52 protein-coding genes, 14 tRNA genes and 1 pseudogene (1 of these 67 only partly in view) are annotated in these 57,671 nt (G+C 55.7%); 29 read left to right on the forward strand and 38 right to left on the reverse strand.

The window, feature by feature from the left end:
• Window positions 1–818 precede the first annotated feature (818 nt).
• Window positions 819–2,021, forward strand: a complete 1,203-nt coding sequence (locus BM083_RS18585; RefSeq protein WP_089871499.1) for an orc1/cdc6 family replication initiation protein — start codon at window positions 819–821, stop codon at window positions 2,019–2,021.
• 377 nt (window positions 2,022–2,398) lie between these two features.
• Window positions 2,399–3,787, forward strand: a complete 1,389-nt coding sequence (locus BM083_RS18590) for an arylsulfotransferase family protein (protein WP_089871502.1) — start codon at window positions 2,399–2,401, stop codon at window positions 3,785–3,787.
• A 289-nt stretch (window positions 3,788–4,076) separates the two neighbouring features.
• Here the strand turns inward: BM083_RS18590 and BM083_RS18595 are convergent, their stop codons facing one another.
• From BM083_RS18595 to BM083_RS18610, 4 genes are all read right to left on the reverse strand, one after another.
• The gene (locus BM083_RS18595) at window positions 4,077–6,185 is read right to left on the reverse strand and encodes a type B DNA-directed DNA polymerase (RefSeq protein WP_089871504.1); all 2,109 of its coding nucleotides are present in this window, start codon (window positions 6,183–6,185) and stop codon (window positions 4,077–4,079) included.
• A 6-nt stretch (window positions 6,186–6,191) separates the two neighbouring features.
• Window positions 6,192–6,461, reverse strand: a complete 270-nt coding sequence (locus tag BM083_RS18600) for a DUF8156 family protein (RefSeq protein ID WP_089871507.1) — start codon at window positions 6,459–6,461, stop codon at window positions 6,192–6,194.
• Window positions 6,448–7,125 (reverse strand): hypothetical protein, encoded by a 678-nt coding sequence (locus BM083_RS18605; RefSeq protein ID WP_089871510.1) that lies wholly within the window; start codon window positions 7,123–7,125, stop codon window positions 6,448–6,450. The genes BM083_RS18600 and BM083_RS18605 overlap by 14 nt, the downstream gene beginning before the upstream one ends.
• 72 nt (window positions 7,126–7,197) lie before the next feature.
• Window positions 7,198–8,199, reverse strand: a complete 1,002-nt coding sequence (locus BM083_RS18610) for a Cdc6/Cdc18 family protein (protein ID WP_089871512.1) — start codon at window positions 8,197–8,199, stop codon at window positions 7,198–7,200.
• 199 nt (window positions 8,200–8,398) lie between these two features.
• Here BM083_RS18610 and BM083_RS18615 point away from each other — a divergent pair, with 199 nt between their 5' ends.
• Complete coding sequence (locus BM083_RS18615; protein ID WP_089871514.1) at window positions 8,399–8,812, forward strand: TRAM domain-containing protein; 414 nt, start codon at window positions 8,399–8,401, stop codon at window positions 8,810–8,812.
• 125 nt (window positions 8,813–8,937) lie between these two features.
• Here the strand turns inward: BM083_RS18615 and BM083_RS18620 are convergent, their stop codons facing one another.
• The 7 genes from BM083_RS18620 to BM083_RS18660 all read right to left on the reverse strand — a co-directional run bounded on the left by BM083_RS18620 (window position 8,938) and on the right by BM083_RS18660 (window position 15,472).
• On the reverse strand, window positions 8,938–9,528 hold the full coding sequence (locus BM083_RS18620) for a DUF8130 domain-containing protein (RefSeq protein ID WP_089871516.1): 591 nt from the start codon (window positions 9,526–9,528) through the stop codon (window positions 8,938–8,940).
• Window positions 9,525–10,280 (reverse strand): ABC transporter ATP-binding protein, encoded by a 756-nt coding sequence (locus BM083_RS18625; RefSeq protein ID WP_089871518.1) that lies wholly within the window; start codon window positions 10,278–10,280, stop codon window positions 9,525–9,527. Before BM083_RS18625 ends, BM083_RS18620 begins: the two co-directional genes overlap by 4 nt.
• Window positions 10,277–11,200, reverse strand: a complete 924-nt coding sequence (locus BM083_RS18630; protein WP_342707954.1) for an ABC transporter permease — start codon at window positions 11,198–11,200, stop codon at window positions 10,277–10,279. Before BM083_RS18630 ends, BM083_RS18625 begins: the two co-directional genes overlap by 4 nt.
• Window positions 11,201–11,815: 615 nt before the next feature.
• The gene (locus BM083_RS18640; protein WP_143085767.1) at window positions 11,816–12,451 is read right to left on the reverse strand and encodes a hypothetical protein; all 636 of its coding nucleotides are present in this window, start codon (window positions 12,449–12,451) and stop codon (window positions 11,816–11,818) included.
• A gap of 1,008 nt (window positions 12,452–13,459) precedes the next feature.
• Window positions 13,460–13,678, reverse strand: a complete 219-nt coding sequence (locus BM083_RS18645; RefSeq protein WP_089871524.1) for a hypothetical protein — start codon at window positions 13,676–13,678, stop codon at window positions 13,460–13,462.
• A gap of 281 nt (window positions 13,679–13,959) precedes the next feature.
• Window positions 13,960–14,688: a hypothetical protein gene (locus BM083_RS18650; protein WP_089871526.1), complete on the reverse strand. Its 729-nt coding sequence runs from the start codon at window positions 14,686–14,688 to the stop codon at window positions 13,960–13,962.
• 547 nt (window positions 14,689–15,235) lie between these two features.
• A complete protein-coding gene (locus BM083_RS18660) occupies window positions 15,236–15,472 on the reverse strand; it encodes a hypothetical protein (RefSeq protein WP_089871528.1) in 237 nt (78 codons plus the stop codon).
• Between the two features lie 188 nt (window positions 15,473–15,660).
• Between BM083_RS18660 and BM083_RS18665 the strand changes: the two genes are divergently transcribed.
• Complete coding sequence (locus BM083_RS18665) at window positions 15,661–15,966, forward strand: hypothetical protein (RefSeq protein WP_089871530.1); 306 nt, start codon at window positions 15,661–15,663, stop codon at window positions 15,964–15,966.
• Window positions 15,963–16,151 carry a hypothetical protein gene (locus tag BM083_RS18670; RefSeq protein WP_089871532.1) on the forward strand — a complete coding sequence of 63 codons (189 nt, stop codon included), beginning with the start codon at window positions 15,963–15,965 and terminating at the stop codon, window positions 16,149–16,151. The genes BM083_RS18665 and BM083_RS18670 overlap by 4 nt, the downstream gene beginning before the upstream one ends.
• A gap of 203 nt (window positions 16,152–16,354) precedes the next feature.
• On the opposite strand, the gene BM083_RS18675 is transcribed toward BM083_RS18670, so the two are convergent.
• Complete coding sequence (locus BM083_RS18675; RefSeq protein ID WP_089871533.1) at window positions 16,355–17,365, reverse strand: hypothetical protein; 1,011 nt, start codon at window positions 17,363–17,365, stop codon at window positions 16,355–16,357.
• 802 nt (window positions 17,366–18,167) lie between these two features.
• The gene (locus BM083_RS18685) at window positions 18,168–20,033 is read right to left on the reverse strand and encodes a S9 family peptidase (RefSeq protein ID WP_089871537.1); all 1,866 of its coding nucleotides are present in this window, start codon (window positions 20,031–20,033) and stop codon (window positions 18,168–18,170) included.
• Window positions 20,034–20,176: 143 nt separating this feature from the next.
• On the opposite strand from BM083_RS18685, the gene BM083_RS18690 reads away from it, so the two are divergent.
• Entirely contained in the window at window positions 20,177–20,626 is a 450-nt protein-coding gene (locus tag BM083_RS18690; protein ID WP_089871539.1) for a hypothetical protein, read from the forward strand.
• 147 nt (window positions 20,627–20,773) lie between these two features.
• Here the strand turns inward: BM083_RS18690 and BM083_RS23505 are convergent, their stop codons facing one another.
• Window positions 20,774–21,085: a hypothetical protein gene (locus BM083_RS23505; protein ID WP_177197702.1), complete on the reverse strand. Its 312-nt coding sequence runs from the start codon at window positions 21,083–21,085 to the stop codon at window positions 20,774–20,776.
• Window positions 21,086–21,166: 81 nt separating this feature from the next.
• Between BM083_RS23505 and BM083_RS18700 the strand changes: the two genes are divergently transcribed.
• A complete protein-coding gene (locus BM083_RS18700; RefSeq protein ID WP_089871543.1) occupies window positions 21,167–22,018 on the forward strand; it encodes an eIF2B alpha/beta/delta subunit family protein in 852 nt (283 codons plus the stop codon).
• A gap of 197 nt (window positions 22,019–22,215) precedes the next feature.
• Here BM083_RS18700 and BM083_RS18705 read toward each other — a convergent pair whose 3' ends face one another.
• A complete protein-coding gene (locus BM083_RS18705) occupies window positions 22,216–23,715 on the reverse strand; it encodes an FAD-dependent oxidoreductase (protein ID WP_089871545.1) in 1,500 nt (499 codons plus the stop codon).
• Between the two features lie 220 nt (window positions 23,716–23,935).
• On the opposite strand from BM083_RS18705, the gene BM083_RS18710 reads away from it, so the two are divergent.
• From BM083_RS18710 to BM083_RS18720, 3 genes are all read left to right on the forward strand, one after another.
• A complete protein-coding gene (locus BM083_RS18710; protein ID WP_143085768.1) occupies window positions 23,936–24,331 on the forward strand; it encodes a hypothetical protein in 396 nt (131 codons plus the stop codon).
• Between the two features lie 569 nt (window positions 24,332–24,900).
• The gene (locus BM083_RS24010) at window positions 24,901–25,029 is read left to right on the forward strand and encodes a hypothetical protein (protein WP_281244229.1); all 129 of its coding nucleotides are present in this window, start codon (window positions 24,901–24,903) and stop codon (window positions 25,027–25,029) included.
• A 395-nt stretch (window positions 25,030–25,424) separates the two neighbouring features.
• Window positions 25,425–26,063 (forward strand): thermonuclease family protein, encoded by a 639-nt coding sequence (locus BM083_RS18720; protein ID WP_245756943.1) that lies wholly within the window; start codon window positions 25,425–25,427, stop codon window positions 26,061–26,063.
• A 165-nt stretch (window positions 26,064–26,228) separates the two neighbouring features.
• Here BM083_RS18720 and BM083_RS18725 read toward each other — a convergent pair whose 3' ends face one another.
• Complete coding sequence (locus tag BM083_RS18725; RefSeq protein ID WP_089871551.1) at window positions 26,229–26,621, reverse strand: winged helix-turn-helix domain-containing protein; 393 nt, start codon at window positions 26,619–26,621, stop codon at window positions 26,229–26,231.
• A gap of 109 nt (window positions 26,622–26,730) precedes the next feature.
• Here BM083_RS18725 and BM083_RS18730 point away from each other — a divergent pair, with 109 nt between their 5' ends.
• The 14 genes and pseudogenes from BM083_RS18730 to BM083_RS18805 all read left to right on the forward strand — a co-directional run bounded on the left by BM083_RS18730 (window position 26,731) and on the right by BM083_RS18805 (window position 44,827).
• Window positions 26,731–27,399 (forward strand): DUF7509 family protein, encoded by a 669-nt coding sequence (locus BM083_RS18730; RefSeq protein ID WP_089871553.1) that lies wholly within the window; start codon window positions 26,731–26,733, stop codon window positions 27,397–27,399.
• A gap of 24 nt (window positions 27,400–27,423) precedes the next feature.
• Entirely contained in the window at window positions 27,424–27,762 is a 339-nt protein-coding gene (locus tag BM083_RS18735) for a hypothetical protein (protein WP_089871556.1), read from the forward strand.
• A gap of 144 nt (window positions 27,763–27,906) precedes the next feature.
• Window positions 27,907–28,584, forward strand: coding sequence for a helix-turn-helix domain-containing protein (locus BM083_RS18740; protein ID WP_089871558.1), 678 nt, complete (start codon window positions 27,907–27,909; stop codon window positions 28,582–28,584).
• Between the two features lie 336 nt (window positions 28,585–28,920).
• On the forward strand, window positions 28,921–29,862 hold the full coding sequence (locus BM083_RS18745) for an ABC transporter substrate-binding protein (RefSeq protein ID WP_089871560.1): 942 nt from the start codon (window positions 28,921–28,923) through the stop codon (window positions 29,860–29,862).
• Between the two features lie 3 nt (window positions 29,863–29,865).
• On the forward strand, window positions 29,866–30,516 hold the full coding sequence (locus BM083_RS18750) for an ABC transporter permease (protein WP_089871563.1): 651 nt from the start codon (window positions 29,866–29,868) through the stop codon (window positions 30,514–30,516).
• A 2-nt stretch (window positions 30,517–30,518) separates the two neighbouring features.
• Window positions 30,519–31,490 carry an ABC transporter ATP-binding protein gene (locus tag BM083_RS18755; RefSeq protein WP_089871663.1) on the forward strand — a complete coding sequence of 324 codons (972 nt, stop codon included), beginning with the start codon at window positions 30,519–30,521 and terminating at the stop codon, window positions 31,488–31,490.
• 106 nt (window positions 31,491–31,596) lie between these two features.
• On the forward strand, window positions 31,597–32,196 hold the full coding sequence (locus tag BM083_RS18760) for an ABC transporter permease (protein WP_177197703.1): 600 nt from the start codon (window positions 31,597–31,599) through the stop codon (window positions 32,194–32,196).
• 47 nt (window positions 32,197–32,243) lie between these two features.
• Complete coding sequence (locus BM083_RS18765; RefSeq protein WP_089871568.1) at window positions 32,244–33,722, forward strand: HAL/PAL/TAL family ammonia-lyase; 1,479 nt, start codon at window positions 32,244–32,246, stop codon at window positions 33,720–33,722.
• A gap of 218 nt (window positions 33,723–33,940) precedes the next feature.
• Window positions 33,941–34,600 (forward strand): hypothetical protein, encoded by a 660-nt coding sequence (locus tag BM083_RS23865; protein ID WP_245756945.1) that lies wholly within the window; start codon window positions 33,941–33,943, stop codon window positions 34,598–34,600.
• A gap of 1,107 nt (window positions 34,601–35,707) precedes the next feature.
• Entirely contained in the window at window positions 35,708–35,992 is a 285-nt protein-coding gene (locus tag BM083_RS18780) for a PadR family transcriptional regulator (protein ID WP_089871667.1), read from the forward strand.
• 544 nt (window positions 35,993–36,536) lie between these two features.
• On the forward strand, window positions 36,537–38,183 hold the full coding sequence (locus BM083_RS18785; RefSeq protein ID WP_089871570.1) for a hydroxysqualene dehydroxylase: 1,647 nt from the start codon (window positions 36,537–36,539) through the stop codon (window positions 38,181–38,183).
• Window positions 38,184–38,994: 811 nt separating this feature from the next.
• On the forward strand, window positions 38,995–42,582 hold the full coding sequence (locus BM083_RS18795) for a helicase HerA domain-containing protein (protein ID WP_245756946.1): 3,588 nt from the start codon (window positions 38,995–38,997) through the stop codon (window positions 42,580–42,582).
• 354 nt (window positions 42,583–42,936) lie between these two features.
• Window positions 42,937–44,020, forward strand: a pseudogene (locus BM083_RS18800) (phage NrS-1 polymerase family protein); the annotation flags it as partial.
• A gap of 201 nt (window positions 44,021–44,221) precedes the next feature.
• Window positions 44,222–44,827 carry a DUF7342 family protein gene (locus BM083_RS18805; protein WP_089871574.1) on the forward strand — a complete coding sequence of 202 codons (606 nt, stop codon included), beginning with the start codon at window positions 44,222–44,224 and terminating at the stop codon, window positions 44,825–44,827.
• Window positions 44,828–44,919: 92 nt separating this feature from the next.
• On the opposite strand, the gene BM083_RS22950 is transcribed toward BM083_RS18805, so the two are convergent.
• The 17 genes from BM083_RS22950 to BM083_RS18890 all read right to left on the reverse strand — a co-directional run bounded on the left by BM083_RS22950 (window position 44,920) and on the right by BM083_RS18890 (window position 50,135).
• Window positions 44,920–45,210 carry a hypothetical protein gene (locus tag BM083_RS22950; RefSeq protein ID WP_143085770.1) on the reverse strand — a complete coding sequence of 97 codons (291 nt, stop codon included), beginning with the start codon at window positions 45,208–45,210 and terminating at the stop codon, window positions 44,920–44,922.
• Between the two features lie 61 nt (window positions 45,211–45,271).
• Window positions 45,272–45,344: transfer RNA gene (locus BM083_RS18810), tRNA-Gly, on the reverse strand.
• 27 nt (window positions 45,345–45,371) lie between these two features.
• Window positions 45,372–46,901, reverse strand: coding sequence for a TROVE domain-containing protein (locus BM083_RS18815; protein WP_089871576.1), 1,530 nt, complete (start codon window positions 46,899–46,901; stop codon window positions 45,372–45,374).
• Between the two features lie 66 nt (window positions 46,902–46,967).
• Window positions 46,968–47,042 (reverse strand) — tRNA-Arg (locus tag BM083_RS18820).
• A 378-nt stretch (window positions 47,043–47,420) separates the two neighbouring features.
• Window positions 47,421–47,496 (reverse strand) — tRNA-Glu (locus BM083_RS18825).
• A 30-nt stretch (window positions 47,497–47,526) separates the two neighbouring features.
• Window positions 47,527–47,600 (reverse strand) — tRNA-Asn (locus BM083_RS18830).
• Window positions 47,601–47,606: 6 nt separating this feature from the next.
• Window positions 47,607–47,679: transfer RNA gene (locus tag BM083_RS18835), tRNA-Lys, on the reverse strand.
• A 3-nt stretch (window positions 47,680–47,682) separates the two neighbouring features.
• Window positions 47,683–47,755 (reverse strand) — tRNA-Glu (locus BM083_RS18840).
• A gap of 35 nt (window positions 47,756–47,790) precedes the next feature.
• A tRNA-OTHER gene (locus BM083_RS23510) sits at window positions 47,791–47,915 on the reverse strand.
• Between the two features lie 4 nt (window positions 47,916–47,919).
• A tRNA-Tyr gene (locus BM083_RS18850) sits at window positions 47,920–47,991 on the reverse strand.
• 3 nt (window positions 47,992–47,994) lie between these two features.
• A tRNA-Leu gene (locus BM083_RS18855) sits at window positions 47,995–48,076 on the reverse strand.
• A gap of 40 nt (window positions 48,077–48,116) precedes the next feature.
• Window positions 48,117–48,198 (reverse strand) — tRNA-Leu (locus tag BM083_RS18860).
• Window positions 48,199–48,289: 91 nt separating this feature from the next.
• Window positions 48,290–48,360 (reverse strand) — tRNA-Trp (locus tag BM083_RS18865).
• A 265-nt stretch (window positions 48,361–48,625) separates the two neighbouring features.
• Window positions 48,626–48,698: transfer RNA gene (locus BM083_RS18870), tRNA-Ser, on the reverse strand.
• Window positions 48,699–48,950: 252 nt separating this feature from the next.
• Window positions 48,951–49,024: transfer RNA gene (locus BM083_RS18875), tRNA-Asp, on the reverse strand.
• A gap of 9 nt (window positions 49,025–49,033) precedes the next feature.
• Window positions 49,034–49,109, reverse strand: a tRNA-Gln gene (locus BM083_RS18880).
• A gap of 633 nt (window positions 49,110–49,742) precedes the next feature.
• A complete protein-coding gene (locus BM083_RS18890; protein ID WP_009367722.1) occupies window positions 49,743–50,135 on the reverse strand; it encodes an ArsR/SmtB family transcription factor in 393 nt (130 codons plus the stop codon).
• A 95-nt stretch (window positions 50,136–50,230) separates the two neighbouring features.
• On the opposite strand from BM083_RS18890, the gene BM083_RS18895 reads away from it, so the two are divergent.
• A complete protein-coding gene (locus tag BM083_RS18895) occupies window positions 50,231–50,881 on the forward strand; it encodes a DUF7509 family protein (RefSeq protein ID WP_009367721.1) in 651 nt (216 codons plus the stop codon).
• Window positions 50,882–51,070: 189 nt separating this feature from the next.
• Here the strand turns inward: BM083_RS18895 and BM083_RS18905 are convergent, their stop codons facing one another.
• Window positions 51,071–52,045: a DUF7983 family protein gene (locus BM083_RS18905; RefSeq protein ID WP_089871582.1), complete on the reverse strand. Its 975-nt coding sequence runs from the start codon at window positions 52,043–52,045 to the stop codon at window positions 51,071–51,073.
• Window positions 52,046–52,296: 251 nt separating this feature from the next.
• Complete coding sequence (locus tag BM083_RS18910) at window positions 52,297–52,515, reverse strand: hypothetical protein (RefSeq protein ID WP_089871584.1); 219 nt, start codon at window positions 52,513–52,515, stop codon at window positions 52,297–52,299.
• 418 nt (window positions 52,516–52,933) lie between these two features.
• On the opposite strand from BM083_RS18910, the gene BM083_RS18915 reads away from it, so the two are divergent.
• The 4 genes from BM083_RS18915 (at window position 52,934) to BM083_RS18925 (ending at window position 55,868) form a co-directional block, all read left to right on the forward strand.
• Window positions 52,934–54,724 (forward strand): SWIM zinc finger family protein, encoded by a 1,791-nt coding sequence (locus BM083_RS18915; protein WP_089871586.1) that lies wholly within the window; start codon window positions 52,934–52,936, stop codon window positions 54,722–54,724.
• A 25-nt stretch (window positions 54,725–54,749) separates the two neighbouring features.
• Entirely contained in the window at window positions 54,750–54,881 is a 132-nt protein-coding gene (locus tag BM083_RS24015) for a hypothetical protein (RefSeq protein ID WP_281244234.1), read from the forward strand.
• 136 nt (window positions 54,882–55,017) lie between these two features.
• Window positions 55,018–55,377: a DUF7964 domain-containing protein gene (locus BM083_RS18920; protein ID WP_089871589.1), complete on the forward strand. Its 360-nt coding sequence runs from the start codon at window positions 55,018–55,020 to the stop codon at window positions 55,375–55,377.
• Window positions 55,374–55,868 carry a zinc ribbon domain-containing protein gene (locus BM083_RS18925; RefSeq protein WP_089871591.1) on the forward strand — a complete coding sequence of 165 codons (495 nt, stop codon included), beginning with the start codon at window positions 55,374–55,376 and terminating at the stop codon, window positions 55,866–55,868. Before BM083_RS18920 ends, BM083_RS18925 begins: the two co-directional genes overlap by 4 nt.
• A 14-nt stretch (window positions 55,869–55,882) precedes the next feature.
• Here BM083_RS18925 and BM083_RS18930 read toward each other — a convergent pair whose 3' ends face one another.
• The 3 genes from BM083_RS18930 to BM083_RS18940 form a co-directional block, all read right to left on the reverse strand.
• Window positions 55,883–56,122: a hypothetical protein gene (locus BM083_RS18930; RefSeq protein WP_089871594.1), complete on the reverse strand. Its 240-nt coding sequence runs from the start codon at window positions 56,120–56,122 to the stop codon at window positions 55,883–55,885.
• 156 nt (window positions 56,123–56,278) lie between these two features.
• Window positions 56,279–56,713 (reverse strand): type VII toxin-antitoxin system MntA family adenylyltransferase antitoxin, encoded by a 435-nt coding sequence (gene mntA / locus BM083_RS18935; protein ID WP_089871596.1) that lies wholly within the window; start codon window positions 56,711–56,713, stop codon window positions 56,279–56,281.
• 63 nt (window positions 56,714–56,776) lie between these two features.
• Window positions 56,777–57,671, reverse strand: partial view of an MBL fold metallo-hydrolase gene (locus tag BM083_RS18940; protein ID WP_089871598.1) — the 3' portion only. 806 nt of this gene lie beyond the right edge of the window; only the last 895 of its 1,701 coding nucleotides appear in the window; the start codon falls outside the window, past its right edge; it ends in the stop codon at window positions 56,777–56,779.

The raw sequence follows: 57,671 nt of genomic DNA on the forward strand, positions 1-57,671 counted from the left end.
AAACGCGGTTCATCGGTGATCAATCAAGATTCGCCTTTGTGAGAACGCAGATACTTCTCGAGCAGCAGTCGGGATCTTCTCTCGGCAAGACAGACACCCCTTATTGCCGCTGCAAATGTCGAACCCGTCTTTGCTCTCGAAGTAACTCGGAGACACACCCCTCGTTGCCGCTGCAAACGGCAAGGCGAAGGGCGGATGTATTAGTTAGAGATACATCGTGACCTCTCTATCCCGACAGAATTAAATACCAATGAGTCGAACCAAATCATACAAGAGTCACATAGCAACATCTAGGAGTGACTTCGGTCACGACACAGCGGTTCAACCGCTCTGTGTGTTTGTCTGGCGAGTTAGCCTTCTGCGCGTTCTACCTCGCTCAAACGGACAATTTCTCTAAGCAAGATCACCCGACACGCTCGCTCAGTTTGCAGCGGCAACGAGGGGTGTGTGTGCTCGGCTGTATCACCGCAGATTCGCCCAAAGATATTCCACGTGAAGACGGGCGACCAACCACTTGCAGCGGCAACAAGGTCTTCTTCCAGCGGCAACGCAGGGCTATTTGCAGCGGCAACAAGGGGTGTCAGACATATATCTGAGCAACGATTATTCAACCAACTCACTGTCCAGAACCAAGCGCTACAAGCTCTAATAAGCTGGATTCAGTGTGGCTACCCCTTGCCACTTTGCTATTCGTGTCTTAATTGGCCGAGCAAGATCTCACTCATTTGCAGCGGCAACGTGGGGTGTTTCCAGCGGCAACGACCTATGTTGTAATGCGAACATTGATACTCTCTCACGAGAGCACCATTCACAAACGGATGTCGGACTCAATCGACTACTTTGGAGGGAACGATGCCATCTTCCGAAACAAGGATCTCCTCCAAGTCAAATACCTTCCAGACGAAGACCGCATCATCGGTCGGAACGAACAGTTGAACGATCTGGGTTCGTCACTCCGACCTGCACTGAAGGGCCAGACTCCCAACCACGTCCTCATTTACGGCAAAACGGGGACAGGGAAGTCACTTTGTTCGAAGTTCATGGCTCGCCAGCTCAAAACTCGAGCCGCAGCAGACGACGTTCGTGTGGGGACCGCCTACGTGGACTGTTTTCAGGACTCGACTGAAACGCAGGCGGTCAAATCGATCGCCATCCAACTGAACGACGACGCCGGTGGCGAACTCCGAATCCCCGCTGCTGGCTTGAGCACGGGCGACTACTATCGGAAGCTCTGGACTGTTGTCGACGATTACTACGATGTTGTCATCGTCATCCTCGACGAGATCGACAAACTCGACGGTGACAACGTCCTCATGCAACTCTCGCGTGCAGTCGAGTCTGGCAAGCTCACTAGTAGTACGCTTGGGGTCATCGGTATCAGTAACAAGATTCAGTACAAGGACACGCTCAACGAGCGAGTCAAATCAAGCCTCTCTGAGCGAGAATTCGTCTTCCCGCCGTACGATGCAAACCAGCTGCGGGCAATTCTCGAGTCACGACAGGATGCGTTCCGAGACGGCGCGCTCTCTGATGCAGTGCCACCGCGCGTTGCTGCACTTGCCGCTCGTGAACATGGTGACGCACGCAAAGCAATCGACATCCTCCGGTTTGCTGGTGAGATTGCAGAGGATGCAGGCGACAGCGTCGTCAGGGAAGCCCATGTGAACAAAGCCCACGAGCGAGAGGAACAGAATCGTGTCGCGGACCTCATCTCGAAGAGCACGCCGCACAGTCGCTTCGTCCTCATCGCACTCGCGAACATCGTCCAGCAACGCGGCGACGACGAAGCATGGGTCCCGACCAACGATATCTACGACGTCTACCGTACTGTTTGCAAGGGTGACGGAGCTGAACCCCTCAAGAAGCGCCGCATCCGAGATATCCTTTCTGAGCTCGAGTTCCTCTCGATTATCGACCAAGACCTTCGCGGTAAGGGGCAAGGACAGGGCAACTATATGGTCAATCGTCTCTCCGAAGTCAAGCCGACAATCGTCATCAAGGCGTGTGCTGACGCCGATTAGTCTGGTTGTCATTCTGACATTGGTTGCAGCGGCAACGAGGGGTGTGCCGAGAATGTATCGTTGATCAGTCAAATCGACGGGTAGCTATCGATGAATCGTGTTGTACGCGCGCTCAAGCACAATCGAGATCTTTCTCCTTGAACTTCCGTAATGGCTTCTGGAACTGCTCTTTTACGTCGTTATCACCGTGCCCGGGGAGAATGCTCGAATGCCGGAACATTACACAGATATGAACAAAGAGTGGCCGGCTATAACAGCTATATTCCTTGATTGTGAAGATATAACTACGTCATCTGCAGCAACCAAGACTGGTCATAGATACTAAAGATTATCTGCAGGATTCGAACACAGAGCCCACTTCAAAAAGTGAGACTATCATGAGACCGAACCAATTGAATCGAAGGAAACTCAAGTACCTAATTCGAGCGATATTTGCTACGCTCATTCTTGTCTCTGGAGCGACCGTTGTACAAGGATACATTACGTACTCAAGCGAAAGCGAAGAGCTTGATTCGAAGCAGAGTCGTACGCAACTACAGCGTGGGTCACACCTGACTGTCGTCACGACGAGCGAACGCAGAACGGATGGGGAGCGAGATAACGCACTCATCGCCTACACAAAAACTGGCGATGTTGCATACTACAACGACAGCCATCGTGTGTACAACGACGTCGACCCTGTCGAAGGAACTCACTCGACAGTGCTGTATGTTGCTTCGAACCGTCTCGAACGAAACGAGTGCAGTGCGACGACCGCCTGTTGGCAGAATATCGTTGAAGAAGTGAATTTAACCACCGGAGAGACAACACGGCACTACACCTTCATCACCGCGCTAGGGCGGGGCCAGTGGCACGATGTGGACCGCGTTGGTAATTCTCGCTTCCTCATTGCAGATATTGCGCTTGACCGGGCGTTCGTGGTAAATACGACAAGTGGGATTACTGAGTGGGAGTGGCACGCCCAAAATGAGTTTCCACTGTCGGGAGGGGGGCTGTTCCCAGGTGATTGGACACACGTGAACGACGTCGAACGCCTTAAAGACGGCCGCGTGATGGTGAGCCTTCGGAACCAAGACCAGGTCGTCTTCATCCACCCACAACACGGCTTGCAAGAGAACTGGACACTAGGGTCGGAGGATGATTACGACATACTGTACGAACAACACAACCCCGACTACATTCCTGCTGCGCGGGGAGGACCAGCAGTTTTGGTTGCCGACTCAGAGAACAATAGAGTGGTGGAGTACTGCCGGACAAACTCCGGAACGTGGAAACAATCGTGGAGTTGGGAAGACGAACATCTCATGTGGCCACGAGATGTTGATCGACTTCCAAACGGACACACACTCATCACCGACTCAAACGGTGGCCGCATCGTCGAAGTCAACAAAAGTGGTGAGATTGTCTGGCAGGTTAAACTCAAGGGGGCCTACGACGCAGAACGACTTGGAACGGGGGACGAAAGTACGGGTGGTCACAGTGTACAAGCTTCACTACCAGCTGATAGCACAGATGGCAAGTCGGAAGCAACGATTTCCCAAACCCCTTCCTCGAGTGTGACTGGCAAGGGGTTGGTGTGGTTCCGAAAGCTACTACCCCGCATGCTCATCAATCCGCTCTTGTACGTGCTACCTTCATGGGTCGGATTCGTCGAATTCACTGCATTGCTCCTAGGGGGACTTACAGGAATCAGCTGGGCAACCGCTGAGCTGTGGTGGTCTCCCTGGTCAGTTCGATTTAAGGTCACGCATCGGAGGAAGACATGACGTGTCAGTGACCCACGACTGACGTCGTGGGCTTGCGTGTGGGCGGGCCACCCCACAGAGGCAACTTAATTGTCGGTGTTCCTCGGCCTCAACTCACGGAGTCAGTCGCGGAGTAGGTGGGTATGGCTTCCTGGAAGTCTTTCGCTCAAACTAACGTACTTGCTCTGGAGTTCACACATCGATAATGGTGGGACGGTTTCCACTGCAACCTGCGAACTGCCTTGGGGTCAAGCCCCGAGGCACTCGCCTTCTTTCTCTGTCGACTCATCCACGCTCTTCGAGTCCTCATTCATCCCTCTCCAAATGTCTGCAACGAGATATCCTTATAGTCCGCTAAATACTGGGTGATATCTGCTTCACGCCACCCAAGCGGTGAGAGGACGCTTTCTGCGGCACGAATCAACTGCTTTCGATAAAACTCGATGTCGTACTCCTCAACCCCTTCTGTGGCGAGCGCAACACGGTCCGCTGTCTGCTTGCTATCATCGACGACGACATAGTCAACGTTCTGTCCCGGATTCCGACACAGCCCACGAGTCTCTGCGCGTTCCAACGCAGCGACGTTCCGCGTGGTCCGTGTATACTCATCGAGTGGTTTCGAGACACGATTTGTGATGACTAACTCCGATACGTCGAGAGTGCCAGCCTGCAACCGCTGGAGCCACCGCTTCAGTTGCTCACACACAGCCTTTACATCACGGTGTTCGTCGAGAGCCTCGATCATATCCTTCTGCGCAGTCGCGATGAACTGGGGGGTACTGCGCTGGCGACATTCGATGCCGCGATACTTGTAGTCGTCCTCGGCAGCGACTTTGCCGAAGTATTTGGTGAGGGCGCCAGCCTCGGAATTCCGCAGTGGGACGAACGCAATCCAGTCGTAGTGCGCCTCGTATTCCAATCGAATGCCAACGTCGGCGGTGACTATCTCGGTGATTTCAGCCAGTGGTGTCTGCTCTTCACCCTCAACAGCCGTCACCCACACCGAATCGACGATACCATGGACGACGCGCCAGCCGTTCGCTTCGAGTGTCTCCTTCGTATCTAGCAAGATTTCGCGAGCGAACGCGTTGATTGCCTCGTGGCACTCGATCCGACCGAATTTTGCGTTCGAGAAGCCTTGATACCCGAAACACGAGACGAGGATCCACTTGATGGCGCTTGACCGGCCTTCTAATTCGACGATTCGTTCGGCGTCGTCAGTCTCCCGTAACTCGGTCTTCATCGTCTCACGGTCAGTGATGAGCGGTTCGAGCACGTCGGGGAGATATCCGCGTTCGTCACAGATACAGTATCCAAGGCCGGGAACATCCTCCCGACCAGCATGGCACTCACACCGAATTTTTTCAGGACTCACGTTCCGGCTCACGATGATGTTGGGGTACAACGACGAGAAATCTAACTCGTGGACGTCCTCGTGTAGGCCGACATCGGGTGCGAACGTAAATCCGCCTCTGTCTGCTTCGTGGAGTTGCCGCATCGTCTTGAGCTGTTCGTGGCGCCACGAGTGCCACGGGACGAGCACGTTGCGACGCCGAGCCTCACGAATCTGCATCGCCGTGAGGATGGTCCCAATCGAGGCCCACGCCAGTTCCTGCAATGGCTTCCCGGACCGCTCGACGAGATCGATACAACCATCGAGATTCGACTGTGACCAAAAGAACGTGTTCGAACGATCGACAATGGCCCGTCCCGGTACGTTGAAGCGAGCGGGCGAGTGGCCGACCCGCCCATAACTCGCGTAAGTTGACTCGCCAGCAAGTTGTTGCCACTCTGGGAGACGCCCTAACTGGAACTCGTCGAAATCGCAACTCTCGGCCGCTTGGTACAGTGCGGGCACCACCTCACTGGTGTTTAGCATCAGCACGTCAGGGTCAGTGTCTGTCACTCGCTGGGACAGCTTCGCGAGAACCGCTTCGGGGTCGCCTGACAGTCGTTCCTCATCAACCAGTAGCTTTGTGAGACAATCTGCTGCGAGGACCGACTCGTCAACGGCAAGTTCCATGACCGACAACTCTCGTTCAGGGATGGGCGATAGGTCTCGCTCCAGACAGTACCGGAACTCTCTGGAGAAGTCGACGTTGTAGAGGCGATAGTCGCCGGGCTTTGCCCATCCCGAGATCTCGTGTGCGAGCGTCGTCACGGCGTCGAGGCTGGTCACGTCGACGCGGAGGACGGACTCTGAGTCGTAGCGGAACCCGATACGTTTCTCAACAGTTCTCGCGTGGACGACGTCGGGATGGTCCCGGAGGGTCCCATAGAGGTCGACGAGATCAGCGCGCCCGTGGACAGACACATAGAGCGTCGGCGTGTAGGAACTGTTACGGACGTACTCGGCCCCATCGTCGGTGAGCGTCCACTCAAGGACGTCGCCATCGCGGTAGTCGATTTTGAACGGCATGACTGGTTAGCGGAGCGTCAACGAGACGGCGAGTTCCTCGACCGTCGACTCCAAATCGTCGATTCGTTTCTCCTGTTCGAGTACGACTGAGACCAGAATCCGTACCTCGACCGACTGGTGATTCAGATAGCCTGCGGCATCGGCGTGTGCGCGGGCGTGTTCGAACAAGCGGTCAAAGTGATCTTGGTCGTGTCGACGGAGTGCACGGCGATAGGGGTGCCACCGCTCTTCGGTGGCCCGCAAGAGGTCTCGATAGGTTGAGTTAGTGCGACCCAACGGTCGACACCTCCGGTTTCGTCGCTGCTGCAATGGCCGGATGACGGGTCTCAAGAACGCGCTGCCAGAACGCAATCGTCGTCTGGACGAGCCCATCACCAATGGGATAGACCAGTGACTCGAATTCGTCGCCGACGAATCGGGGGCCGAACTTCGTCAGTTCACACGCAACGACGGCATCGACCTTGGCGCGGAGCGGCGCTGTGAGTACGTCCGTCCGGCACTGGGTCACCAAGATAGGGATTTCGTAGTCGGCTGCGAGGGTTCCAATCAACCTGGCTCCCGCCTCAAGCATCCGTTTGCGCTCGCCGCGTCTGAGGTCATCCGTGCGATAGAACGCATCGAACGATGGGAGGACGACAAGCGAAGTCTGTTCGTCTACTGTCTCAGTGAGGTCACGAAGCAGACTCTGATGTTGCCACGGCGTGAACGCCCGTGCGATGTGGACTCGGTCGAGCGTCCGCATACTCGGGGCGACCTGTGCGAGCGTCTGGGTCGTGCCGTGGCCCTTTGCATCGACCCAGACTGCCGGGCCATTCTCCAGAAGGATGTGATCGAGCACGAGCGATTGCAAGGCGCCTGTTGCACGCTGGTCTGCTTCGAGGAGCGTGACGCCAGCGTCGAGCGTCGGCAACTCGGGACTGTTGGATGGTCGGTGGGACATCACACCTGTACCTTTCAGCAGGTGGATACATAGGCAAGACAGGGTTGGTTCCGATAGTTCCGATAGCCGAATTCAGCGGACTCGGTACGTCCGAGCACGCTTCTCGCCATCGGCGATGACGAGCTTGTAATGAACCATTTTCGAGAGGTAGTTTCGCATGGTACGCTTCGTCTTTGGATCGTCGACTTCGTCGGTGTATCGCTCGTAGAGTTCACCCGGATTCAGTTGGCCTTCAGTCTGTAAAATCTCGTAGAGGGCGCGTTGATGCTGGTTGAGTTTACTGACTGTTTGCTCCCGGACTTCGTCTTTCCCGCCGGGGATTGCCTCGTCGAGGATTTCGGTTGTTATTGTCTCTGTTCCCCGTTGGGTGGCCCGTCGAGCAGCGTTACGGAGGATGCCGATCGCGACCCGTGCGTCTCCCGCTGCAGCATCGGCGATTAAGGCCAGTTCTTGCTTTCCGATAGCGTTTTCCGATAATCCCCACCGTGCTCGGGCTTCGAGGATCGAGACGAGTTCGTCGAGATGGTATTTCTCGAATGGGATCCGAGTGCACGTCTGCAGCCGACTGGTGAGCCGGCCGTCCAACTGTGAGAAGAGGTCCTTCTCACGGTTTGCGAGGAGCACCATCGAGACGTTGTGTGTCTGGTAGAGGTCGTACAGAACGCTTTTGTCTTCGAGTTGGTCGACTTCGTCGAGAATGACGACATATTGTGGGCCGTCATACTGATGAAGCCGTTCGAGGAGTTCGTCTTTCGGTGTCGATCGACGGTGGATATCGATCGTATTGTCGATGCCTTCGAGAACGCGATAGAGGACGCGAAAGCGGGTGTAGTCCTGCCAACAGTTGACGTATTGGGAGTTGATATCGAGGACGTTCTCGCGGAGTCGTTCGACTGTATACTGGGCGATACAGGTCTTCCCCGCACCAGAGGGACCGGTCAAGAGGGTGGTTTCGGCACTGTGACCGTCCATGATTGGGCGGAGGGCATTTGAGAGGTGGTTCACCTCTTGGTTCCGATGCTCGACCTCTCTGGGAGTGAACTCGGACTGGAGTACGCGAGCATCGGTTATCATACGAGACGTGTTTGAGATGCAGGACGATAAACGGAAGCGGGTCGTTTCCGATAGTTCCGATACAGTCTCTCGAATCGTCGTCGCCGAGAGGGAACTCGTTGTGACGACAGATCGGCCAGAGCATTGGAAGTGGTGGTGTGTTTTGGGTGAGTGACCCACATCGTTATCGGGTGATCTCTCCAAAGCGACCCCTACTTCGATGGTCAAGGTTCCTGACTCATTGCGGTGTCTGTTTTCGGCGTCTGTGACCGAACACGAGGGGTCGTACAGGATCGAAGTTCCACGCGGGGAGATTGAAGAGAGTAAGTTCGATGTCGGTGAAGACTATGGTGTTGGCGTGCTCACGCACACTGCCGCGTCGTCGCCGAGTGACTCCCCCGACGCCGCCCCGAATACATCGCCAGATGCTCAGCAGGGTCCACCCGTTGAGGAGGGAGACGTCCGTGAGGTCATGATTGAGACGCTCGGTGAGCAGGGAGACGGCATCGCGAAGGTTGAACGCGGATACGTTGTAATCGTTGACGGCGGACAGCCTGGTGAAACTATAGAAATCGAGGTGCATACAGTTCGAGAGACCGTCACCTTCGCTGAGATTGTTGGGTCTGAACCGTAGTGTCTGGTTGCAGGGTTCAGATTGACCGGTCTCAATGTACGAGTCCTCGTAAGCGCTTTTCAGCAGTAGTTGGCCGATTTACATCACACTCTATTGGATGAGCATCGTCTTTCCTGAACCGCTGATTAGCGTTGCTGTAGCGGCACTCGCGTCTTCTGTTCGATTTCAATACGGACTCGATAAGTGAACATCTCCCAGTCATTATCTGTCTGGAATTGTGACGCTCGTCCATCGAATCTCTCGGCGACGTAGTACGTGCCCGCACGTGAGAGGTCATCACCCCGAAGCTCGTAGCGTCTGCTAACAGTCTCCCCAACTCCGAGCGGTTTTGTTATCGGCGTTCCGTCCATCGACATCGACGCCCCGCCACGGCTGGCTTCGACACGGTCAGTAGCCTCGTAAGATTGCGAGAATAAGGTCGTCTTCCACGTTTCGTCGTCGGGCGTCGGCGACGACGCAACTGCGAGCACGCCAAACGGCCAGACGCCGTAGCTGCGGACTCGAACCGGTTCATCGCCGGTATTCTCCAGCGTGAGTACGAGTTCAGCAGGATGTTCGATAGTCGAATCAGTGACCGCGAGACGCCCCGACACCGAAAGAGGCCCTGCTGAGTCATCTGCAACGATTTCTGTGAGACGATACTCAGTATCGCCGAGACAGCCGGAGAGACCAACCACTGAGAGGGTTCCGGCCGCTACGAAGTCTCGACGCTTCATCGTTTATCGCCACCCTCATCTACGCGAGCGTCAGTGAGCTCCACGAATATGTCTTCCATTGTCGCGTCGGCGACCACTTCAGCTCCGTCCCGAAGTTCTCGAAGGGTTCCTTCAGCGACTAACCGTCCATTGTGGAGAATGCCAATTCGGTCACAGACGAGTTCAACCTGCCCGAGGACGTGACTCGAAAAGAAAATCGCCGCTCCACGCTCAGCTTCCTCGGCGACGATTTCACGGACGAGCCGGACACCATGTGGGTCAAGGCCGCTGAATGGTTCGTCCAAAATAAGCAACTCCGGCTCACCAACGAGTGCCATCGCAAGTGCCAAGCGCTGTTCCATTCCGGCAGAAAAGGTTCCAGCATTTTGGTCTACAGCGTCACCGAGTCCGACACGTTCGAGCAGGGCTTTCGGGTCGTCTGAGCCACCCTTTGTCTCGACGACGAGAGCAACGTGCTGGCGTGCAGACCGATCTGTATAGAGCCCATATCGGTCGGGGAGAATGCCGACTCGCTCGTGAACCTCGACCACCTCGGTTCGTGGGTCACGCCCAAGGACACGCATCGTCCCCGACGTCGGTCGCAGATAATCGAGTAACAGTCCGATCGTCGTTGATTTTCCGGCCCCATTTGGGCCGAGAAAGCCATAGGTCTCCCCTTGTTTAACCGTCAGATTGAGACTCTCGACGACACGAACGTCGCCGTATTGTTTGGTCAGCCCGTCAACGTTGATCGCTGTGTCTACGTCAGTCATATGGCATCACCACGTGTGAAGACTCGACGAGCGAGTCCCAACGGCACTGCCAGCCAGACAAGCAGTACGAGTATACTTCCTACAGGGTGGAGATACCACGGTCCAGGTCCACCGAACGCGGCTTCGACAACGAAGGCGTTCACCGACACACCGGGTGCAAGCTTCGTGTAGACGATGTGGAACAGCTCCGTCGAGTTACCGACACCGAGAAACCAGTTCGTTAGGACATTGTAGGCACCGTCAGGTGTCAATCGAAGCGCGAGAAAGAGCGGCCCACTCGCCGGAGCATCGTATGGGTCGACCGGGACACCAGTGACAGCGGTGTAGATCGTCGTAACGATTTGACTCCAGAACAGCGTCACGAGTACGTACCCGAATATGGTTGTCGCAGCAGTCACCGTCCGGTGGGTGACCGTCGAGATACAGATGCCAATGGCGACCAACACGCTGACGAAAACCAGCGTCGCGAGGAGTGTGCCAACGAAAGGAAGCATATCGAACATCCCATGATTGAGCAGACCGATGACGGCCAAGACGAACGTTGCAACGACGATTGCTGCGCCGATGCCGAGAGTCCGACCTGTTACTTTCGCCCAGAGAACCTGGGTTCGCGTCAGCGGTAACCCGAGGAGGAACTTGAGACTGCCCGTCGTTCGCTCACCGATGAGCGATTGATACGAGAGAAGCAACGCTCCAACCGGAAGGAACAAACTGACTCCAATCTGTACATATCCGACTGTGAGGTTGCGCCCAACCGCGTCCCATCCGGCATATGTGGGGCGAAAACCCCACAGCACGATGAACACGGTGAGTATCCACGTTCCTTTGGAGGTGACGACTTTTCGACATTCACTGCGTGCAAGCGGGGACCACCGCATATTGTGCTGGTAACGGAGCCAGCAGAAAAGTACTTTCATCATTGCTGACCAATTGAATGTTCAACAAACTTGGCGAGTGTCGCAACCATCGGCTTCGTCGAGTGCAAGATATGCGCTTTCTGTTCAGCACAGTCACAGGAACCTCACCGAACGCTGTCAGGGGTGGCGTGCTGAACTCAGAGGCTGAATGCAGCACCGGGCTCCTGTTTGGTTTAGTTTTGGTGGGTGGGAAGTTCAACCCAATATTAGAAACAAAAGTAAGCACAGTACGAGAAAGCTCAAAAGAGTCACTCCGATCTTGAATAACACTGATTTGAGGAGTGACGTGCCTGACTCTGTTGCACCTTCACTCGTATCAACCTCTCTACCTGCGCTATATCCTAATGCCGCGAGGTTCGAACTCTCAGAATCCGCAGCGTCTACCTCCTCCTTGGTTTTGTACTCTCCTGCCCCCCACACATCGGATCCACTATCTATGTCCATCTCTTCTAAATTCCTTCTGTGCAAATAAAAACCACTAGGAGTCGATAAAAGCACCATCGAAGCTCACCGATTCGACTCTTCCTCAGTAACGAGGTTGATCTGACCGACTTGCGCGCTCTATTCAGCACGACCACAGATATCTTCCCAGTCACTGTCAGAAGTCACGAGTTTTTGTTAGAAAATCCCGCGCTTTATTTCTCCCTGTGCAAGGGTGTCTCTGATTATTTCCGAGAGATATTCTTTCTTCCAAGAAATGCGACTGCACAAATCAGTTCGAGTCACCTCCTCGCGCTTTCTTTGAGTTAGTTCGACACCCACTTGGTCTGCTAGCGAAACCGGTGGCTGAATAAGAAAATCGAACTCAAATTCAGATTGCCATCCGAGATGATTCTCAGTATTCTCGTAGATCTTGAACGCGGCATCATAGTGCTCAATTGCGCCTGATTCGCCGGAGTATATTACTACGTCACCAAGAATTTCATCACACAATCCCTGATGAGCGGGATACCATAGGTTTGAGTGTGGAATCTCGAATTGTTGAAACTCCTTCACGATACTTTGTACTTGTTCGCGAAGGAAGGGAACCCGTTTGCTCTCTACCAAGCGGTAGCAAAGGATTGCGGCTAGCGAGTAGTCCGCGAACAGTCCGAAGTTTTGAGGAGACGTATAAATTGAGCCGGTTTCGCTATCGAGATCATAGACTCTCATTAGCCAACCGTGTGCTGCAGCATTGAATCCAGCTGCTGCTCCTTCGTATCTGCCCTCGTCAAGGAGGTCATTTGCTCTCTCAATATATCTTCTGGGATCCATGAGTTATCTGAGTAGGAGGGAGGGGGAGGTTTTGTCAGTCGGCAGCCTGTATGCTTTGGTTCTCATTCTACCTATGTACTCTGTCACACTTCCTATAGGCTTTCCTCAGAGATGAGTTAGGACACTTACTCGTGTTTCCCTCCGTGTTTGACCAGCAACAATGCTGTACTTCCTACATTATCCGAGATGGGGCATTGAGTTGTCATTACTCTCATTGCCGAACCGCCTGAGAGATACGCGCGCTCTATTCAGCACGATCGTAGAAACCTCACCGAACGCTGTCAGAAGTGGCGTGCAACACTCAGAGGGTGCATACAGCACGATGGATCAGCTTGCTTCTGAGTGAAAGATTAGTCTGAAGTAATTTGGTCCTCGCGCAATGAGAATTACGAGAACCGGTGTTACTATCAGAATTGGTGTAACTAGTGGAAAGACGTCTCGAAGGACGCCGATTACAATCAGGAGTAGAAACGCCCCTAGAGTATCCAGCGAGGACCCCGGACTCGGCTGTCTTCCGTCAAGTAGAATATATCCGATTCCGACGGCGGCTCCTATACCCAGACCATACAACAACGGCTGGAAGGAGTCAAGTGATAAGAGCTGCCCATAGGGATAGATTGCTACGAAATACACAACGACAGACACTTGCGCCACCACTTCCAGCACGATGGATTGTCGTTCACTGAGTAGACTCATTCGATGGAACAATCAAATTTCTATTGGGAATTTTAAGTTTCTTATGGGTGTTGTTCCTTTGATACATAACGCCAGAATCGCAGTATAATTGCTGGATGTGGACCGTCAACCGACAATGGATCTCCGCTTTGTTCCATCTATAAATAGCATAATTTAGCTTATGAAATCTCACTCAGAGCCAGCAGGTCCAATCTACCGCTGAATAATAGAATTACTTGACCGACTAGCGCACTGTATTCAGCACGCCCACAGAGACCCCACCGAACGCTGTCAGGAGCGCCGTGACACACCGTGTAGAACACGTCGCGGCCGTTACTTCGTAATTCGGAGGCCGGTGTCGGTCTCGTAGAGATACCCCTTCAACAGCAGCTTCTCGAGGAGCGCTTCAGCCTCGGCGTGCTCGACGTCGCCAGCACTGATCCAGTCGATTGCTGTCTCGGGTGTGAATAGCTCGTCTGTCGCAACTGCCTGTTCGATCTGCTCGAAGGCTGTTTGTTGTGTTGGGGTCAACCGGTTTGCGGAATGCCGCATTAAGAGTACAGTGCGTCGCTGTGAAGGTGATTGTTGGGGTTGAGTGTCGGCCATCCGAACCGCTGAGTCCCATGTTCTACCCGACTCGTGGCGGCCGTCTCATCACACCCGTTGTGATAGGCTCCGACCGAGCGAACCACTCGAATCTGTTTTATACACTCCTACTACTCCTACAACGACTGAGACTTTCCCGAGTCCTGCTGCTAGTACGACCGTGCGTCCCCGCGGTTTGTGTTCGCTGCCTATCGTGTGTCTAGTGTGATTCGGCGGCTATCACACCCTTACTGTCGCCACCACATCACAACGTCTGTGATACTGCGCGACTCCTTCGTCGTCGACTCGAGGTCCGCGACCGCTTGTTCTGTGAAGACGACGCGTTTGGTGCCGCGGCGTTTCACGATCTTCGTCTCGTCTTTGCCGAAGCGGTTGAGGAACGCCATCACTCGCGAGACGGTCTCCGTGTGGGGGCTCTCGCCATCCCTCGAGCGCAGGACGGTACTGATGGTACTCGAATCGATTGTGTAGCCCGCTGGGACTTTCTTTGCGTAGTCGCTGATGCCCTTCGCAATGTAGCGAGCGCGCTGTTCGTTGGACGTGAGTTTCTGGACGGCGTCTTTCGAGAAGGCGACGACCTGCTGGAGTGGGGAGAGTGATGAAACGTCGTCGGTCGTGGCGACGTCGTCCGTAGTTAGTTCGTGGAACTGCTGTTGGAGGCGCTTGCGGTGGTCTCTCGCTGATTCGGTCGTGGTTTCGAGTTTGCGCACGCGGGCTTTGTACTCCGCGAGGTCGGCGTGCTGGGACTCGATCGTCTCGGTTTGGTTCTCTACTGTGTCTTTGAGGTCGGTGTTTTCGGCTTCGAGGGTGTCGACGCGATCTGTGAGTTCGTGGTTTTGGGTTTCGAGCTCGTCGACGCGGGCTTCGAGCTGTTCGTTCTTCGTTTCGAGGGCGTCGATTCGGGACGTGAGCGTCTCGAGTTCGTCGGCGAGAGCCGGACTCGTGGTTGCGCTCATTTGTGGCCCTCCGTAGCGACGGGCGATTGTGCGACGAGACCTTTTTGGGTGGGTGGCGTGTTCGAAGACATGCGGTTTAGTGTCCAACGACCGCACCGGATCCGTGCTCTAACACGGGTCCTTTCTAAGAGGCCCAAAATGATCCAGTGAGTCGTTACGCTGCACCACTCACCCCAGCTACTTTATTCTGATTACTATTTGGCCAACAATGTTGTTCGTATAGTGTTTGTTGTGTTATACATCGGTTCGGTTAACACTACCGTGCAAAGTGCTTCTGTATGCGCAAACGGGGGGAATGGATGAAGCCAACTGATGACCAAATTCTCGAGATACTGGGTAATTCTGGTCTTGTGCTATCACCCAGTATAATTGCGTTCAACGCTGGCTTCACTCGGAACCATGTGAATAATCGACTCTCTGAGTTTACTGAAAAAGGTCTTGTGAGGCGGGTCGAACGAGGCAAGTACGAAATCACTGACGATGGACTCGGCTATCTCTCTGGAGACGTCGACGCGTCTGAGTTGTAACTACGAGAACTCTCTTTTGCTCACTCGTCGCGTGGATCACTCACGAACTCGAAGAGCCGCGTAGATTCGTGGATGAGTTTCACATGACCACGAGCTTCGAGCACTTCGAGACGATTGTACACGCTGTTGCGTGAGTACCCTGTTTCATCGACGAGATAGCCTTTCGTTGCGATACCCCACGGCCCATCCGATTCTCGACCGCGTTTGAGCACGTCAAGAATAGCTTCGTCAGTTCCGGTGAGATTAGGAGTGCTCATAGCTGCTCTTTGCTCTGACTATGCTATAAAACATGGCTTACTAAATGTGCAGAATAACTGTGCTGAATGCACATCATTAAGTAGATGCAGACCATAGCTATCACTGAGAAGTCCTGGTTTCGCCGTCCGCAGAAAGGCCACGTGCTAGAACACGTGACCGGGTGCTTCTCAAGGGAAGTCAAGAAGCAATGTCAACTACGCACACCGCGCCACAAGAGCGTACCGCATCGCTAGCCAGCCATCTCACCGACGCCCTCGCCCGCTCGTTCACCCTCGGCGTCGACGCCACGGGGTCAACGCATCACTACTACCGCCCCGCCGACGCCGTCGTCGTCTTCGACGGGCGCGAGTTCGACCACTACCAACCACTCAACGGCCGCCCGCTCGCAGAGTGGCAGGCGTTCGTCGCCGAAGACCGTGGGTGGCACTCAACCGGTCAGCTTGCGCAGTTTGGCCTGCAGGCCGATTTAGAGCGCAAGGAGGCCCACGCGTGAGCGCACGCGAAGAGTTACAGATGCATCTCTCACAGGCGCTGTCGCGGACTGACGACGCGGAGGTGCAAGCGTATCTGCACGCGGCGTTAGAGTCTGCCGAGGCGTTGCCGCCGACGCCGCTCGTCGAGTGTCCCGTGTGTGGCAAAGTGGGACTGCCAGAGCGGATTGAGATGCACGACTGTTAGAGGTACATCTATTCTATGCTCTATTTTTCTCTACGTATTGGATAGAGAAACTAAACTTGTGCCTGCAATCCCATTGATGGTCCTAGCAAGTACAAGTCTCTGAGTCGGGGTGAACCGGGGCCATGGCAGTCGAGACAGCGGTGATCATTCCGCCGTCACCTCCGATGCGTCGGCCTCAATACCTTTCACTTGGAGATTGGAGTTCAGTCCGTATCGTACTTGTTCTCGTACATCCGGATAATGTACGTGAGATATGCAGATATCTGATGGAGAAGGAGAGTGGAATACTCTCTCCCAATCTCTTGATGGCGGTTCTTGCGGTGGGCACCCGATTTTTGGAATGCTTTCTCCATCGATGAGATGAGATCGTTTAGCTCTGCGTACATGATGTTGTTAGGTTCGAAGAGTCCATTGTCACGCATTGAATTCAGGTATTTCTGAAGATTCATCTCTCGATTATCCTCCCAACCTTCTAAATCGACAACGATTGTCCGAGCTAGTTCCTCAATGCTGTTGTAGAGCTTCTCTGGTATTTGATACGTATACTGGCGGTCTTTGTAGAGCTCGAATGCCGACTCGTAAGGAGAGACTACAGACTTCCAACGTTGGTCTTCGGTAATTCTCGAAAACTCTTTGTCTGACTCCTCAAGTAGTTCTGAACCAATCGGGCGAAAGTTGAAGCCCTGATTGTCATTGGTCAACTTCCAAAGCACACCTTCTGTTTCCAGAGCGGTGTTGATTCGCTTAACGAGCTGAGGAACACGTTTCTCGCGACTACGCAGAACACCGTGTGAAACTATTTGGTCCCATTTATGCTCCCGCGAGTGCCTTACGAAAGTGATGAGGTGCTCTAGGTAGGCAAGAACCGTGATGGTATCCGCGTTTTCAACAATCTCTCGGTGTGATTTGATTTCGTTCACCTCTTTCGACGGGATTGACTGATCCGCCGGGAATGTCTTGTGTGCCTCTGGTGTCTCGATAACCAGATGAGGTTCTAACGCTGAGTAGCCTGTGTTTTCATACGTTCTTGAAATTGCTCTGCCAATGAGAGTAGGAGGGATAGCACTCCCGCTGAGTGGATTTGAAATGAACACATTCAGAGGGTCTAGAGTCTGTTGGCAGACACGTTCACGAGCAGTAGCCGTGAGCTCTGAGTGGACACGGGCTTGGGTGACTTTCTGACGGTCTGCAACTGAATCGAACTCATCATCCATTCCTTGGTATCAACAATTCGTCTTTTCATATTAAATATAGATGGTGCGATGCTCGGTTTTGAGGTTGTTCGCCGTTCAGAGCCTCCTTCTCCTCCGACCAAAGTAGATAATCGACAAACGGAAGCTTGTTGACAGCCTCCACGAGTAAATCCAGACCGGAGACGACGTCGACGACGCGAACAGCGACGCCCTGCTCGTGCTCGCCGCCGAGATCTTCTCCTGAAGACTGAGTATGGTAACCACCACCAAGAAAATTTTCACTGTGTGTGTGCTCACAGATTCTGTGACGACAGCGATCTGCAGCAGGCTCTATGATGCAATTCTTGCTCGCCAAACCTCAGCTAGGGTGACGCCGACGATACCGCCAAGTGTCGCACTCAGAATAGTGCCTTCAGGTGGCGCTACCCACAGAACACCCACGATAATGACGACTATGAGGAGACCAAAAACAGCGACTCGCCCCAAAGCGCCGTATCTATTGACCACAACCTCGATTCTCGACCCCAACTGCGTTTGAGCAAACGGACCAAACACGAGTCCCAAGATGACACCCCCGGACAGGGCGGCTATCGGTGAAAACGAGTCCGTTGTGTACACACTGTAAGCTGGCGAGAGCGAAACAAGAACTGCAATCGCCAGTTGCCACTTCAACTCAAGACGTCTCCGATGCGACGGCGATTCGGACGACTGATTGGAGGGCATCGCTCCAAGATTTGAACGCAAGTGACAGAAACGTTTCGTCGAGTGGTCTCGTTCTCCGTCGATGGTGGATTTCTACTATCGGACCGAAACAGTGGCCGGATTAGTCACTGGTGTCGGCGGACTCCTCAACCGGCATCCGCCGTTCAAGAAAGTCGGCGACGAGTTCGAACGAGCGGATTTTGTTGTCAATGTCGGTCGAGCCGTGACCCTCCTCACCGAGCTCATTGTACTCGAAGTCGCCGCCATCTCCTTCCTCGTACCCAGCGTCCAACAGCGCGTCGCGGAACAAACGCGCCTGTGAGATGGGACAGCGCGGGTCGTTGACGCCGTGGATGATACACAACGTGGCGGCAAGCTTGTCGACGTGGGTGACTGCCGAGCGCTCCTCGTAGAGGGCTGCGTTCGCTTCCGGGTCGCCGAGATACCGCTCTAGGGCAGTTTTGAAGTGAGGCATGGACTCCTCGTACAACGCTTTGAGGTCCGTGATGCCAACCTGACTAATCCCTGCCGCGTAGAGTTCGGGGTACGTCACCAGCTGCATGTTCGTCGAATAGCCACCGTAGGAGCCACCCATCACAGCGATTCGATCCGCATCAACCCATTCCTTCTCGGCGAGCCAGCGGGTTCCCGCAGCAATGTCGCCCTGTTCGGCGCCGCCCCAGTCCCCGTTTATCATGTTCTTGAACTTCCGCCCGCGACCGGACGAACCGCGGTAGTTCACTTGGAGGACGCTGTAGCCACGGGTGGCGAGGAGTTGCGTGTAGAGATCGAACTGCTTGAGGTCTTGCCCGGCTGGGCCACCGTGGACCTTGACGACGACAGGCGAGGGCCGACGTCCGGAGTCATACACTAGCGCCTCGATTTCCAGCCCGTCGTGTGACTCGAAGGTCTCGTACGAACAGTCGACAAAGCCGTCGGGGTCGAGGCTTCCGTACTCCGGTTCGAGCACCGTGTGGCTGGCACCGCTTTCGAGATCCACTCGGAGCAATGTCGAGCGGTCAGTCGGGGTTTGCTGGGTGACCAGCACCTCGGTGTCCGAAAGCAGTGCGGCATCGCCGTACCCGGGGAACGAAGCGACGCCTTCGGGGAGGTCCAGTTCATAGCTCTTACCAGTAAGCTCGTGGACGACCGGCACTACCGCACACTTCCGCGTACGAGTCGCGAGAACGCCCTCACCACTGGGCAGGAACGTCGTCGGCGACTCCACATGGTCGGGATTGGTGAGCCACGTAACGGCGTCGGTAGTGAGATCATAGACCCCGACGCGGGGTTTGTCTGAAGAATTATCGGAGACCAGCAGCCGGTCACCCTCTGGTCCGACGTCACTCACTCCGGCTTCGGCACCCGCTTCGCCGATTTCCAAGTTACGCACGTCAGTGAGTTCGACGTGTTCCTCCCCGTCATCGTGACGCGAAATTTCGGCGACGTAGACGTCTTGATTGTCCAAGTCCTCGGATTCGTTCGTGGTGTAGGCCACTTGGTCCGCTTCGGGCCCGTAGACGCCGCCGCGGACGGGCTGGCGATACTCAGTGAGCCGTGTCGTAGTGTCTAGCTCACGGTCGTGCTCATAGAGGTTCATCTGCTGGCCGACGTCGCTAACGAGCAGTACGTACCGGCCGTCTTCGGAGACGTCCGAGAGAATCGTCTGGCCTTCGTTTTCGACAACCGCCTCAACCGCGCCATCGCGGCCGATGGCCATGATGTCGTTTTGCTCGTTGCCATCCCGGTCTTGGTGGAAGTAGAGTTCGTCGCCCGAGGGCGCCCACCGGAACGGATACCGGGCGTCTCGGGGGACGTTTCCTTCGCTGAGTTGAGTCTTTGCACCCGTCTCGGGGTCGATGAGATACAACTCGTTACGACCGCTGCCATCGTAGTACACCGCGATTTCGTCGCCACTGGGTGACGCCGCCGGGTGGTAGAAACTGGGGAGGCTCGCCAGTTCTGCAAGTGGGTAGTCCTCTGTCATTGTCATTCGTTCCGCGCACCGTCAGTTTAGCCTTCGGGGGCGTCTCGTCTTGCCAGGTCCGTTTGTGTGCTCTTCGATGAATTATTCGAGGAACATTCAGACGTCGATGGTCTTATTTGAGATTGCGGGACATTCTCGATAAAATGGAGATGGGGAATCTCAAGCACCTTCGAGAACACGGGCCGGTGCCGACCAGTGACCTCCCACATGAGATACGGGCACCGCAACGCGCCGAAGGGCTTGCCGTGTTTAAACTCAAATCTGGCGACGGCCGAACCCAGTCGTTCGGCGGCCCATTCCGAATCGCCTATCTCTTTGACGACCACGAACCAGTCGAGGTCGTCCGAGTACTGTTCGAGACGGAGTCGCACCTGTTCGGCCTTGATCGACGTGGGTTAGTGAAACTGTTTCGAGGACACGGTCGACAGTGGAGTGCCGCTGCATCGACAGTCCTCAGCGAGGAGTCACCACCGAACCCCGACCGAAACCCCGGTGGCTGGGAGGCAGGCGAAACACAGGACTGTCCATTCTGTGGTGGCGACGTACTGAAAGGCGCGTTGCCCTCTCATCTGCGGACATGTCCCGAGACGTAGTGGCCAAATAGCCCTCAACGCCCATGCATTTTCAGTACCAAAATCAACATTTATCACGCGATTCAGCAACACCGATAACTAGCTCGTGAGAACTCTCAACGAATGACGTCGTCGCTCACCACTCGTCTCGAAGCCCTCCACGAGCGCTCACCGCAACACTACAGCACCCTCAAACGCCACTTTCCACTCCTCCAGACAGCCCTTGACGACGCGACTCGTCCCTATCCAACGGGCCGCCAACGGTACGCTCACTTCGACGAGCCACCGCTTCCAGCTCGGACCTTCGGCCGCTTGCTGGCCTTGCTGGTCGAGCTTGAAATCATCGACATCTACGCCGAGCGCTCCAGCGCCAATCGCTACGATATTTGCGGGTACGATACGGCTGATCTTGAGGAGCTTGAGGCGTTGCTCGTATGAGCCACCGACGAGACCGACGACGTTCATTTGGGTGTCCATCATCGTCAACGAGTGGGGTGTTATTTCATACAAACCCAGGTTGGGGGGGAACACCCATAGCAGTGGGTTGTGACGGTGTCATTCATGATTGATGAGACAGTACAGCAAATTCAGGACGAACAGATACAGAGTGCTTCTATCGTCGCTGTGAAAGCTGCCGAAGCACTCAATGTATTGTCCAATCGGGAGTATCACACCGTCGAGGATTTCATGCGCTCGCTGGTTCGTAACAGTCGAACACTCAGGCAAGCGAATCTTTCTCATGCGATGTTGTACACGACCCAGCAACGAATCATTGCCAAGGTCAACGAATCCGACCCAGAAACTGTGGCTGCGGCCCAAGAGCGACTTCAGACTGTCACTCAAGACGTTGCCACAGAGATTGAATCGAGTCGGGAACAAGCAGCCGAGAAGGCAGCAACACTCATCGACGATGGCGACGTACTTCTTACTCACGAATGCTCATCGACAGTGATCGCGACACTCAACAATGCGCTTGAGTCGGGAAAGCAATTCGAGTTGTACGTCACCGAATCACGACCACAGTATCTCGGCCGAAAGATGATCCGTCAGTTTGCGAATCGAGTGGGTGTCGACGCGACACTCATCGTTGACGGTGCCACAGGTTACTATCTGTCTGAGGTCGACCGCGTGTTCATCGGTATGAACTGTCTCATTGACGAGGTTGTCTACAACCACATTGGAACCTATCCACTCGTTGCTACGGCTGCCTCTGAAGAAGTACCAGTAACCGTCGTCGGGTCAGCATCCAAGTTCATCGGGAGTGGATTCCAGTTTACGAATGAGTTCGGCCTCAACTCCGAAGTGCTACGTGAACCAGCTGAAGGGTTCAATGTTGGGAACCCAACATATGACGCAACCCCGACGCGGCTGCTCGAGACGGTCGTCACAGACGACGGAATGATGCGGTTCTAGCTATTCCGTAGTGAACTGCCTCGGGGCTTGACCCCGAGGCATTCGCCTTGTTTCCTCTGTAGACACACCCTCCGAACGCATGAAGTAATCTATCTGAGACCGATGCTTCGAGTGAACCACAATACCCCCATCGCAGTCGAGAGTTACGTATCCTCTGTCACTACACAATTTTAAAGACGTGTCCTCAGGAGAGACAGCTACTGCACAGACTCAGGTGCTGCCTCTCGGTTGATCAGATGCCGTGCAAGCAGTGCGATTGGTGCCAGTGCAACTTTTCCCAACACGAGCAGTTCCCGTGGGTATGTTTTAGGGACGCGAATATCGACGCGTGAATCTCTATCGAGATCCTCACAGGCAGCCTTTGCCGCGTGTAATCCAGTCGTAACAGCCCCTTCCATGGAAACAAGATCCACGTGCGACTGGCAGTAATCGCCTGCCATGTACAGATTCGAGAGACTCGTTCGAGCAGTGGGCCGATACGGCCACACACCGACTTCGTTCGTGAACAACGGCTCAGTCTCATGTGGTTGCAGATACGTGGTCTGGATCGCACTCTCGTCGAATGGTGGAAGGTACGGTTTAAGATCCGCTATGAGCTCACGGGTTGCGGTTTCAGCAGACAGCCCTACCAGTGGACGAAAATCAGAGGCAATTACGTTGAGGACTGTTGGATCGTGTTCGTCCCACCATTGAGAGACGTCGACATACGAGAGCCCGTACCGAGATTCGAGGAGGTTCACGTGATCACGAGGGATACTAGGAAGCTGCTCCGTGAAATGGATATGGAGCGCAGCCATGGGCCGTGCAGTGAGATAGTTGAGGTCGGACAAGTCCGAAGCTGCAGTATATAGCTCATCATCGAGGAGAGAGAGGACCTGCTCAGTTGGAATCGCGAGGACAACAGCATCGACGTCGTACTCTTGCTCCACGCCAGTTTCACTACGGATACGGACCGACTGAATGCGCCCATCGTCTGGGACCAACTTCACGACCTGCTGTTCTGTCTCGATCGTACAACCGTGTTCGACGAGCTGGTCTTCAAACGGGGTGATGAACCCTGATTGGAGGTCTGTGTTCAGGATTCGATGCATGGGCAGTGGATAGCGGAGCCAATAGCGCATCGTGTTCCGCATCGTCATCGCACTGACTTCGTGAATCGGGACAGAAATTCCCTTGAGCATAAGGTCTTCAAATTGCTCGGCAATAGAGTCGACCCCGTAGAACCGCGATCGAAGAAACCCAGTGATGGTGATCTGGTCGAGTTTCGCCCGGTATCGGTACGGCTGACTCATCAAGTCCAGTGCAGCATAGAAGAACAGGAACTGCTCTGGTACTGATAGCACCCCCGCACGCAAATTTCGGAAGAAATAGCGGGCTGACGTCAGATTTCGGTAGGTCGAATAGGACGGATATTGGTTGGGACGTAACTGATGGAAGTTTTCAACATCCTCAAAGGAACCTCGGATATCGAGTTCGTCGATGAGTCGCCAGACGTTCTCATACCATAACGGGAAGATATGGTATCCGTGTTCTTCGATATTCCCGTTGACGACTGATGCACCGGCTTTCCCACCTAAGCGGTCACTTGCTTCAATCAGGGTGGTTCGACAGCCCCGTTGACTGAGTTCGTATGCCGCAGTCATGCCAGCGAGCCCCCCTCCTACTACCACCACGCGCTCTGTGTCGTTTGACGCCATTCCACAGTAGGTAGTCTCTCAAACAACATATATTCTACTAGAATATTTGATAAATACTTGGGAAATTGTTGGCCACTATCCAGTCAGATCTTGTCAGCATAGTACTCAAAATAGATAAGCTATTGTCTTTGTTAGACAATATCACACTATGATCTCAGAGAAAGTATCGATTGGCCGACCGTCGCCGATAACACAACTCTTTACAGCCGCCCAGTGGACCATGACAGCACTCCTCCTCTATTACACCCTGGGGAGTGGGTTCATCCTTGCCGTAACCGACTTCACACCACTCACAGTGGAGACCGTCCTCTTTTGGCACCCGTCGTTCCTTTCATTCTTTACCATACTGGTACTCGCCATTGGAGTAGTCTGTGGCGTATACTGGCCAGTTTTCAACGGCGATTCCAGGCAGCGAGAGCGGGATCTGTTACTTCCACGACGTGACTGCGTAAAGTGGCTGGCTGTCGGGCTGTGTTTCCTGACGCCGTTCTCGCTCATCAATGTCATCACTATCACTGATTGGTTGACGAATCTCCTTGCGCTCAGCGGCCTCTTGCTGGTGTGTGTCTACACATACGCCTACGGCGTCGGGTCTGCGCCAGAACCGGCCACATAAGTCGGCTCAGGAAGACTGGGTCCAATACTCTTTGCCGCTGTCGAAAATTCACAGCGGATGTCCCGAGATAATTCACACTCTGTACTGAAAGAAACACTTAGCATGGATGCCAACAAACACCCCAGATATGTCGAGCAGTGACACACTCCGCAGTCGGCTCACACAGCTGTTGTCGACGGCGACGGTCATCTATGAATGCCGGCAGTGCGGAACGATGTGCACGCGCACGGATACTGTGTGCCCGAGTTGTAGCTCGCTCGATATTGCTACGTTCCGTTTCTAATCGCTCCTAGCACGCGACGCTTGTGCACACCTAATACCCATCCAAATTTCACCACAACACTCATCAACTATAACACAATACTAGCAGGAAACAGAAATGTCGACGTCGTCGCTCACCACTCGGCTTGCAGTCCTCCAAGAGCGCTCGCCGCAAGACTACGGTACTCTCACTCGTCACCTCCCACTCCTCCAGACGGCCCTCGACACCACTACCCGCCCGTATCCAACGAGTCGGCAACTGTACGAGACGTTCGAGGACCCACCGATCCCAGCACACCTTTGGGCGTTTGCTCACGCTCCTCGTCGAACTCAAGATTATCGACATCTATACCGAGCGCTCCAGCGCCAATCGCTACGATATTCGCGGGTACGACGCGGCGGCGCTTGAGGAACTTGCGGTGCTGCTTGAACACTGACGTCCAGATTCAATACTGTCACCGGACAGTTCTTGTAACCACAGTGTACTGTGTAGGTAGTGAGAAGCCTGAATCGGATACTGATTTGCTTTCTCGTCGTGACTGTTCTCCTCGCCGGCTGTACTGGACAAACAGGGGAGTCCACAACTTCAACTACATCAAGTATCGGAAGCTCTGCAACAGCCACACCGACGAGTGGTGCAACGACTAGCGAATCGACGACGACAGCATCATCAACAGGAACCGCAACGTCGACTGCTACAGCAACGGCGACGCCCACACCGACCTCAACCGCGACACCTACACCGACTCCAGCGACACCTACACCGACTCCAACGCTAACTGCGTCGCCAACGCAGAGTGGGCCTGCGACCGGTACCGAATGGACGGTAACGGTGACCCGTGTCATCGACGGCGACACAATGGAGGTTCGGTTCCCGAACGGGGAGACGGACACCGTTCGGCTCCTCGGTGTTGACACCCCCGAAACGACCCTCAGTCGAGTCTCGCCCGACGAGTTCGAGGGCATCTCGGAGACGACAGCCGGGCGTGACCACCTCTATAACTGGGGCCAGAAAGCCACGCAATTCGCAGAAGATGAACTCGAGGGCAAGCAAGTGACAATTGTCGTTGACGCGCAGGCTGACCGGCGTGGGTACTACGGCCGACTGCTCGTCTACATCTACGCCGACAGTGAGAACTTCAACAAGCGGTTGCTCACCAATGGCTACGCTCGAATGTACGATAGCTCGTTCTCGAAGCGCAGTGCGTTCCGCTCGGCAGAGAGCACTGCTCAACGAACTTCGACAGGGCTGTGGGACTTTGAGGATACATCGACCCCGATAGAAGCCCCTAGAAGTGAGGAACCCGACAGTTCGAACAGCGACATCCCTCCCCTCCCGGCCGATGGTGACTACGACTGTTCGCACTTCGATACGCAAGAGCAAGCCCAGCAGGTCTTAGACGACTCTTCGGGTGATCCGCACCGTCTTGATGGAGATGACGATGGTGTTGCCTGTGAATCGCTTCCATAACAGTTGAGCTCTCGACTTGGTTGTCTCTGCGCCGACTGCGTCGTTCCTGATACGCGTTGGCTCCTCATGCCCAGAGAGTCGCAATCCACTACGCTTCCGAACAAAATACCAACAATACGGTCGTCAATGAAGCCGTTGTCAGCTTCAATGATACCCACGTGTCCGCTATGAATAGGCGTCGTCGAACTCGCGTTCCCGACGCATCAACTCTTCAACGCCGTGTTTGAGAATGCCGCGTCCCATTGCAGTCGGCCGGTAGTACGTGTAGAACCCTTGGCTGTCGGCCGTCCGTCGCTGGCGCTTGTCGACCAGCCCGACATCGACCAACTCGTCGAGATGGTAGTGGAAGTTGTGGGGTTCCACGTCGACTGCGGATTTTAGTTCAGCGGCACTCAGTTCATCATTGGCGACGAGCGTACGGAGGATGCGAAACCGCGTTGGGTGGCCGATCGCCTGCTGCATCGCGAGGTACTCCTCGAGCGTCAGCCCGCTCTCTTCGGGGAGCGGCGGCTCCGGCTGGCGAACCTCGTCTGTGGGGCGACGGTCAGTTTCGGCCATGGGGTTGTCTCAGTCGAGCGTTGTTGTGCCACGTACTTAGCCGTTCTCTAGTAGATGATTCCTGAAAACGCCGGGATTTATATATCGACTCTCCGAACCGACGATTCGAATGCGGGACCGGATTATCGAAAATCTTCCTCGGGCGGTCGGTAACTCGGACGCCCTTCGTCCGGTTCGCCGCGAGCAGTTTCTCGTCTATGTGATGGGTCCGTATCGGACGTTCGACGTCGACGCCCTCCTACCGGCAGATGCTGATGCTGAGACTGACGTGCCCTCGTTCGCGACATGGAACGAGGCCAGCGGTGAGTACGCCGAGGACGACGTCCTTCGCTTGCTCCAAGAGACACGTGATTGTCTCCGCGAGCGTGGATTCAACGCCTTCCTCGCAATCGACGTCGGAATCCCACTTGATGAGATGGATGCAGCGACACAGAGCATCGAGTTCGCCCGAGCGAGCAATGTGACTGTGTTCATCGCACCCCAGGTGGGCGATAATCTCGGTGTCGGCATCGAGATCGGGAGCGTCCTCCAAGACGTACTGTCGGGCGACGGCATGCAGGGGCCAGTGGCCGATACCACACCCCCAGAGCGCGCACGACGAATGATGGTTATTACCGAACCATCAGTTCGGAGTGCGATGCTTGGAGCAGTTCATGCACGCTGGGATGCGAGCATCCGGACGTTCACGGATGCCACCGACTGCTGTCGATTGTGTGCACAGTTCTGTACGCACGTTCAGAACGAGGAACTCTACGGCTCGCTTGACCGGCTGGATTAACACGCTCGAAGACGTGGGTCGAGTATGCCCAATTCCGGAGAGAACCCATCCAAGCGCATCGTAATTTTCCTCTCCGAAAACAAGGACCAGCAGTTTGCCACCCCACAGGTCGTAGAAGAGACGGGCCTCACCCATGCGGAAGTCGCGACCATCCTTCCACAGTTGCGTGAACGCCGACTGGTTGTGCACGAGGATTCCTGTTGGGAAATCACAGACGATACTGAACGCCTCTCAAACGCGTATTCGCTTCACAGATCGATAGCACGCCTCGACGAGCGATATGGAAGCGAGGAGAAGGAGATGTGGGATGAATACGCACCAGACATCGAAGACCATCCGAACTACGACGCAACAAATGGATGAAACAGATGCATCGTTGAGCTATCTCCAGAAAAGCGAATCTACGCCTCTCGATTCTTTCCAAAGACAACATAGCCTGTACACAAGGAACTCAGACTAGAACTAGTTGACGCGACATTTTATGCGAATGGTTCTCAAACAGGTGGTATGTTTGGGGCTCGAATTCGGGTTCATCTATCAGATGACTGGACAGCAGAACTCGGCCAATATGATATTCGAGGTGATGTCTATACAGCGACCCTACATGAGCGACAGTACACAGCGCTCTACCGGTTTCGGGGAAATAACATCGACAAGGCAGTGGAACTGGCCGAATCTGCCGATTACTTCAAGTCCGTCGAAGTAATCGATCGGGGTACTAATGGGTCTGCCAGTTACGCGATTGTACTCACCCTCGCTCAGTTCTTGGAACCGACACCCTACACCATCATGCTGGAGAACGACTACATGCCACTGGATCCGACCATCCTTCAGAACGGCTACGAGTTCTTCGATTTGTTCATTCGAGACCGCGATCGACTAGCCGAACTCGTCGACCGTCTCGGGTCCGTTGGTGATGTCGGTATCGATCGTGTTGTCAGCGACATCGAGATGGTGTTTACTCCTAGTCCGGTTACCTGGGGGAGTCTTGAGGAACTTTTGACCGACCGTCAGCGGGAGGTCATTGTGGTCGCTTACGAATTAGGCTACTTTTCGGTACCACGTGAGGCGACATTGAGCGACATCGCAGCCCACATAGATATTGAGAAGAGTACAGTGGGAGAACATCTCCGACGAGGCATGGGGCATATTGGGAAAATTCTTGCTGAGCGGGAGTCTCCTTGACATCCTCCCACGCCTGAAGACGCGGAATTCCAACCGTAGTTAGGAGATTATGGTTCGTAGTTGGGACCTGTTCTCGCGGTAACACTGTCAAACAGGCGAACCACTGGCAAGGCCAGCTGTTTTCCTTATTCTCACTCGGAGGACTCGGGAGTACCGTTTGCCGAATGTTCTCCGCACCATGGATCCGCCTTCACCACCGTGTCGCACTTCTCGCAGACATCATCTCGTAGTCTGTAAAAATAGCTGATATTCGACGGGGCGCGTCAAGAAATACACATATAACACCCTATTTGTGCGGGATAACCGTTACTCCGGAGTAGCAAGTGATGTTATACCATGGCGAGAACTGTTGACCGACGAACGGCACTCAAAGTCGCGGGCGGGAGTCTCGCAGGCGTGAGTACTGGATTTTCGGGATGCCTGAGCGTCATCGGTGGTGGTAGTGGCGGCAAGACGTTTGTCGTATCCTCGAAGAACTTCACTGAACAGTTCGTTCTTAGCAACATCAGCATGGAGTTGCTGAAGAGCGCCGGCCACGAAGTTGAGGACAAGACCGGCCTCGGGGGATCACCAGCGAACTTCAAGGCCCTGAAAAACGACGAATCAGATTTGTACTGGGAGTATACTGGGACTGCCTGGGCGAACGTGCTTAACCGAGAGAAATTCGTTACCGACCCCGAGTCACTCTACAACAAAGTTGACTCCGCCTACAACAAGCAACACGATATTGACTGGCTCAAATACGCGCCATTCAACAACACCTACGTACTCGTCGGGAACCCCGAGTGGACGAAACAGAACGGTATCGATACGCTGGAAGACCTCGCGAAATACGTCAACGAGGGGAACACCGATTTCAAGGTGGCCATGAACCAAGAGATGAAACAACGTGACGACGCGTGGGGCGGCCTCCCGAAGGCCTACGGGTTCAACAGCAAGAAACAGGATATCGGAGTCGTTCAGATGAAAATCAGTCTCGTTTACGAAGCTGTAAGTCAGGGGAAAGCAGAGCTCGGCTTTGGGTTCGCAACCAACCCCAAGATCGACAAACATGACCTGCCTGTCGTGGAGGACACCAAGCCGTTCTTCAACATCTATAACCCGGCACCGAACATCCCGACCGAGGCACTCACTGAGGACGTAAAAGCGACGCTCAACAAGCCTACAAAAGATCTTACCACCGAAACCCAACGGAAGCTGAACGCGAAAGTCACGATTGAAGGAAAGAGTGCACAGACAGTTGCAAAGAACTTCCTGAAAGAGAACGGGTACATCTGAGCAATGCCATCTGCAATAGCCGTTATCGAATGGATGATCGACAATCAAGCCCTGCTCATCGAACAGGCCATCCAGCACATGAATGTCGCCCTCACGGCTCTCGTCTTTGGGATCATCCTCTGGGGGGCGACGGGAGTGCTCATCTACCGGTATGACAGATTCTCTGACCCGGCTCTCGGTGTGTTCGGCGTTTTGTTGACCATTCCGAGCCTTGCGATGCTGTCGATGTTAATCCCGCTCGTGGGAATCGGGATTCCAGCGGCGGTGTCAGCACTTGTGCTGTACTCGGCGCTCCCGATTGCGAGGAACGTTTATGTAGGCCTGGAGAGCGTCGATGAATCGAAAATCGAGGTTGGACGTGGATTGGGAATGACTGATCGGCAAATTCTCCTCAAAGTGCGTCTCCCGCAGGCAATGTCAGTCATTATGGCTGGGATTCGGCAAGCGGCAGTCCTCTTGGTGGCCATCACCACCATTACGGCGTTCTTTGGAGCGCCTGGCCTCGGACAGAGCATTTTCCGTGGTATCAGCCTCGGAAGCACGAAACAAATCTTGGGAGGTGCAATCGCCATTTCGGCTATTGCGATTATGGTCGATGCGAGTCTGTACGGCGTTCAGCGCTTCCTTCCCGGTAGTGAGGTGAACAACGCATGAGCATGATACAGTTCGAAAACGTAACGAAAACCTACGGCGACGGAACCACTGCAGTTGATGGTTTGTCTTTCGAGGTCAAGGCAGGCGAGACACTCACGCTCGTCGGCCCCTCGGGCTGTGGAAAGACAACGACGATGAAGATGATAAACGCCCTCATTCCAGCCACTGAGGGTACCATCTCTATCGATGGTGTATCCATCGATGACTGTGACACGATTGAACTGCGGCGGTCTATCGGGTACGTCGTTCAAGAGATTGGACTACTCGATCACATGACGGTCGCCGAGAATATCGGTATCGTCCCAGACCTCCTTGGTTGGGACGATGATCGTATCGAAAATCGGGTTGATGAATTGTTGGAACTAATCGAACTGCCGCTGGAATCGGGCAAGCAGTACCCAAGTGAACTCTCCGGTGGGCAACGTCAGCGCGTCGGGGTCGCTCGAGCGTTAGCGGCTAACCCACAGGTGTTGCTCATGGACGAACCCTTTGGAGCACTCGATCCAATCACTCGTGACAGTCTCCAAGATGAGTTCCTCGAGATTCAATCAGAACTTGATGTGACTATTGTCTTCGTCACTCACGATATCGACGAAGCCCTCAAGATGGGCGATAAGGTGGCTGTGATGCGCAATGGAGACATTGTGCAGTGTGACACCCCGAAGACCATCCTTTCGGACCCCGCGACCGAGTTTGTCTCAAACTTTGTTGGCGAAGACCAACACTTCAAGCATCTCTCTACGGTGAGCGTCGCTGATGTGATGACTGAGGAAACCGACCCGCTTGATGCTCCCTCGGTTCAGCCAACCGAGGATCTTAAGCAAGTTGCTCAGATCTTCCTCGGATCTGATCAGGATGCACTCCCCGTAGTCCAGAATGGGACGCGCGTCGGCACTGTCACTCGGGGACAAGTCAAGGTGGTTGTCGACGGCGACCAGAGCCTTGGCGGAAAGGGGGTTGCCCAGAATGTATAGCTCTGTTATTCTTGCAGGCCTCGGCTCGTACACCCAGTCAGTCATTGAGGCACTGGAATATATTGCCAATCATTGGGGGGTATTCCTCACGTTATTACAGACACATATGACCATCGTGCTGGTAGGTGTCGGTGCTGCTATCGTCGTTGCCGTCCCCCTCGGCATCGTCGTGACTCGACACGACAAACTCGGATGGATGGTGATGAATATGGGCGCTATCGCCCAAACGCTCCCGCCGCTTGCGGTTATCGCCATTTCGTTTTCCTTCCTCGGACTCGGCCGAAACCCTGTGATACTAGCGTTGTTCTTCTACGCACTCTTGCCAATCCTAAAGAACACCGTTGCCGGACTCCGGTCGGTCGATGACTCCAAAGTCGAGGCTGGGCGTGGCATGGGAATGACACAGTTCGAGCGCCTTACCCGCATTGAACTTCCACTTGCCATGCCCGTAATCTTCGCGGGGATCCGGACTTCAACCGTCATGTCTGTCGGCGTCGCATACCTCGGTGCGTTCATTGGCGCTGGTGGATTCGGTAACTGGGTCGTTCTCGGCCAGCAGCAGCTAGACACTCACATCACGATGGCGGGGGCTATCCCGGGTGCTGCACTCGTTATTGTCCTCGATCAGCTGTTCAAACGCCTCCAAGGCGTCGTCACGCCAGCGACATCAACTACGAAGGAGAATACAGAAATCTCGGCTGCCTAAAAGTAGCCATTTCACCGCCCCCCTATACCAGCCCTTCAACAGAGACTATGATAGAACTCAACGGAAGCCTTTCACTAGACGATGTCGTCGAAGTTGCATGCAACGGTGAACAAGTCACACTCGCTGCAGACGCTGCCACAGCGATGGAAGAGACTCGGCGTGTCGTCGAGTCGGTAATCGAGACAAATGAAAAGCAAGTATACGGACTAAACACCGGATTTGGGAAGTTGCAGGACGTCGCGATCTCCCGTGAGAATCTCGAGCGACTTCAAGAGAATATCATTCGGAGTCACGCGGCGGCTGTTGGTGACCCCGCCCCAACACCGGTCGTTCGCGCTGCGATGCTTAGTCGGGCGAACACGCTTGCAGCCGGTCGATCCGGTGTCCGCCCTGCTCTCGTCGAACAGTTCCTTGATCTGTTAAATTCGAACATCCACCCGCTCGTTCCCCTCGAAGGTAGTACCGATGATCTTGGTGCCAACGGACACTTCGGACGAGTGCTCCTTGGTGAGGGTCGCGTCGAATACCAACACGAAGAGATGGATGCCGCTGAGGCGTTCGCCGATGCTGGTCTCGAACCTCTGTCGCTCGCTCCAAAAGAGGGGTTGTCAACACTCAGTGGAACGCCGATAATGACGGGTCTGATTGCGATTGCCCTTGATGAGCTAGAGCGACTCCTCACGGCAGCTGACGCGGTCGCTGCCCTCACATTCAGTCTTATCGGGAACTGTCCAGAGACCTTTGCTGAGCGTGTCGTTGCTGAGAGACCACAAGAGGGCCACCAAACTGCCGCCCAAAATGTCCGCCGGCTTCTCTCCGACGATGTCGGTATCGAGTCGATGGAACAGGATCCACTATCGCTTCGTCTGATTCCCCAACTTCACGGAACAACGCGGATGCAGCTAGAGAACGCTCGTAACGTCGTCGAGACGGAACTTGAGAGCGTCACTGATAATCCACTTGTGTATCCGGACGGAGAACTGGTCTCGTGTGGAAATTTCAACGGCCAGCCGCTTGCTGAGAGTGCCGACCAACTCGCACGCAGTCTCACAAAACTCGCTGAAGCAAGTGATCAACGAACCCATAAGCTCCTTCATAGTGACAACGTCCCTGCGCCATTCCTCGCTGACGAACCAGGACTTGAGTCCGGTCTCATGATTGCACAGTACACTGCCACTGGTCTCGTCAACGAATCGCGTCTCCTTGACAGCGCTGGCGACCACTCGGTGATTGTTTCTGGTGGGCAGGAAGACGTCCATAGTATGGGGACCATTGCAGCTCGGAATCTCCATACGGTCATGGAGAATGTCGCCCTTGTCATCGCAATCGAACTCTTGACTGCTGTTCAGTTCGCCTCGTTAGCCGATGACCCCCCGTTGAGCGAGCGGTTAACCGCCCTCGTTGATGTTGTCTCGGAGGATGTTCCACTGCCTAACGGCGATGTGCATCTACACGATAAAATTGAGGCCATCGCCGAATTGCTTCGAGATGGGACGATACAGTCGGTCATCGACGCAGAGGAGTAAACGTATACTAGCCAGACCCATCGGCTCATCTGACACTACGAAGATGATCGTTGTCTCGTCATGGCTCGTTCGAACTGACGAAACCCCTTGCGGCAGACGTCCGCTGTATCTCGTGCACGAATCTAGCTAGAGTTCAGTATTTGTGAATTAGTATTTATTTCTCATAAAATATTAATTCAATATGATGGCCACTACATTTTTCTCCGAGTTCGTGGTAAGTGCCCGAGCATGGATCCGGCACACAAAACAGAGACAACTGTTCACGACCGACGAGAAAGGCATCGATTATCGGTGTGAGGCAACACAACCAAACGGGGAAGTGCGAGAGGAATCAAAGACTGTTATACCATGATAGGCTTGGCGCAGACGCCACGGGGCAGGTCGTGGCTCTCTCCCCGTCTCGTAATCGAACAATGATTCATAAAACTGCAATTGCTCTTGGTGTTCTGGCCGAGGCTATGGTGATACTCGTGGCCAACTTTGTTTCACTCCCAAGAGCATTCGTATGGATTGGAGTCGTCCTCTCGCTTCTGACTGGGCTGGCCGGTGGACTAGTTGCTGGGCGGTTAACGAGTGGAGGGTGGCACACACGAGCTATTCATGCGCTCTTGACCGGACTCCTCGGCGGATTACTTTTCGGCGTTACCCTCTGGTTCAGCATGAGCTACGCCATCCCACGTGCCGAATACAGTGTCATGTGGGCAATCAACTACCTGCTCGCTACGAATCCTCTTGGAATCCAGCAACTACCGTGGCTGTACACGGGAAACACTCTGGGAATCGTGCTCGTTCTTCTGTCGATGGGTCTCTTTGCCGTGGAGGGGTACATTGCTGGCGGAGCAGTATCCCAGACTGACCACCGATCTCAATGGGATTAGAAGACAGCAAAGACTGATTGTTTCAGTGCTCAAACACGACTTCTCGTCCAGTAGTAGTGCTTGTTGGCGTTCTCACGGCCGAGCTCTCTCTGAGACAATTCTTCTACAACCCTCGAAAGCCGATTCCCTCGTACTCAAGGTCTCAATAGCCAGTCACAACAAGCCGAAGACTCCGACAGAAGCCCCGAAAACACCGTTGTGAAATCCGAACGTTGTCCTGACTCGCTTGCCTCTACTGCAGTACAACACACAGACAGTCAGGAAAGAAACACTTAGCATGAATGCCAACAAACACCCCAGATATGTCGGGCAGTGACACACTCCGCAGTCGGCTCACACAGCTGTTGTCGACGGCGACGGTCATCTATGAATGCCGGCAGTGTGGGACGACGTGCACGCGCACGGACACCATGTGCCCACGTTGTGGCTCACTCGATATTGCTACGTTCCGTTTCTAATCGCTCGTATCACGCACCGACGCCGACGCGCGCCTAGCACCTGGTTGCATCACAACACGTAGCACCACTAACGCACGACGACTCAGAAACCCACAGATGGCGTCGTCGCTCACCACTCGTCTCGGAGCCCTCCGTGAGCGCTCGCCCCAACACTACAGCATCCTCCAACGGCATCTCCCACTCCTCCAGACAGCGCTCAACGACGCCACCCGTACCTACCCGACGGGCCGTCAACGGTACGCTCACCTCGAGGACCCACCAATCCCGTCACGGACCTTCGGCTGCTTGCTGGCCCTCTTAGTCGACCTCGAGATTATCGATATCTACGCCGAGCGCTCCAGCGCGAATCGCTACGGTATTCGTGGGTATGACGCCACAGCCTTCAATGAGCTGGCAGCGTTACTCGCAGAAACACGGCCATTGCGAGTGCAGGCGAAACTCCACGGACCGAGCGACTCACTCACCGACTTTCGATTGAGTCTTCACGGACTTCCCCCTCAAGTATACAATTCAAAGAATGTCAAGAAAACCCATCATTCATTCCTACTAGATTCACATTGGTTCTGTTTATTCTTCGAAATAGCTGCGTCAGCGAACAAATAAATGTGAATAAACCAATCTATAAAGGGAGGTAATGAGAATGAACGAAATGTTTGAGTTGACGGGGTTCCAGCGAGATCTGCTTGTAGTAGCGAGTGCACTGGAGAAACCTTCTGGACAGGAGATCAAAGAGCGCATCGAAGACGCAATGGGTAAAGCGGTGAAACACGGGCGACTGTACCCAAATCTCGACACCCTCGTTGAGCAGGGCTTACTCAATAAGGGTCAACACGACCGGCGGACCAACTACTATCAAATCACAGAGAAGGGGAAGTTGACCATTCAAGAGCAGTTGGAGTGGATGCGGTCGGAATCGCAAGCGCTACCTGCATAGTACGTTCAACGTTCGGAGAATACCGCGCACTATGTTTGCGGCGTTGATGAGGTCGATTCACGGGTAGGTATTACTCACGCCAGACGTCGCCATCGTGAGAGTAGTTGAGAATTACACAGATCGAGTCAGGTCCACTGGCGAGACTGTACGGATTCTCTCGAAAGCGCGTTCTTTGCTGGGCAGAGCAACAGTTATAGTATGGCATCAACGCTCGTCTGCGAGTCATGTGGGAGCGTTCGTTTTGATGAGGTATCCTCAACACAGAATGCACTCACATTTGTGTGCCATTTCTGTAAGGAACCAGCACAGGTTCTCCTCTGGTGGCCAGGGAATCCTTTGGAGGAAATCTCTGACTTGTAAGCAGTACCCAATGTGACTGCCTGGATCTGCAAGCAGTCGTGCAGTCTCAGAGTGCCCAGCTCTTTCATACTGCCGTGAACCCCCTCCGGAATATCTGCATCGGGTCTCTCAAGAAAAGAGTCCCACTTACGAGTGACAGACTCCGCCACCCAACGGTTCAAGTGTGTACAAACCAAGGGAGGTTGTGACACAAACTGTTGCAATCCTTGGAGGAGGGATTGGTGGCCTAAGCGCCGCTCACGAACTTACTGAGCGAGGGTTTGAGGTGACCGTCTACGAAGTAAAGGGCCGCTTCGGTGGGAAAGCACGAAGTATCCCCATTTCGGACGAGACACAGGTTCTCGGTGAACACGGCTTTCGGTTCTTCCCCGGCTTTTACAGGCACGTCACAGACACGATGAGCCGTATCCCGTATGGAGAACACCACACAGTTGCCGACAATCTTGTGCCAACCTCTCAGTCGCTCATGGCACGGATGACCGGCGAGGAAGCAGTCGCTTCTACAAAGACTCCAGAGACGCTTGACGAGTGGGCAGAGACGCTTCGACCCGGCAATTCTTCGAATACGCTATCGAGCAGTGAAGCACGGTTCTTCGCTGAGCGGATGCTGACGCTGCTCACGAGTTGTGACAAACGACGCGAGAACGAGCTGGAGAACATCTCGTGGTGGGACTATATCGAGGCAGAGCGGATGTCCGAACCGTACCAGCAGCTTGCAGCAGTAACACAGTTGCTTGTCGCGCTTCGTCCCCAAGATGGGAGTGCTCGAACCTTCGGACAAATCTATCTCCAGCTGATTCGGGGGCAACTAGACCCTTCGATGGAGGCCGAGCGAATCCTCAACGGTCCGACGAGCAAAGCGTGGATTGAGCCGTGGGTCACGTACCTTGAGGACAACGGTGTCGAGTTCATCCACGATGCTCCAGTCACTGCCATCAATTGTACGCGCGAACGGGTGACCAGTGTCACCGTCGACAAAACGAGTTCAACGGAAGAAGTACAGGCCGATTACTACGTGGCTGCGCTACCAGTTGAAGCAATGGTCGAGTTGTTAACTGAAGAACTTCGTCGGGGTGCGCCGTCGCTCGCGCGTCTCGATCGAATCGACACTGGCTGGATGAGTGGGATTCAGTTCTATCTCTCCGAAGATATCGAACTCGTACACGGACATCAGCTCTACTTGGACTCCCCGTGGGCACTCACCTCTATTTCACAGCAACAGTTCTGGGAGGAGTACATCCTCTCCGGTGAGAGCGATGGAACCATCGATGGTGTGCTCTCAGTCATCATTTCAGACTGGGACAAGCCCGGAATCCTCTATGATAAGCCAGCGCGTGACTGCACTCCTGATGAAATCAAAGCCGAGACGTGGGCACAACTGAAAGCCCACCTCAATCGGAACGGGACTGAGCGCCTCTCCGACGACGTCCTTGTCGAGACGTTCCTCAATCCTGCTATTGAGGAGACGGACACAGGCGTCGTCAATCGCGAGCCACTCCTCGTGAACACCGCTGGGTCGCTTCGCTACCGACCGAGTGCAGCCACCAAGTTAGCGAACTTCGTCTTGGCGTCTGACTACGTTCGAACCAATACGGATCTCGCGAGCATGGAAAGTGCAAATGAGGCCGCTCGCCGTGCAGTAAACGCGATTCTGAAGCACAGCGGCGTACGAGCACCGTACTGCAAAATCTGGGAATTAGAAGAGCCGCGAATCTTCAAACCGCTCAAAGCACAGGACGCAATCCGCTACCAACTTGGTCTTCCTCATCCCGGTGAGACGTTCAAGGGAATCTCGACACCGAGTCGAATGTTGAGCCTCCGAAGTCGGTGAATCCTAAGGTTGTAACACTACGATATCTCTTCTAACTCAAGTTGGTCGATAAGCTCATCTGGCGACCCGCTTGCTCCTGTGATGTGGTGCTTTCGCCAAGTGAGCGTCCCTCGTTCGATCTGATAGGGTCGCGGTGACGTCACCGCTTCTTGGTCCCACTCTGTCGATCCAGGCTTCGGGTAATTCGTGAGTCGATACCACATAATCTGGTCGTCAGGATTCCATCCAACCCGTGACCACGTCGCTGGTTCGAGTGGGAGGCCCGGGTCTGTTATTGCTGGCGGGAATGCATGGGGGTCGTCTGAGATTGCCTCTCGCTGGGCTGGACTCCCGAGAGCTTCTAGCTCGTCACGAATCGTCGACCCAATTCGTGGTGGAAGTTTGAGTGAGTCCCGAGGCATATCGAATATCGTTGGCGTACTCTTCTCGAATCGACCGAAGACCAACGTCGGTTCGGAAACTTCCATTGTCATATACGGGGTGTGGGTCGACCGTGAACGGTCTTCCGGGAATTTGAGGGTACCCCATTTACCAGCGACGGACCCGTCTTCGGTTCGCCATCTGATTCGCGGTTCACCGATGTTGTTCCTGCAATGAGTTTCTCGTCCTCAGCACAGGCGTCGACGAACCAGTCGAGTTCTACTACGGCGCCGACAGGCATCTCGACACACTCGAAGAACGACTCACACGAATCTATCCGTCGTCGTTCGACCTCTCGCGAGAATCCTTCGACGTCGAATCAAAACTCGTTTCTGAGGACACCACCCGTGAGGACCTCTCACCACGCGGCGTGCGCTGGCAGGCGTCGAGCATGCGGAAAGACGACTGGATGATGCTACTCACGCGGAACGAAACCGAACCGTTCGCAGACGAGACGCTCTCCCTGCCACTCGTTTCACTCGTCGACGAGCTCGCTGACGTCGAAGCACCCACCATCTTCCAAGTGTTGTTCCAGCGGAAACCTGATTGGTCACCGACGGCCGAGAGTCGCAAGCTCGACCTCCGGAATCAGACGGACACGCTGATGGACAAAGCCGTCGACGCCGTGTTCAAAGACACGCGGACGCTGGCCGAGAAAGAACAGCATCTGAGCGACGGCGCGACTCAACGACTCGAAGAACTCAGCACCAAGAACCCCCGGCGAACCTTCACCGTCAATCTCCGGGCGGTCGCCGTACCCACGATCGACGCCGACGAGCAGCCAGTCGACGCCCAACTCGACGACCTGATGACGGTCTTCGACTCGATTGGTGGGGAGTTCTACGAAGTCGAGCGTGAACGCCTGCGAGCGAATCGACATCGGGAATCGTCGAAACGGAAGCACGCCCTCGCTGTCTTCGACCAACTGCTGGATCGAGAGCTCGTGACTGGGCGGGGTCGAACGACACCGGATTTCGTTTGTAATTCCCGCGAACTCGCGCCGTTCATTACCATTCCGTCGGGGAATACACTGAGCGTCGAAGGCTCACGACGAACACGCTCCGAACAGGAGAGTCGGAGTTCACTGCCCCTGCCACACCACGACCACATGGAGAGCCTTCGTGAGGGAATGGCGATCGGCCACGCCGTCGACGAGAATGGGACACCCGAAGACGACCCAGTGTGCATTCCGACGTCCTCACTAGTGACCCACTACCTTCGGGCGGCGACGACGGGTGGTGGGAAGTCGAAAGCACTGCTCAACGATATCCTCTCGGCGTCTGCCACCACTGACGGCCCGGTCATCGTGCTTGACCACAAGGGCGACGGACTGGCCGAGAACTACATGCGTGCGCACGGTCGGCGCTTCGGGATGGACGATCTCGAGGAGAACGTCCTACACTTTACCGTCCCCGATATCCTGCCCGGCTTCTCGTTTTTCGATCTCCGAGCAGACCTCTCGCGTGGTGTTCGACGGACGGACGCCGTCAAGCGCAAAGCCGACCAGTACAAGCAGATTCTCGAACTCGTGATGGGGAAGGACTTGTTCAGACGCGCTGCAACCTCTCCGATCCTCATCGAGTCGCTCATCAAGACGCTATTCGACGAGGAGTACGGTCGTGAGAACGGCAGTTACCGTGAAAGCGAGGACTACTTCGGCCACGAGCAACTCGAACACGCCTCGGATCAACTCACAGCTGCTGGACCACCCGAACCGAACGAGGAGGCATTGCCGAAGACGACCGACGTCGCCGCCCGGCGTGAGCTTCGTCGGAAAGTGAACACGGATGCGAAGACGTTCTCGACGATTCTCACGGGTCTGAACAACCGCTTGGCGTACGTCTCACAGGACGCCAACCTCCGCCGCATTTTCAACAACACCGCCCAGCAACTCGATTTCCGAGAGATCCTCGACAGTAACCAGGTTATCCTGTTCGACCTCGGTGGGTTGAGTGATGAGGCGGCAAAACTGCTGACCGGACTCATCCTCGCGATGCTCGAAGACGCGCTACGGACACACGAGGGCGACCTAACGCAGCGGCCCGACGACTACGTGGTTAACCTCATGATCGACGAGGCTGCCTCTGTGGCCGCCTCTGACGTTCTCAACAATATGCTTGAGAAGGGGCGGAGCTTCCGACTCTCAGTGGGGCTGGCAATGCAGTTCCCCGAACAGATGCAAGCCGAGGGTGGTCGGCGACTCTACCTCAACTTGCTCAACAACATCGGGACCTTGCTCGTCGGGAAGATCAACGTCGACCGTGAACTCGCGAACGCGATGGCCCACGAGGAGTTAGATCCCGAGGCGTTCGCGAATCGGATTCGGTCGCTGCCACGCGGTGAGTGGATCGCTCAACTGCCGAGTCCGACGTTCGGCGAGACAGGGCCGTACCCGTTCAACGTCAAACCACTCCCGATTCCGGAGGGCCACCCAGAGAGCGAGTCGCCACTCACGGGCGTTGAAGAACAGCGATTCCAAGACGCGCTTAAGCACGTACATGAGCGAACGCAACAGGAGTTCGGCGTCCCCCGAGACACCAGCCAACCGACGGCGACGACGCCGGACGAACTTGGAGAGCTGCTCGATGTCACCACCGACGACTTGGACGTCGCCATCGCGAAAACCGTCCGGAGTGTGCAACTCCGCAAGGGCGTTCGTGAGGACAACGAGTGGGTGAGTGTCGAGACAGTCGACGAGACACTGCGAGAGTTGTACGAGCGGGTCGACGAAGAGCCACCAGCTTACGAGGAACTCACGGAGATTCGCAAACGGTCGCGACTACTCGACACCACAGTCGATATCGACGCCGACGAACTCATCGTCAAGCTCACCGAGGCGGGTGAAACAGAAGCTAAGCCGGGCACGGGCGACGTGCGATCTGCCGGTGGGAGCGACCACGACGATGCGCTCTTGGAGATTGAGCAGGCGTTGTCACCGCTGGGCTTCACCGTCTCGATTCTCACCCAAGATGGCAGTGAAAAGCCAGACGCGAGAGCGACGCATCCGGACCTCGAAACACCGTTCGCGATCGAGGTTGAGACGACGACGCCAGAGTACCCAACCAAGGTTCTTACGAATCTCAAGAAGGCACAAGCGGAGAGCGCAGTTCCGCTCTTTGTCGTCCGAACAGGTGAGACAGAGGCTTATTGGGCTGAACGAATCGAGACTATCCTCTCACCGCCAGTTCGTGAACTTGCAAACGGAGAGACGCGGTTCTATACGCATGATTCACCGTTGACGTTCAACGGCGGAGCAACCGAGCACGGTGGCGTGACGGCCATCCGGCCAGTAAACGGGAGTGACGACTCGAAGCGTTCTGTGTGGGTTAAGGATGGAGACGAAATTGTCCTTCAGAATGGGGATGGCACAGAGTATCTTCGTGCCTCTGGCTGGGGCAGCGTGACGAAAGACCGTGTGCCCGCAACCTACAGCTACGACCACCCGGTCGAAGAGTATCTCGTCTATGAACGTGGAGAGCTTCACGTCTATGAGTCGAAAGCGGCACTCGAAGCTGAGTGGGTAACAATCAAACAGCCGTTCATCCCTACAGAAGAATTGGTCGACCCAACGAACAGCACAGACAGCTATGCAATCGTCATTCTCCGTGAGGATAACGAGGCGGTCGTCTATAGGGACGGTTCCACGAAGCCTCTTGAGACAATCCTTGAGAATACCGAGCAATCTGAGGAAACTCCACCTCAAAACTGGAAAGACGATTCCGATGCCATCGTTGGGCAGTTCATATCCGAGTGGATTGTCGAAGAGAAGGGCAGTTCGGTCCCCGCTGCAGACGTCTATTCGACGTATGAATCGTGGGCCAAACAACACGAGATTACTCCCGATTCACCGAGCTGGTTCAGCCGACGCCTCAGTAATCAGATAGAATTTGAGCGGACAACTGAGCGCCACGATGGGGAGGCGATTCGGTGCTACAAGGGGATTTCACTCGCAAATCGGAGTGTCGATGATGAATTTTGAAATCGGGCAGTGTACGCCTTCAAACGCCATCCTACTGCATTTCGCGATGGCGTTACGCCAACCGGCGGTTGCGATTCGCGAGAATCCGCAAAAACGCCAGACTGCGTGGTGTTACGGCAAAGCCGAGAATGGCGTAACACTGGCCCCTGCTCAGAAAAATGCCGTACATGGCGTACGCCTGCACCTCAGCGTCTCTATTGCTCATTTGTCGATTCTGTTACGGCAAAGTGCAACTAGTATAGATGGGGGGTATGCCGGTGCAAGTGAGCGAAGCGAACGGAGGGGGATTTTTTCTGGCGCCAAAAGGGGCGCGGCTCTGAGAGGAGATACCCAATGAGTGAAGAACCTACCGAGATGCTGACACAGGAATTGATACCCGAAGAATTAGTCGACCGACCCCAGTGGGTGTGTTGGCGACGAGCGGAACGCGACGGGAAGCCGACGAAGATTCCGGTGGTCCCAGGCGTCGGATCGTTCGCGTCGTCGACGGACCCAGAAACGTGGGGGGACTTCGAGACTGCAGTGGAGTATCTCGAGCGTGGCCGGGCCGATGGAATCGGCTTTGTGTTCACCGAGGCGGACCCAATCGTCGGCGTCGACTTGGATGACTGTCGCGACCCCGACACGGGCGACGTCGACGACGACGCAAAGGACATCATCACTCGGTTGAACTCTTACACCGAGATCTCGCCGTCGGGAACCGGGTACCACGTGCTCATTCAGGGGAGCCTACCGGAGGGTCGGAACCGCCGTGGGAAGATCGAGTGCTACGACAAAGCGCGCTTTTTCACCGTCACCGGAGACCGAGTGACAGGAACACCAACAGCGGTGTCGCAGAGACAAGACGCCCTGGAAGTGATCCATCGTGAGTACATCGCCGACGAGAAGACACAATCGACAGACAGTCCTACGCGTGTAACGGAACGTGAGGTGTCCTCATCCAACACGTCACTCGACGACGACACCCTCATCGAGAAAGCGAAGAACGCCTCGAACGGCGCGAAGTTCGACCGGTTGTGGAACGGCTCAACCAGTGGCTACGACAGTAACTCAGAAGCGGATATGGCGCTGTGTTGCATGTTGGCGTTCTGGAGCGGCGGCGACACGGCCCAGATGGACCAGCTGTTCCGCCAGTCAGGGCTGATTCGTGAGAAGTGGGATGAGGTCCACTACGCCGACGGATCGACGTACGGCGAGAAGACCATCGAACGTGCGATCGAACGGACGTCAGAGTTCTACGAACCACGGTCGACAGGGGAGTCAGAAACAGACACACCCACCAGTGATAGCGACGACGTCGACAACACGCGTAGTCGAGCATACCTCGTGGAGAAGAATCGCTTGTTGCGAGAGCGTGTGAACACCCTTGAAGCAACGCTCGACAAGCGAGATGAGCGTATTGAGGAACTCGAGGCGGAAGTCGAACGGCTCACTGGCTCCGATGTGCTAGACGACAAGGAACCTGACGTCGACGACGTCAATCACCTCGGAGCGACTGGTGATGAGGGAGACTCAGAGGCGACGTCGTTGTGGGGACGAACGAAGCGACTCTTCGGGGAATAAACGACGCCTTCACAAGAGTATACTGCGCTGGTAGACAACTATATTAGTCAGCCAACCGAATATACACGCATACGCCATGAGTGACCCATCGTCGGTTGATTTCGCCGCCGAGTGGGAGGCTGAGCTCGACGGTCGGACGACGGTCGAGAAGATTTACGACGTCGCCCTCCAGCTCGCTGAACCGCTGCGTGTCGCCGACATCGCAGACCGGGCGGGAGTTGCGCCGGATACCGCACGGAAGTATCTCGGCTTCCTCACAGAGATCGGCATTGTGAAGAAAGCAAGCGACGACCCAGCCACGTATCGTCGCAACGACGACTACCTCGAGTGGCGACGAGTTGACCGGCTTCGGACTGAGCACACGGTCGAAGAGCTTGAAACACGGATTTCAGAACTCAGTGAGCAGATTCAGGTATATCAGGAGACCTACGAGGCAGCCACGCCCAAAGCGGTCGCTCCCCAGGACGCTGGCTACGAAACACTCGATGAGACACTCGCCGACCTCCGTCAGTGGGAGGCAGCTCGAAGTGAGGTCGACCAGATCCTCACCGCATTGGGCCGCGACAAACACATCGCGGACACACAGAGGGTGAGCACAGGACGTGATACCCGTGGTCCTCGAACAGTTCCAATCGGGCTGCCAGGCTGTCGTCCCGTCCGCTCAACCGACCGCACTGAATAATGGGGGATTCGACACCAAACAAAGAACTGCTTAGGCGAGTCGCACAACGGCTTGGGTCACAGCCCTTTGTCACGCAGGTGAACCCATTTCCCTCACACAAAAGTGACTGATTCGAGACCAGGAACGTTGGCAAGACGCGTCTTCGCATCAGTATCGGTTATTCTCGTGGTCCACTGAATGGTTACACCGACGGTAACATGGGTTGCAGAAAGCTTTGGATCGAGACTGTGTAGCTCGTCAATCGTTACGCCAGCGACACCCTCGGCTCGTGAGAGCCGCTTCTTAGTCTCCGTAACCAAGTCGCTGCCCGTCCGACACGGAATGCGAATCGTTACGTCAGCAGTCGTGGTTATGTCAAAATTGTTGGTGCTGGTGGTTGCCATGGTCTCTCCTCTCTCGGGGGAGCGCCGCACGAGCTGTTTGATTCACGAGCTCCGCTCCGAGTGCGCGAGGGACGATTCGAACGCCCGTCTCGGTCGTGGCACGACCGCGTGCTACCGAACTACACTACTCGCGCTTGGCGAAGAAAAACGAAAAGACAGCACTATGCTGGCTGGAACGCATCAATGTCATCGATAACCTGCATCGGATTCTCGGCGTGCCCGATGAACGAGAGAACGGTTTCTGACCAGCCAGAGATGTTGTAGACGTTCTCGTATCCTTCCGGCGTCACAAGGTCGCCGTAGGACGCAAGATCAATCAGGTATAGCGCCGTCTCAGGTGCAACCTCGTCTCGGTAGGCGTCGAACGCCGCCTTGACCGTCTGGTCGTCTCGTGCCGTGAACGGCGTGCTGTCCCAGATTTGCATGTCGGTGAAGACGACAATTCGCTTAACAGGCTTGCCTCGCTCGCGGAGGAACTCCAGCGCCTTCCAGCCGTTCGTCGAATTCCCCACTTCTTCGTCGATACTCAATACCGATTCTTGCCGTTGCAGTACTGGCGTGTCGACGTGCATCGAGACGGTCTGGAAGTCGTCACCGAACCCACCGACTGTGGCACCTTGGTCGGCTAGAATCGCACCGAACAACGCGCCAATTTCCTTCAATCGGAGCGTGCTATTCCGAGACAGTGACATGTCCATCGACCCTGACAAGTCCACCGCGATGAACGTGTCCCCGAGTCCGTCAGGTATCGTCTCCACGGCGGCGTCGATTGCATCCTCCAGCCATCGCTCGACTGCCGGCGCTTGCACGTCCGCACTCTGCAGCGCGGTGTACGCCTGGTAGTATCGGAACGGGTACAGTGGTGCGTGTCGCACCGCCCCCAGGTCGAGGTGGCCCACGACGGTCTCCTCGTCGACACCTGCTTCGAGCATGTTCCGGAGGTTCCGGATCGATGCGAAGATCGGGAGCGTGTACTCATCGTCTTCGATGAGCGTCTCCCAGGCATCGCGGGTGTTACCGCGCTCGGAGATGACGGTCTCCCACGTCTTGGGCGACGGCAACGGTTCGACGTCAGGATAGTCATCAAGGTCGCCACGCATGAACCGTTCAAACAGGACCTCTTGTTCAGCGTTGACCGGCTTTGGGTGTACGCGGTTGAATACGTCGTGCAGCGTCACCTCACGTCGCGCTAGCTTGTACTTGCCGAGCGTGTAGTCGTCGGCCATTGCCACCAGCGCGTCTTCGATACCGCGTCGGAGCGGCCATGGCGCCGTGCCGCCGAACAGCTGATCGTGAACTGCGAGGGCGGTCGCCGTTTCATCCATTCGCTGGATAATCGCCGGTGCCCATTCGCGGATGAGAGACTCAGGAGAGTCGTCCTTGAACCGGTCGTCATTGGCTGCCAACACGAGCAGCACCTGCGGGATGTCCCGTAGGTAGAGTTCCTGTCGCGCGTACGCGGCGAGCTTCAGGACGAACTCCGGATCCTCTGCGGCTGCAGCGTCGAACCGTCGAACGGCAGTGGCGAGTTGCTCGTCCTCGGTCTCGTAGAACGAGTTTTCCAGCAGTTGGTTGATCGTGCGCTTGTACAGTGCGAGTCGGGGGTCGGCAGGCTCGAACGCTTCCCCACCTTCGTGGTTGGTGGTTCGCGTCGCCTTCGCGACCGTTTGCTTTGGCTTGTTGAACTCCATACTATCACTTGGAGCCGCAATAGGCGACTCCGAACGCGGCTGTCCACAGATGCTGCGAACAGCGAGTGTCCCCGGCACGATTCGAACGTGCGACACCCGGCTTCGAAGGCCGGTGCTCTGTCCAGACTGAGCTACGGGAACGAGAGAGTGGCCGGAAAACCGCCAGAGCGAAATACGGGATTCGAACCCGTGGAGTGCCATTGAAGTATCGCTCCGGCTCGACGACTACTGGTAGGTGACGACCGGAATGCTGTCGGGGCGGGACCGGTGTCGAGAGCACTCTCGTGCTCTCTTTGTCCGGCATGTTCTCGATGGACGGGGCCACCGACAGGATTTGAACCTGCGAGTTCCTGGCGAAGTAACGCCTCGACTCGACGGTCGCCGGGTGTGGTCGGGTAACCGACGGTGCGACGGGCTATGACTCCCGGTATGCCTTACAGGCTGAAGGAATGCACTGTCTTGACGACCACACGCTGGACGGAACCGACGCTGGCAAGCTTGCTAACGTCGATTCCTGAGTGCTCTCGAGGGGAATCGAACCCCTGACCTCCAGCTCGAAAGGCTGGCGTCTCTCGCCAACGGAGACTCCGAGAGCATGAACAGCAGAGAACCACGTGGTTCCGAACGCCTGGGGAAGGATTCGAACCTTCCACAACCGGGGTAACAGCCCGACACCCCCACCAAGGGGGTCTCCCAGGCATCGAGAGGGCCCGACGGGATTCGAACCCGCTATCTTGCGGTTAAAGGCCGCTTGCCTGTCCTCATAGGCTCCGGGCCCGCATGCTCCAGCCCGGATTTGAACCGGGGGCTCGGCCGTGAGAGGGCCGTGAGTTTGGCCGCTACTCCACTGGAGCGGATTGACCTCGCCCGTGAAGGGGTCATCGGCCAGTGGGACGGGCAGGATTCGAACCTGCGTGTTCTCATTAAATGTGAGGTGAAGGAACTCTCACCGTCGCACCGGGTGTCCGGTGAAAACTCGGTGAGAGGAAGAATACCAGGCTCTTCTACCGTCCCGCAGTCTCCCCGGCACGACTCGAACGTGCGTTTCCTCCTCTACAGGGAGGCGTCGTAGCCGCTAGACCACGAGGAGAACTGTCGCCGCGAGGATTCGAACCTCGGAAGACCTACGCCAGCGGTTCTGAGCCGCTTCTCGTTGACCACTTGAGTACGGCGACGCAATGTCGAAGTTGGGCTTCTGACAGCAGAATAGCCGGATGCCGCCACCAGGATTCGAACCTGGGAAGGACTAACCACACGGCCCTCAGCCGTGTCCGTTTGGCCACTCTGGCATGGCGGCACAGTCAATTCCACGGGCAGGACTCAAGCCTGCGGATCCCGTCAGTGCGGGTCGTAAGCCTGCAGTTGTTAGCCACTTGGCTACCGTGGAGTGGGGACGGACTGATTCGAACAGCCATTACCTGCTCTGGAGGCAGGTGTCGTACCATTGGACTACATCCCCCTGCTACGGCGGGAGAATGTTCCGAGCACTCGTGCCCTGACAGAGGCCGCGATTCCAACGCGGTCTCAGAGACGGGCTCGGGAACTCCCGCCACGCGGTGAGACGGAGAGTCGAACTCCGAAGCCTCTCGGCTCTCGGTTTCAAACCGAGCGCGGTCGCCTATCCGCATGTCTCACCACGCCGTGTCCCGGGGTCGAACCGGGAACCCGTTGCCGGGGCTGGCGTAGCAGGCCAGTGGGGTCACCATTCCCCAGACACGGCACATCGAGCCGATGAGGATTCGAACCTCGGTTCTGTGCATTCAAGGCATAGATCGTCGTCCGCTGGACTATCGGCTCTCGGGACTGCCGAACGCTCGGCAGTTGATTATCTATCTGTACGACTGGTTCTAACTGCGCAATCACGACCACTCAGTCGTGATTGTGGTTCATATTGTGGGGCGTACTTCGGGTCATCCCGGGAATACCACACCGGATCATGTAGGTTGCAGACCCTGCTGGGCCCGTCACCGCCGGAACGATTCGGATTGACCGAACCGACGGAATCTGCCTACCTCGATGAGTATCCCCACGTGGTTACGCCACGCGCGACGCCGACGCCGGGATTCGAACCCGGATCACGGCCGCGACAGGGCCGCATGCTCGCCGGATTACACCACGTCGGCAGGTGGTGATCGCCCCGGCCGGAATCGAACCGGCGACCTCCGGATTCAAAGTCCGGCGTCCCTCGCCAACGGAGACTCCGGGGCTTCACCTAGCTGCAGCTATCGCTACGGGGGTGTGTACTAGCAACTCCGAGCGCGCCAAACGCGCACGGAACTGCCGTTCGTCCCACTCTCAGGAACGAACGCAGACCAAAATGCCGTGAGCCTCAGCCAGTCCACTTACCCGGAGTTGGTGAACCGAGTGGGTACTGGATGAAGGTAAACGGCAGTCCCGTGTTCCCCGGCCCCGGGCGGGTAGTCCGCGTGGGAGCCGAGTTATGCGGGTAAGAGTGTCCGGAGATTGCCGGAGCGCGTCGCACTCTCGTGTTCGACGCAACTCCAGCGATTCTCGTCCGAACGCTCCGCACGCTGGTCTTGTAGGTAGTTGCTGAACACGCGAACCGCGGCTAAGCGAGAACGAGCAGGCCGCGGTTTGAGATGCGTGTTCATCATTGTGCGGAATTCGGGTTTCGTGTCGGTCGTCACTTACAAATCAGCGCGGCAACTGTATTAACTGTAGTTTGGGTATGGTACGCATAGTCACGATGGTCTCCATGGAGATACGCACGTAAGCGCGACGAGTGAGACAATAGTCGGGGGTGAATGGTTACGGCTGGTGAGTCGTGATGTCGAAATAAAATTCCGAGAAGCGTATTTTGGGGTGAAACGCACCCTTTCGCTACTCGCTATAGGCGTCGAGGAGGTCCCATTCCTCCCGCATCAGCTCTCGGACACCGTGATCAAGTATCCCCTCACCGAGTGAGGTAGCCTGATAGTACGAATAGAGGCCATCGCGATTGGGCGTCTTCCGCTTTCGATTCTCGACGAGTCCGACATCAACGAGGGCGTCGAGGTGATAGTGGAGCGTGTTCGACGGGAGGTCTAATCCTTGTTCCAGTTCTTTCGCACTGCGAGGCCCTTTTTCAGTGAGGTAGTGGAGAATCCGAAAGCGGGTTTCGTTCCCAATCGCTCGCTGCATGTCCAGATATTGTTCGAGAGAGAGGAGACTATGCTCCGGCAGGAGTCCTGCTAGATCGTCTGCGTCAGGGGAAGAACGATCGGTTTCGGACATACTTACTACTTACTCGAGCAGGCGCATAAGTGCTTGCTGACTCAGCATCTACAGAAAAGTAGCTTATTCATATATAGGCATACAATGCGGATGTAATGCGCGACCGCTTACTCGGCGAACTCGGTGAGCTAGCCCACTCACGCTTTCTCGTCTATCTCATGGGTCCATACAAGACGTTCGACGTCGATACACTGCTGGAGGCAGCTGGGGAGGGCAACCGAGAGGCCCTCAGTTCGATTCCAGAGACGGTCGATTTTGGTGCACTTGTCGGGTCGGACATCGACCTTGACCAACAGGAGGCAGTGCTCGATCTCCTGTTGTACGCCCGTGACCGACTTCGAACTGATCCGGGGGTCAATGCGTTTCTGGCCATTGATATCGACATCCCACTAGAGGAGATGGACGCTGCGACCCAGAGCATCGAATTCGCACTCGCAAGCAATGCCGTCATCTACATTGTCCCGCAGATCGGTGATAATCTCGGTGTCGGCATCGAGACCGGCTCTGTTCTCGAGGCGATTTTTCGCAAACGCGATGAACAAGCACCGACGGCCACCCATCAGGAACGGATTCTGTTCATTCACGAATCCGGTGTCCGGAGTGCGATGATTGCCGCAGTTCAAGACCGGTGGGACGCTCGCGTCTATTCGTATGACGACCGCGATGATCTCGTCCGTCAGCTTCGGTTGTTCGTCCGCGACCTCGCACGACGGGAACAACGTGGCGACCTCCCACAACTCGATTGACTGGAGAACACCGCTGGACGCTCACGCTTGGAGAGGATAGAGTGAGAGGCCCAGTCGTCGGTGATGGGGCAGTATTCGCGGTGACGAGGAACGGACGCGTTGTCGGACGAGATCTCTGAGTACAGCATCGACCCACAGCGGCAGTCAACTGTAGTCGGTTGAATAAAAAGGGAAGCGTCCTATAGGACATCAGGAACGTGAGCCGACTTCGGTTCCCGGTGTGAACTCGGTCAACTCTTCGATTCGGCGTTCGAGTGCCTCGACTTCCTCGCGTAACTGGGTGGCTTCCGGATCGTCACTTGTGGTGAGTCGATCTTTCAACCCTTGCAGTCGCGTTTGCTTGTGTTCGTCGTCGACGTCGGCTTTCCGGACGTACGCACGCTCTTCGATATCGTACACTGCCGACTCCGGAAGGTCGGTCACGTCGAGTGCCTCGTCGACTTTCCCGCGGTCGACACCCATAACCTGTTCGCGAGGGATGCCGGCGTCTTCGAGGACACGCAGCACCTCTTCATCGTCCTTAAGCGTCCGATTGCGTCGCGTTGTTCGTTGGACGGATCCGTACTGGCCGTGGACGGGCTGGTCGTGATGAAGTCGGTCAAGCAGGAGTTCCCGGACGGACTGACGGAGGTCACCAGCGTTGCGCTGGACGTCCGAACACAGCGTGTAGAGATTGATGAGCACCGGCGTCTCACACTCGGCGAGTGCTGTTGGGTCGTGTCGTTCGAGCGCGTCGATGAGAAGCAGCATATCGGCGTAGACGTCGAGGTCGGGTTCGACACGCTCACTTTTGGTTGCAGCGGGACGACTTTCGACCAACTGTGAACTCGTCGGGTCGTTGGTTTCAGTAATCGTCCCCGCTCGCTCGTCGCACTCGTAGCGTGGATGGAGACTCAATACTGCTGCATAGGGTTCGGCATCGGGTGGAAGTCGGCTCAAGTCGAACGTGCCACCGACCTCCTCGATCCGCTCGGCAAGCGTCGCAAACTGGTCGCGCTGCAGCGGTTGTGAGTCGCCGGAGTCGACGAACTCGATAACGACACGGTGTGCTTGGCTGTCGGTAATGCGGAATCGCGTCTCCGTGAGCGGCGTCACGAGTGTCGCTTCATCAGGAAGTGCGTCGCACTCCTCGAGGAGCGTGTGCCAACTCCCAGTGAATGGCATACGCGACACTTGCCGTCGGTAGATAAAACGTCTCGGCTCGCTTTCGACGACGAGGAGCATTCTGGTTCGCTATCGAGGGTCTCACCGTGTTGAGATCGATCGACTGCGACGTCTCATACTCGCCCGAGAGCTTAGGAAACAGTGGAGTCTGTCGTAGGTGTTGCAGATCGGTGTTAACCAACGTAAGTCGCGAAAATTCCGGAGTTGTTGGTTAACAGGATGGCAATGTTCATGGCTCTTGTCGGGACGCGTCACGGAGTGAGACGGAGCCCGTTCGTCGATTCATAGACGTACCCTTTCAGCAACAACTGTTCAAGAAGGTCCTCGGCCTCTGGCCGCTCGAAGCCACCGGCAGTGAGGAGGTTGACAGCCGCATCGTGCGTAATCATTTCGTCCTCATCGAGATCCTGCGTGATACATTCGAGTGCGGCTTGTTGTGATGGCGTCAGCGGGGTCGACGAGTTCCGCATTATCACAGATTTGTGGGCGACCACCGAGACTGTTGGGGTTGTGTCGGCACATTCTATCTCGCAGTGTCTGTCTAATTTAACGTGTTCCTCTTTGAAAGTCCTCAATCGGTGATTTTTGACACTGCTTACACCTCTCTGGGCAAAAACCAATATCCTGCCACGTGGCAAGCATCGTGGACCGAGCTGTGGATCGTCCACGCCCGCTCCAGTGGCTGTTTCAGCGTCGGCTACACTCGACACTGCGAGGAAACCAGACATCCCGACCAGTGCAGGTGTGGCGAGTGTGATACCGGAGCTATCTCGTATCCGACTGGCCAGCGACGAGACAATCCGGTACCTAGAACCAACTACTCCGACTGATCACGGACTGACCCAGAGTAGAATATAACACCGGCCCTATCGTAGCAGTCTCGCACGCATGAGTGGCGGGAAGGAGCCCACCCTGACGGAAGCGACTGTCAGGGAACTGGCCAGGTCCAAATCCTACGAGCGGGGACAGTCCTATTACGAACAGGGAGCAGTCAGTAACGTGGTTCGGCGCGGTGAGACAGTCCGGGCCGACGTCAGAGGGAGTCAGTACCAACCCTACACGGTCACCATCGAATTCGACGACGCTGGAGTTGCTGGCACGGACTGTTCTTGTCCTTACGACCACGGCGGTATCTGCAAGCACCGGGTTGCTGTGATGTTAACATGTATTGGTGACCCTGAGAGCGTGCGCGATCGGCCACCGATTTCGGAGCTGGTCGCCAACACAGATCGAGAGACGCTTCAGGATCTGCTCGTCGAACTCGCCCACAACCGTCCGGAGGTGACCGACTGGATCGAGACTCGCCTCACCTCCACGGAGGAGACGTCCACCGACACCGCTGTATCGGTGAATATCGAGTCGGTCCGTCAGCGAGTGAACCATGCACTGCCGAAGCCGGGACAGCGAGGACACAACGACGCCTACGCCGAAGCAGAGCGGATGGCTGAGGAACTGGACGGACTAATCAAGCAGGCACGGAAAGCGATTGAATCCGGTGACGGCGCGACAGCACTCAACGTGCTCGCAGCGGTCACGGACGAACTCGCGGACAACAGGTGGGCCAGTCTCCTTCCCTATGATGTACCCGACGTGTTCGAGGTGATCGAAGAACTCAGTAAGACATTCACCGAAGCGATTCTCACCGCCGAGTTGACGGCGTCCGATCGCGATGGCTGGGAGGAGCGCCTCATCGAGTGGGACGAGCAGTTCGAGTACTACATGGGCGAATCAACGTTGCTGGCTGCGGCAGACGCAGCGGCTCAGGGGTGGGACGACAAACGGGTTCAGCGGGCGATGGCGGGCGAACTTGACGGGGGAGAATTCTGGAAGGACGATGATACCTGGCACAGCGACGACATCGTTACTGCCCGGCTGGCGGTTCTCGAACGAGAGGACCGTGTCGAGGAGTATCTCAACCTGGCAGCAGCCGCGAACCAGACCCGAGCATACGCGGGGATGCTGGTTCAACAGGGGCGCATCGAGGAGGCAACTGACTACGCGATTCGGCGGTTCTCGACACCGGGTGCCGTGCTTGAGTTGGCCAAGACGCTCCGTGCCCACGATGAGACACGAGCGGCCCTGCAGGTAGCCAAACACGGCCTGACACTCGATGGCCACCAGAAAGACACGCTGGCAGAGTGGCTGCGCGACCGGGCAGCCAGTGCTGGCGACCGCGAACTCGCACTGGATGCAGCCGTTATTGCCTTCAAAGTGAACCCATCGATGAGCACCTACCAGGCAGTTGAGGAACTCGCTGACGAGGACTGGGAAACCACCAAGACCGATCTACTGGAGTTCCTCCATACGACGGAACCGAGCGGTATCACTGCTTCCCGGGCGGTGGAGGTGTTTCTCCACGAAGGACAGTACGATGAAGCCATTGAACTCGCGGACCGGACGGGCCGAACCAGCGTGATCGAACCCGTCGTTGAAGTTGTCACGGAGGAGCGTCCGCATTGGGTGATTAGCACGTGCAAATCCCAAGCCGAACCGATTATCGAGCAGGGGCAGCACGACAGCTACACGACAGCAGTTCGCTGGCTCAGACGCGCTGGCGAGGCAGCACGGGCGGCTGACGAACTTGACGAGTGGCGTGAGTACGTCGAAACGGTGCGGGACGACCACTATCGCAAGTACAAATTGCGGCCGATGCTGGACGACCTGTTGGAGGAGTTCTGAAGTACGAGGTACCCGTTGAATCGGTATGCCCACGATTGAATACGCATCCGAACTCGATCCGTTGCTGAACTTGTCACTTCCCTCGGACTGGATCGTCGCCGTCGTTCCGGAACTGGGCCAGTTAACGGCAGAATCTGACCTCTTGGATGATCGATAGCTCCTACTGCTGTCGACACGATCTCTCGCCAACACGGTCTCGAAAGCCGAATCCCTCCGTAGCGGATTACCAACTGCTACGTTGGGCAATTGTTTGAGTCCACGGATTCAAGGTTTCGCTCCGCGAATCGTCATGTATGGCTGATGATTCAGAGACGTCACCGTCGTTTCTCTCGGCGCTCCCGAGCCAACCCATTACAGACGACATCGTGAAGCGGATTGGCGAAAGCGACAATCCAAAAATTCGTGGAGCAATGGGGTTTCCGGGCTCAACACCGGGGTCAATCGAAGCGTTTCTGCTGGATATGGAAGCGAAGACGCATGTGATCGTCTTTGATCCAAGCGCGGAACAATGGCACGTCTACAACTCCTTCGAAACCGAGGGGATGAGCCATCAAGAGATGGTCGATCATGCGAGCGAACTCGCCAACGAGTGGCTCGCACAAAGCCTCTCAGATCGCATCGCAGCCGCAGAAAACACTGATCAGGATACGTGATTCTCCGCTACTACGCCGATGCAGAAATTCCGGAGTGGCACGACCGCACGCTCCGACTCTTGCGAACGCTTCACGACGAGCACGGCATCACAGTCGAGATCGACCGAGTCGACGAACAACACGGACCAATCACAGACTTTCCAGGCGAAGTACGGTATCCGACGCCAGAAGACGTCTACGAGCGCGACCTCAAACGCAACCGAGAGCTGAACCAAGCTATCGACCAGACGCCATCAGAGGCGTTCAAACGCTATGGGAAACTCGACATCGCTGGGAACATCGCAGTCGTTGATGACGAGGGTACCGTTCGGTGGGCCTCGACACTCCCAGGCTACGCTGACGGTTATCGGCCAGGTGTCGAATCACGGACTGCGATGGACTTCTTGGAGGACATCGCCGCCTCTCCGAGCAACCGTCTCTGTGTCGAGTGCCTCTCTTTGCTGGACGGCGACGAGAACTTCTGTCCGAACTGTGGCTACGAAGTTCCGTAACACAGTGCACTCGGTCAGAGCTCTTGGAGCCGTTCGACGTACCGCTCACGGTCAAACATCTCGTTTTTCGTCATCATCTCGTGTATCTCTTCAAGCAGGATTGCTCCAACCGTGTCGATTGCTTTCTCTCTGGAGTGGCCTTGCTCCATCAACCGGTCTACCGCTTGACTGACCTCCTCCAGATCAGAGCGTTGGAGTTGTTGCTCAACAACAGCCCGAATTTCATCCCCAAGTTGGTCATTCGTCTCACACATTGGTTTACTCAGGTACCCTACGTCAGACTATGACAAAGAACGACAGGAGCACATCAGGATGGAAATCATCGTTGATGCCTATGACCGGCACGAAAGGACAATCAATTAGTGCACCTCTCAAAGACACGATCCAGTTTCAGTTTCCACATCAACCATCTAAACGTCTCCACGCGCAAGCCGGTCGATGAATTCACGACGTTCTTGTTCGCGTTCACTCTCGCCTGCCTCATACGTGGCGGTGACCTTCTGTCGATACGCGTCAACCACCTCTTCGTCACCAACGAGACGAACCCCATCTCGAAGCGCCGCATACGCAACGTGTGTCGGTAATGACTCGATATTGTTTACGTCAACAAACCCCACTGCGAATTCCTGTAGCTCAGCGTCGATACGGTTGCGTCGACGGAATCGCTCATCTTCAGGTATCTCTTCTGGGAACCGAAGCGCAATATCGACGTCCGATGACTCGTCTGCTGTCCCTCGTGCATGTGACCCAAACAGAATCGCGAAGCTGATCTTCGTTTGAGCGAGGTACGCCCTGATGGCAGCAATGTCGAGCGTGTCGACAGCGGAGTCACCTGGGTTGGTCATGATGGTACTTTGTACTCCGGGTTAATATAGTTCCAGTTGAAGCCTCTTCTTGACCAGTACCAGCTACTGGTCGGTCACTGTCTCTGTGTCCAACTCGCAATTAGAAAGACGGACCCGAAGTTGCTGACCATGTTCGAGGTCTACAGGAGGGTCTTCAAGCCGAAGTAGAATCGTCCCATCACCGGCGTCAACAACCTGTGCGGTGAGTTCTTGAGTGGTGACTGCTGACTCGATTCTCCCAAGGCGCTGGTCAATCGCTGCGAGTGACTGCTCAATAGTCTGTGTCTCTGCTGTCTCAGTGTCTGCAGGCGACTGAGGCTCGGAGGTCGTCTCTGCTGGCACCGTTGAAGTCTCGTCAGCTGTCGTCTCAGTAGCACCGTTTGACAGCTGCGGATCCGGTCGTGGTGGAATCCGTGCGCGGAGCTGTTCAAGATCTAATCCTTCCGCAGCGAGGTCGACGTCGTCACACCGAGTCGCTGTGGGCAACGAACATTCGAGTTCGACCGAGCCGTTAGTGAGTAACGATCCGTTCGTCGTCGCTGCTGCTCGTACTCGGCGAGTGGTCTGGTCTGTCACCCACGGCGGTGGTGTCCAACCGGCGTCGTCCAACAATGTGTAGCAGTCGGTGTTATCAGTCGCCCACACGAAACTGGCGTATTTGTCTTTGTACTGATTCGCAGCGGCACCTTGTTGATGTGTGATAACCGTCTGGATGGGCGCAAACGCGTCGACGACGGCGTCGATAGTGTCCGACGTGGGGTGGTTGCTGAGTGTGAAGTGGTGGGTTGTGCAGGCGGCGCTCGACAGCGGGTCACTCGCGCCGCTCGTGAGTTGAACGAGCGTTGCACCGGGGTCATCGCGGATTGCCTCGAAGAGTCGTTGTGAGCTGCCACCGACTGGGACTTCTGGGCCGGCAATCGTGACGCCGCCTGCTGTGAGGGCGTCGGATGGAGCAGTG

The organism is Halogranum rubrum (assembly GCF_900114455.1).
In the GTDB taxonomy this organism is placed as follows: Archaea; Halobacteriota; Halobacteria; order Halobacteriales; family Haloferacaceae; genus Halogranum; species Halogranum rubrum.

Excerpts from the sequence above, each read along its gene's own strand:
- BM083_RS18735 (WP_089871556.1), top strand. The coding sequence starts at position 27,424 with ATGCCCAATTCCGGAGAGAACCCATCCAAGCGCATCGTAATTTTCCTC.
- BM083_RS18920 (WP_089871589.1), top strand. The coding sequence starts at position 55,018 with ATGGCTGATGATTCAGAGACGTCACCGTCGTTTCTCTCGGCGCTCCCG.
- mntA (WP_089871596.1), bottom strand. The coding sequence starts at position 56,713 with ATGACCAACCCAGGTGACTCCGCTGTCGACACGCTCGACATTGCTGCC.
- BM083_RS18930 (WP_089871594.1), bottom strand. The coding sequence starts at position 56,122 with ATGTGTGAGACGAATGACCAACTTGGGGATGAAATTCGGGCTGTTGTT.
- BM083_RS18725 (WP_089871551.1), bottom strand. The coding sequence starts at position 26,621 with ATGGCCGAAACTGACCGTCGCCCCACAGACGAGGTTCGCCAGCCGGAG.
- BM083_RS18910 (WP_089871584.1), bottom strand. The coding sequence starts at position 52,515 with ATGCGGAACTCGTCGACCCCGCTGACGCCATCACAACAAGCCGCACTC.
- BM083_RS18750 (WP_089871563.1), top strand. The coding sequence starts at position 29,866 with ATGCCATCTGCAATAGCCGTTATCGAATGGATGATCGACAATCAAGCC.
- BM083_RS18640 (WP_143085767.1), bottom strand. The coding sequence starts at position 12,451 with ATGGATCCCAGAAGATATATTGAGAGAGCAAATGACCTCCTTGACGAG.
- BM083_RS18675 (WP_089871533.1), bottom strand. The coding sequence starts at position 17,365 with ATGGATGATGAGTTCGATTCAGTTGCAGACCGTCAGAAAGTCACCCAA.
- BM083_RS18905 (WP_089871582.1), bottom strand. The coding sequence starts at position 52,045 with ATGCCATTCACTGGGAGTTGGCACACGCTCCTCGAGGAGTGCGACGCA.
- BM083_RS18605 (WP_089871510.1), bottom strand. The coding sequence starts at position 7,125 with ATGTCCCACCGACCATCCAACAGTCCCGAGTTGCCGACGCTCGACGCT.
- BM083_RS18630 (WP_342707954.1), bottom strand. The coding sequence starts at position 11,200 with ATGATGAAAGTACTTTTCTGCTGGCTCCGTTACCAGCACAATATGCGG.
- BM083_RS18705 (WP_089871545.1), bottom strand. The coding sequence starts at position 23,715 with ATGGCGTCAAACGACACAGAGCGCGTGGTGGTAGTAGGAGGGGGGCTC.
- BM083_RS18815 (WP_089871576.1), bottom strand. The coding sequence starts at position 46,901 with ATGGAGTTCAACAAGCCAAAGCAAACGGTCGCGAAGGCGACGCGAACC.
- BM083_RS18685 (WP_089871537.1), bottom strand. The coding sequence starts at position 20,033 with ATGACAGAGGACTACCCACTTGCAGAACTGGCGAGCCTCCCCAGTTTC.
- BM083_RS18610 (WP_089871512.1), bottom strand. The coding sequence starts at position 8,199 with ATGATAACCGATGCTCGCGTACTCCAGTCCGAGTTCACTCCCAGAGAG.
- BM083_RS18805 (WP_089871574.1), top strand. The coding sequence starts at position 44,222 with ATGAGTGACCCATCGTCGGTTGATTTCGCCGCCGAGTGGGAGGCTGAG.
- BM083_RS18710 (WP_143085768.1), top strand. The coding sequence starts at position 23,936 with ATGACAGCACTCCTCCTCTATTACACCCTGGGGAGTGGGTTCATCCTT.
- BM083_RS18890 (WP_009367722.1), bottom strand. The coding sequence starts at position 50,135 with ATGTCCGAAACCGATCGTTCTTCCCCTGACGCAGACGATCTAGCAGGA.
- BM083_RS18755 (WP_089871663.1), top strand. The coding sequence starts at position 30,519 with ATGATACAGTTCGAAAACGTAACGAAAACCTACGGCGACGGAACCACT.
- BM083_RS18590 (WP_089871502.1), top strand. The coding sequence starts at position 2,399 with ATGAGACCGAACCAATTGAATCGAAGGAAACTCAAGTACCTAATTCGA.
- BM083_RS18700 (WP_089871543.1), top strand. The coding sequence starts at position 21,167 with ATGATTGATGAGACAGTACAGCAAATTCAGGACGAACAGATACAGAGT.
- BM083_RS24015 (WP_281244234.1), top strand. The coding sequence starts at position 54,750 with ATGCCCACGATTGAATACGCATCCGAACTCGATCCGTTGCTGAACTTG.
- BM083_RS18740 (WP_089871558.1), top strand. The coding sequence starts at position 27,907 with ATGTTTGGGGCTCGAATTCGGGTTCATCTATCAGATGACTGGACAGCA.
- BM083_RS18915 (WP_089871586.1), top strand. The coding sequence starts at position 52,934 with ATGAGTGGCGGGAAGGAGCCCACCCTGACGGAAGCGACTGTCAGGGAA.
- BM083_RS18895 (WP_009367721.1), top strand. The coding sequence starts at position 50,231 with ATGCGCGACCGCTTACTCGGCGAACTCGGTGAGCTAGCCCACTCACGC.
- BM083_RS18620 (WP_089871516.1), bottom strand. The coding sequence starts at position 9,528 with ATGAAGCGTCGAGACTTCGTAGCGGCCGGAACCCTCTCAGTGGTTGGT.
- BM083_RS18665 (WP_089871530.1), top strand. The coding sequence starts at position 15,661 with ATGTCAACTACGCACACCGCGCCACAAGAGCGTACCGCATCGCTAGCC.
- BM083_RS18650 (WP_089871526.1), bottom strand. The coding sequence starts at position 14,688 with ATGAGCGCAACCACGAGTCCGGCTCTCGCCGACGAACTCGAGACGCTC.
- BM083_RS18745 (WP_089871560.1), top strand. The coding sequence starts at position 28,921 with ATGGCGAGAACTGTTGACCGACGAACGGCACTCAAAGTCGCGGGCGGG.
- BM083_RS18595 (WP_089871504.1), bottom strand. The coding sequence starts at position 6,185 with ATGCCGTTCAAAATCGACTACCGCGATGGCGACGTCCTTGAGTGGACG.
- BM083_RS18645 (WP_089871524.1), bottom strand. The coding sequence starts at position 13,678 with ATGCGGCATTCCGCAAACCGGTTGACCCCAACACAACAAACAGCCTTC.
- BM083_RS18795 (WP_245756946.1), top strand. The coding sequence starts at position 38,995 with ATGCGGAAAGACGACTGGATGATGCTACTCACGCGGAACGAAACCGAA.
- BM083_RS22950 (WP_143085770.1), bottom strand. The coding sequence starts at position 45,210 with ATGGCAACCACCAGCACCAACAATTTTGACATAACCACGACTGCTGAC.
- BM083_RS18730 (WP_089871553.1), top strand. The coding sequence starts at position 26,731 with ATGCGGGACCGGATTATCGAAAATCTTCCTCGGGCGGTCGGTAACTCG.
- BM083_RS18780 (WP_089871667.1), top strand. The coding sequence starts at position 35,708 with ATGTTTGAGTTGACGGGGTTCCAGCGAGATCTGCTTGTAGTAGCGAGT.
- BM083_RS18585 (WP_089871499.1), top strand. The coding sequence starts at position 819 with ATGTCGGACTCAATCGACTACTTTGGAGGGAACGATGCCATCTTCCGA.
- BM083_RS18690 (WP_089871539.1), top strand. The coding sequence starts at position 20,177 with ATGGAGATGGGGAATCTCAAGCACCTTCGAGAACACGGGCCGGTGCCG.
- BM083_RS18660 (WP_089871528.1), bottom strand. The coding sequence starts at position 15,472 with ATGAGCACTCCTAATCTCACCGGAACTGACGAAGCTATTCTTGACGTG.
- BM083_RS18760 (WP_177197703.1), top strand. The coding sequence starts at position 31,597 with ATGACCATCGTGCTGGTAGGTGTCGGTGCTGCTATCGTCGTTGCCGTC.
- BM083_RS18625 (WP_089871518.1), bottom strand. The coding sequence starts at position 10,280 with ATGACTGACGTAGACACAGCGATCAACGTTGACGGGCTGACCAAACAA.
- BM083_RS23505 (WP_177197702.1), bottom strand. The coding sequence starts at position 21,085 with ATGATGGACACCCAAATGAACGTCGTCGGTCTCGTCGGTGGCTCATAC.
- BM083_RS18765 (WP_089871568.1), top strand. The coding sequence starts at position 32,244 with ATGATAGAACTCAACGGAAGCCTTTCACTAGACGATGTCGTCGAAGTT.
- BM083_RS18615 (WP_089871514.1), top strand. The coding sequence starts at position 8,399 with ATGGTCAAGGTTCCTGACTCATTGCGGTGTCTGTTTTCGGCGTCTGTG.